Source organism: Paenalcaligenes hermetiae, assembly GCF_039543645.1.
Classification (GTDB): domain Bacteria; phylum Pseudomonadota; class Gammaproteobacteria; order Burkholderiales; family Burkholderiaceae_B; genus Paenalcaligenes; species Paenalcaligenes hermetiae.
This window is the reverse complement of sequence record NZ_BAABKD010000008.1, coordinates 1-57,671: the sequence shown is the minus strand read 5'-3', so window position 1 is coordinate 57,671 and position 57,671 is coordinate 1. Positions and strand designations below refer to the sequence as shown.

The following is a 57,671-nucleotide window of genomic DNA, read 5'->3' as shown; positions in this document are numbered from 1 at the left end:
CCGATTCCGGTGATTTAACCGGAGAGCCGGTTGCCACGGCGACTGACTTTACCATTACACCTGAACAGGTGTATGCCATCTTGCCGCAATTTACGGGTGCTATACAACAAATACCACCGATGTATTCGGCGTTAAAACGCGATGGTAAACCTCTGTATGAATATGCCCGTCAGGGGATAGAGCTGGAGCGCCCTCCACGAGATGTGACGATTCATCAGCTGGAGGTTTTAGCGCTTAGCCCTACCGAAATTCGTATATTTGTACGTTGCAGTAAAGGCACATATATACGTACTTTAGCCCAAGATATTGGCCGTGCTTTAGGTTGTTATGCCCATTTAACGGCATTACGTCGCACTCAAGTTGGGCCTTTTTCTATTGATCATGCAGTAGAACTCGAAACCTTACAAAATCATTCGCATGGCGACAGTTTATTGTTAGCTCTAGACAGTTTGCCAGCGGAATTACAGCTAGACAACCTCAGGAAGGAAGCACTATGACTCGCGCCTTGCGCAATGTGGCTATTATTGCTCACGTAGACCACGGTAAAACGACTTTAGTTGATCAGTTACTTAAACAATCCGGTACGTTCCGTTCCAATGAGCATGTGACGGATCGCGTGATGGATTCGGGTGATATTGAAAAAGAGCGTGGTATCACCATTCTAGCCAAGAACTGTGCGGCAGAATTTGAAGGAACGCATATTAATATTATCGATACGCCCGGACACGCCGACTTTGGGGGTGAGGTGGAGCGTGTGTTATCGATGGTAGATGGCGTTTTGTTGTTAGTGGAGGCGGTAGAGGGTCCAATGCCACAAACCCGCTTCGTCACGCGCAAAGCGCTAGAAATCGGCTTAAAGCCTATTGTGGTCGTGAATAAAATTGATCGCAGCGGAGCTCGCCCTGATTTTGCAATTAATGAAACCTTTGATTTATTCGACAAGCTGGGTGCTACGGAAGAGCAGTTGGATTTTCCGATTATTTATGCTTCGGGCTTAGCGGGTTTTGCTGGACATAGTCCTGATATCCGCGAAGGCGATATGCGTCCTTTATTCCAGGCGATTATTGATCATGTTCCCCAGCGTGATGATGATCCCGATGGCCCTTTGCAATTACAAATTTGCTCGCTCGACTATAACTCTTACGTTGGGAAAATTGGCGTAGGACGAGTCAATCGTGGCCGTGTGCGTGCAGGGCAAGAGGTCGTTGTGCAGTTTGGACCCGAAGGCGAGCCGATCAAAGCCCGTATCAATCAAGTACAGACATTTAAAGGCTTAGATCGACAACAAGTCAAAGAAGCTCAGGCAGGTGATATTGTTTTGATTAACGGTATCGAAGAGATCGGTATTGGATGTACGGTGATGGATCCGAACCATATTGAACCATTGCCTTTGTTGCGTATTGATGAGCCCACCTTGACCATGAATTTTATGGTGAACTCCTCGCCTTTAGCTGGGCGCGAAGGGAAATTTGTGACCAGCCGTCAGATTCGTGATCGCTTAGAGCTCGAGTTAAAATCCAATGTAGCTTTGCGTGTAAATGATACCGGCGATGATACGACGTTTGAAGTCTGTGGCCGTGGTGAGCTGCATCTTACGATCCTCATTGAGAATATGCGTCGCGAGGGATATGAGCTTGCTGTATCCCGACCACGGGTGTTGATTCGTGAAGAAAATGGGGTCAAAATGGAACCCTATGAGCTACTTACCGTGGATGTGGATGACGCCCATCAAGGCGGGATCATGGAAGAGCTCGGCCGCCGTCGTGGTGAACTACTGGATATGCAACCCGATGGAAATGGGCGCACGCGACTAGAATACCGTATTCCAGCCCGTGGCTTGATTGGTTTTCAGGGCGAGTTTATGACCTTAACGCGTGGTACTGGTCTGATGAGTCATATTTATGATGAGTACCGTCCTATGCGTGAAGGCACCGTAGGGGAGCGTCGCAATGGGGTGTTAATTAGCCAAGATGATGGTGAAGCCGTTGCTTATGCGTTGTGGAAACTGCAAGAGCGTGGGCGTATGTTTGTTAGCCCCAATGACCCTGTTTACGAGGGCATGATTATTGGTATTCATAGTCGCGATAATGACTTGGTTGTAAACCCGATTCGAGAGAAAAAGCTAACGAATATCCGTGCATCGGGTAAAGACGAACACATTGACTTGGTGCCTCCGATTCGTTTAACGCTTGAGTATGCGGTGGATTTTATTGATGATGATGAGCTCGTTGAGGTCACACCTAAGTCCATTCGTTTGCGTAAGCGTTATCTCAAAGAACATGAGCGTCGTAAACACGCACGAGATGACGTTTAATGAAAAAGCGGACTTTATGTCCGCTTTTTTTATTTGAGATTGCCAGCTAAAAACTGCTGTAGACGTGGGCTTTTTGGGTGGTCCAGGACCTCTTTAGGTGAGCCTTGTTCTTCGATCAGACCTTGATGTAAAAAAACCACCTCGCTGCTCAGATTACGCGCAAAGCCCATTTCATGTGTGACGACCAGCATGGTACGACCCTCTTCGGCTAGTTGCTGCATGACACGCAGTACATCGCCGACCAGCTCGGGGTCTAAGGCAGAGGTGGGCTCATCAAAGAGCATGACCTCAGGTTCCATAGCTAGCGCACGAGCGATGGCCACGCGCTGCTGTTGACCACCAGACAAGTGGGCCGGGTATTGTTTATAAGCCGCTACAGGTAGACCCACTTTTTCTAAATAGTATTCGGCACGCTCTTGTGCTTCTTTTTTGCTTATTTTTAATACTTGCGTGGGGGCCTCCATGACGTTAGCAAGCACATTCATATGCCCCCATAGATTAAAGTGCTGGAAAACCATGGCTAAACGTGTGCGCATGGCTCGCAGTGTTGTTAGATCAGAGATGGTAGGCTTCCCTTTTGAGCTGCGAATAGCTTCTACGCTTAGCTGATCTAGCTGGACTCGCCCTTGATCAGGCAATTCTAAAAAATTAATGCAGCGCAAAAAGGTACTTTTTCCAGAACCACTTGAGCCAATGATGGAAATCACATCGCCTGCCTGTGCGCTTAAGGATACGCCTTTGAGCACATGGTGATCGGCGTAGCTTTTATGAATATTATGAACAGTAAGTTTAGGACTGGTGGACATGACTTAATGGGTGTGAGGCTGAAGAGGAAGGAGTAAGCGCTTTTCTAATAAACGAAAAATGCCAACAAAAATAAAAGAAATCACTAAATAAATCAATGCCGCTAAGCCATAAGAGGCAAAGGTTTCATAGGTGGCAGAGTTCGCGTCACGAGCTATTTTTAAAATGTCGGGTACAGTAGCCGTGAAAGCCAACGAGGTAGCGTGAAGCATTAAAATGACCTCATTGCTATAAGCGGGTAGCGCTCGACGCAAAGCGGAAGGCAAAATAATACGACGATACATCGTACTTTTTTTCATGCCATAGGCACGAGCGGCTTCAATTTCTCCGGCGGGAGTTTGGCGAATCGCTCCGGCAAAAATTTCTGTGGTATAGGCTACGTTATTTAGTACCAAAGCCAATACCATGCAATTAAAACCACTTTGAAAAAAAGCATTTAGTGCGGGGGTTTGTTTGACGAGCTCTAGGCTGTACATCCCTGTATAAATAAAAAGGATCTGTACATATAAAGGTGTGCCCCGAAACACATAGGTAAAGAGCCAAATAGGCTTAGCGATATAAGGGCGAGCGGAGTTGCGGCCAATGGCCATAAATAGGGATAGCACAAAGCCAATGGCTAAGGAAATAGACAGCAGCCACAGTGTAATCGCAAGCCCCGATAGCTGCCCATTGCTAGAGTAAAGATAGGCCTGCCAAAATTCTTCGATAACGGTATTCATAACTCAGCCTGTTTTACCCCAACGGAATAGCGTTTTTCTAAAAGGTACAACACCCCATTAGAGACCGTAGTGAGTGCTAAGTAAATCAGGGCAGTAATGCTGATAAACAAAAACACTTTAAAGGTGACATTGCCCGCATTTTGTGCCACCTTGACAAGGTCGTTAAGTCCGATGAGCGAGACCAGCGCTGTGGCTTTTAGTAGTACCTGCCAGTTATTTCCTAGGCCGGGGATAGCATGGCGCATCATTTGTGGAAACTGAATGCGGTGGAAACGTTGCCAGCGGGTTAGGCCATAAGCGATCGCGGCCTCGTCTTGGCCGGGGGGGATGGCCATGAACGCACCGCGGAATGTTTCGGTAAAGTAAGCGCCATAGATAAATCCAAGGGTGAGTACCCCAGCGGTAAAAGGCTCAATATCGATATACGGTAAATGGAGTAAATCCGTAAGCTCATTGAGGTACATTTGCATACTGAAAAAAATCAGCAGCAGTAAAACCAAGTCAGGGATACCGCGAATTAGCGTGGTGTAGCAGGCAGCCAGAGTACGAGCGAGCCAGTTTTTTGATAGTTTGGCGCTTGCGGCGATTAAGCCTAATACTACGGCTACTATCAAAGAGAGTATTGCTAATTTAATGGTTTCCCATGTTCCCGCGACCAGTTGCGGGCCATAACCCATTAAGAACATGTGAAAAAGTAATAAAAGCTAAAGACAGTATAAAACCCGCATAAAACGGGTTTTATAGTAAAAGTGATTGATTATACGGGAGTTATTTACCAGAGGGGAACTCGATGGTATTTGGCTCGAAGTATTTTTGGCTAAGCTGTTGGATTGTGTCATCAGTCAGCATCGCTTGAATGGCTTCATCAACCGCTGCTTTAAGCTTTTTATTTCCTTTACGTAAGCCAATGGCGATGGGCTCATTTAAAATAGCACTATCTTTAATAGTGTCGCCCGTAAGTTGAAAATCAGCACCTTCGGGTTTATCTAAAAAGCCGTTTACCGCATTGGGGGCTTCTTGGAAGGAAGCATCAATACGGCCCGCCGCCAAGTCGGTAAACGCATTGGTGTAGCTTGGGTAAGCAATGATCTGAACCCCTTTAGGTGCCCACTCTTTGCGAGCATAGGTTTCCATGGTGGTCCCCTGTTGTACGCCAACACGTAGCCCCTTTAAGGACTCTGCCGTGGGTTCTAAAGGTTTATCTTTGTGTGCAACCAAGCGCGAGGCAACGATGTACAACGGGGATGAAAAATCAATGACTTTGCGTCTAGCGTCGGTCGCCGTCATCGTGGAGTTCGCCAGGTCAAACTTACGTGCTTGTAAGCCTGGGATTAGGCTATCAAAAGACTGGTCAATCCAAACACATTTGGCTTCTAGGCGTTTACAGATTTCATTGCCAATATCAATATTAAAGCCTTGGAGCTCGCCGTTGGGAGCGATATATTCAAAAGGCGGGTAGCCGGCCTCTGTGGCAATACGAATTTCTTTAAAGTCGCTAGCCTGTGCTAGGGAGGCGACAGAAAATAAAGTCGCAGCCAATAGGCGTGTTATATGTTTTCTCATCATTAATCCTTGGTGTAGGGCGTTTCTTGAGGAAGAGCTGGTGCTTTATCGCTTTCAGAAACGATTTGCGAACAGCAAGCATTCACAATATCCATCACTTCATCTAAGTCATCCGTAATTGTGACTAAGTTTACGTCATTTGGCGAGATAAACGCATGGGGAATTAACTGATCTTTTACCCACTGGACCAAGCCTGACCAAAACTCAGAGCCGACGAGTACAATAGGAGCAGGCGGATTTTTACGCGTTTGCACAAGGGTGATAGCTTCAAACAGCTCATCTAGGGTTCCAAAACCACCAGGCAGGGCAATATATGCCGCGCTATGCATAAAAAAGGTGGCCTTGCGCGAATAAAAGTATTCAAACTGTAAGCTATGAGTTTGATAAGGGTTATTAGAGGTTTCACGGGGTAGGCGTATATTTAGACCAACACTTTTGCCGCCTGCTTCATAGGCGCCTTTGTTGGCTGCCTCCATAATGCCAGGGCCGCCGCCGGCAATCACAGGATAGCCGGCGTTGGCTAAGCGCTGTCCTAGTTCTTCGGCTAATTGGTAGTATTTATGCTCTGGCTTAATGCGAGCGCTACCAAAAACACTTACACCCCAACCGATTTCCTGTAAAGTATCTGCAGCTGTGTGCAGTTCTTTGCTGATGGTGGGGATTTGCATCGATGCAGGTAAACGAACAATTTTATTATTAGACATGAAAAAAACCTTGTTGCTAGTTGATGGGTCCAGTTATTTATATCGTGCGTATTATGCAATGTTGCGTAGTAATTTAACGAACGCACGTGGTGAACCCACGGGTGCCATGTATGGTGTGATCAATATGCTACGCAAGCTTCTGCAAGACATTGATGCGGATTATATGGCTTGTGTGTTTGACGCTAAGGGTAAAACCTTCCGAGATGAATTGTATACGGAATATAAGGCTCAGCGCGAATCCATGCCCGAGGATTTAGCCCAACAAGTTGCCCCTTTGCATCAGATTATACAAGCAATGGGGTGGCCTTTACTGTGTATCCCAGGGGTAGAGGCGGACGATGTGATTGGGACCTTAGCTTGCAAAGCCAGCGCCAAGGGCGTGCATACCATCATTTCCACCGGTGATAAGGATTTAGCTCAATTAGTAAACGAAAACATTGAGCTAATAGATACGATGAAAGATGAACGGTTGGATGTGGAGGGAGTAATACAAAAGTATGGGGTAAAGCCTGAACAGATTATTGATTATTTAATGCTGATGGGAGATACCTCTGATAATATCCCCGGCGTGCCTAAGGTAGGGCCCAAAACAGCTGCTAAATGGATTAACCAATACCAGAGCTTGGATAATCTAATTGCCCACGCTGATGAAATCAAAGGGGTAGCGGGTAATAATTTACGTGATTTTATCCCTAATTTTGAGCTAACTCGCCAGCTGGTGACTATTAAGTGTGATTGCGAGCTGCCTGAGACAATTACCGATATTACGCACTTAGCACCGCGAGCCCAAGACACGGCCAAACTAGAGCATTATTTTAATGAATATGGTTTTAGAACCTGGTTGCGAGAGCTGACGGGCAATGAAGACCAATTACCCACCCAAGATCGCAGTAAAGCTTCTGCGGCTCCCTCTGCGCCACAAGCCGCTGCAGAAGCGGTACCGGTATTAACGATTACTTCGACGGATTACCGCACGCTGCTAGATAAAGCGGAGTTTTTGCAATGGGTGGATAAATTGCAGCAAGCTGAACTAGTGGCTTTGGATACGGAAACCACCTCATTAGATCCAATGCAAGCGCGCTTAGTGGGCTTGTCTTTTTCGGTGGAGCCGGGCCAAGCATGTTATATCCCGTTGGCGCACCGTGGTCCAGATCAAGTGCAACAGCTCGATAAAGCATGGGTGTTAGAACAACTTAAACCGTGGCTTACCTCCTCGAAGGCAGCAAAGCTTTTACACAATGCTAAATATGACGCACACGTTTTTGCGAACGAGGGGATTACGTTGGCTGGCATTGCCGAGGACACCATGCTGCAAGCTTATGTATTGCAAGCGCACCAACGTGTCAATATGGAAGACCTTATGCAGCGTTGGCTTGGTGTGACAGGGACATCGTATGAGTCCATTTGTGGTAAAGGCGCTAAGCAAATAGGCTTTGATGAGGTCGCTGTGGATGTAGCAGCCCATTATGCGTGTGAGGATGCGGATATGACATGGCGCTTGCACCGTGTCTTACGTCCACAGGTTAAAAATCACGAAGGGCTAGAGCGTATTTATCAGCTAGAGCTAAAAACGTCCGAGGTGTTAACAACAGTAGAGCGCAATGGTGTAGCAATTGATACCGCATTGCTACAGAAGCAAAGCCAAGACTTGGGTCAGCGTTTGGTTGACTTAGAGCAGCAGGCTTATGCTTTAGCAGAGCAGCCATTTAATATGAACTCGCCTAAACAAGTTGGGGAGATTCTTTTTGAGAAAATGGGCATACCGGTTGTACGTAAAACTGCAGGTGGGGCGCCCTCAACCAGCGAGGATGTTTTACAGGAGCTGGCATTGGATTATCCTTTGCCTAAGATCCTATTAGCATATCGTGGTATTGCTAAGCTGAAATCCACCTATACTGACAAGCTGCCTAAAATGGTGGATCCCAATACTGGTCGGGTACATACACGTTATGCTCAGGCGGCTGTGATTACTGGTCGTTTGGCTTCGTCAGATCCTAATTTACAAAATATCCCTGTACGCACGCCCGAGGGCAGACAGGTTCGAGATGCTTTTGTTGGAGCTCAAGGCAAGGTGGTTGCGGCGGACTATTCGCAAATTGAACTGCGCATTATGGCGCATGTGTCTGGAGACAAAAACTTACAAAAAGTATTCGCGCAAGGGGGGGATGTGCACCGAGCTACTGCAGCGGAGATTTTTCATATTGAGGAAGATCAGGTTACAGCAGAGCAGCGCCATGCGGCCAAAGCCATTAACTTTGGTTTGATTTATGGCATGGGGCAATATGGCTTAGCCAAAAGCCTGGGGATCACGAATGCGGCGGCCAAGTCTTATATTGATCGTTACTTTGCCCGTTACCCAGGGGTGGCCCAATATATGGAAAATATCAAAGCCTTGGCAAAGGAGCAGGGCTATGTAGAAACGGTATTCGGGCGACGTTTGTATTTTCCAGAAATTCACGCTAAAGGAGCACGTGCCGCAGGGGCGCAGCGAGCTGCTATTAATGCACCTATGCAAGGAACAGCGGCTGATTTGATTAAAATGGCGATGGTAGCCGTGCAGCAATGGTTGGATCAACAACAGCTGAAAACGAAAATGGTGATGCAGGTTCATGATGAGCTGGTGTTTGACGCCCCTGAAGAAGAGGTGCCTTTATTACAAAAACATTTACCTGAGTTAATGTGCTCCGTTGCCACATTGGCAGTGCCTTTGGTGGCTGATGTTGGGGTGGGGGATAATTGGGGACAAGCTCATTAAGAAAAAGCCGCTTTTAGAAGCGGCTTTTTTGTTGAGGGTTAGTGCTGTTGTAGGGCTCGAATCCGGTCTTCGATAGGAGGATGCGAGGCAAAGAGCGCACCTAAAGAACGGCCTCCGGCAATACCTGCTGCTTCAAAGGATTTGGGTAGATCCGAGGTCTCGATCCCCCCTAAGCGGGCAAGAGCATTGATCATGGGGCGGGGTGAGCCTAAGAGTTGCGCTGCACCAGCGTCGGCTCGGTATTCACGTAAGCGTGAGAACCACGCCACGATCATTGAAGCCAAGACACCAAAGAGAATCTCACAGACAATGACCGCTGCATAATAGCCTGGCCCCACGCCGTCCCGATCATTTTTAAGCAAGACGCGATCGACAAAGTAGCCCACAATACGAGCAAAAAACACCACAAAAGTGTTCACCACACCTTGAATAAGCGTGAGGGTGACCATATCGCCATTGGCGACGTGGGCAACCTCGTGGCCTAGTACAGCGGCGATCTCTTCTTGATTCATGGTGGCGAGCAAGCCAGTAGAAACCGCCACCAGCGCATCGTTTTTAAAGGCCCCGGTAGCAAAAGCATTAGGCTCGCCTTCGTAGATAGCGACTTCGGGGCGTCCAATACCAGCATTGTCTGCTAACTGATGTACCGTGCTGACAAGCCAGGCTTCTTGTTGGTTACGAGGATTGTTTGGATCGATGACATAGGCGCCGGTACTTTGCTTTGCCATCCATTTGCTCATGAGCAAGGAAATGAAGGAGCCAGTAAAGCCCACAACTAATGAAAAAATTAATAGCTGCGGCACGTTGATGCCTGAGCCAGCTAAAAAGCGATTGGCACCGAGCAAATTTAAAATAATGCTCATGACCACAATCACCGCTAAGTTAGTGGCTAAAAATAAAAAAATGCGCTTCATGCGTACTTCCTATAGCGTGATAAAACATATCGGGCGAAAACGCCACAGTGTCCGATGGTTGATTGATAAACTGAGGCTAATTGTATCTTTTACAAGGGCGCAGAGTATAGTATGAGATTTACGCCCACTCATAAGGTCATTATTGCATGCAGTCGTTATGGATGTTGGTGGCATGTGCGATGTTTGCGTTGATGGGAGCCTGTGTGAAATTGGCTTCCGACTACGATGCTAACATGCCGCAGATTATACTTTTCCGAGGCATTCCCTCTGTTATTTTATTGTTTTTATGGACGCAATACCATAAAAAAAGCTTGCGTCCCAAAAGCTGGAAAGCACATTTGCTGCGAAATGGCTTTGGCGTGACCTCGATGTGGCTAGGGTTTATGGCTTTATCCATGTTGCCACTCTCAACGGCCATCAGTCTAAATTATACCGCGCCCTTATTTATTGGTTTTTGGATGCTGCTTTTTGGTGGCACACAGCGTGATCCGATTCGCATCATTGCGGTGATGTTTGGTTTTTTAGGGGTGGTAGCCGTGTTACGTCCTAGTTTGCATGCAGAGCAGCTACCTTATGCGCTGCTGGGCTTGATGGCAGGGGCTTGTGCGGCGGTGGCAATGATGCAGATCCGTCAACTTGGTCGTTTGGGTGAGCCGGAGTGGCGCACCGTGTTTATTTTTTCTACTTTTGTTTGTATAAGTGGGGGAGTGACATTGATGGTGTTGGGTTGGCCAACCTTGGGCTGGCAGGCGTATTTAGCTTTGATAGGGGTAGGGGTAAGTGGTCTATTTGGGCAGTTAGCGATGACGCGCGCCTTTGGATTGGGCTCTGCCTTATTAACTGCAGTTCTGCAATACTCAACCATTATTTTTGCTGCGCTATTAGGTATTGTGGTGTGGGGAGATCTTCCTGATGTAATGGCTTGGGGGGGAATGGCCTTAATTATTGTGTCTGGATTGATCTCTGCTTGGCGTACTTATACAGAAGATCGTATTATGCGTGGTCAAGCATCTGCGGAAACCATCAGTCAAAAAGGATAGTCAATGTCTGAACTACTTATTCGCGCTCAAGAGCTCCAGGCCTTATTACACGAACCTGACATCATTATTTTTGATGTGCGCCATGATTTGCACCAACATCGATTAGGGCGCCAGCAATATCTTCAGGCGCATATACCCGGTGCTTATTTTTTAGATAATGAAGCCGAGCTGGTGGGGGAAAAAACGGGTACGAATGGGCGTCACCCCCTACCTGATTTGGCGGTTTTTTCTCAACTGATGCAGCAGTATGGGCTAAAACCAGATACCCCTATTGTGGTTTATGATGCGAGTCAAGCACATATGGCAGCACGTACATGGTGGCTATTGCGCTGGGCGGGCTTTGAGCGGGTACGTATTTTAGATGGGGGGTGGCAAGCATGGTTAGCCGCAGGGGGGGTGACTGATACACAGTTGGCATTACCGCCTGTGCCGCGTACTCGCAAACCGGGTATGCCTGAGCCTAAACAGCCTACCGTTACGGCATCGCAAATTTTAGCGCAGTTAGCCCAGCCGTGCTGGACGTTGGTCGATGCCCGTGCCGAGCCGCGTTATCGGGGGGAGATGGAGCCTATAGACCCTGTGGCGGGCCATATCCCTGGAGCGCTTAACCGTCCTACTGCATTTAACTTGCAAGAGGATGGCTGCTTTAAACAGCCGCAGCAGCTACGAGCCGAGTTTGAGCAGCTGCTGGGCAATATACCGGCCGAGCAGGTGGTGCATTATTGTGGGTCCGGTATTACGGCTTGTCATAATCTATTTGCGATGGAATTAGCGGGTTTAAGTGGCTCTGTGCTGTACCCAGGCTCTTGGAGCGAGTGGATTACAGATGCGTCACGTCCTCGAGCGACTGCCCAGAGATAAATCTCTCGCTTTGTCTTTATCCAATCCTAGGTACAATGGATACCGTTATAGCAATTTTGGACTCCGTTACTATGTCTGAATTCACTCCGGATGATTCGCTGCCACAAAATTTTGAACAGGCATTGGCAGCGTTAGAGCAGATCGTTACCCGCATGGAAAGTGGGGAGTTGGCGTTGGAGCAGTCGCTGGCTGCTTATCAGCAGGGTGTGCAGCTAGCACAAATCTGTCAAAAGCGCTTAGACGAAGTGGAACAACAGGTACAGGTCTTGCAGGGCCAGTTTATGCGCCCACTTACCGATATCGATACCGATCAGGATTAACCTATGCCCAACAAAGAACAAAACCAGCAATGGTTAGAGCAGCATATTGAGCGCGTAGCGCATTTCTTGGAACAAAACATGCCAATGGCAGAAACCACCCCTGCCGTTTTGCATGAGGCGATGCGTTATGCCGTACTAGGAGGTGGAAAACGGGTACGCGCTGCTTTGGTATATGCCGCAGGCGAGGCGGCTGTACAAAATGCCGAATTAAGCAGTGCTCAAATTAAAGCGTTGGATCATGCTGCAGCAGCAGTAGAGTTAATCCATGCCTACTCACTCGTGCATGATGACCTACCCTGTATGGATGATGATGAGTTGCGCCGCGGGCGTCCTACAGTGCATGTGGCGTATGATGAGGCCACTGCTATGCTGGTGGGCGATGCGTTGCAGCCTTTAGCTTTTGAGTTTTTGGCAACGATGCCTATCGCCCCAGCTTTAGTGATTCAGGCTGTTGCTGCTTTGGCTAAAGCCTCGGGTAGTTTAGGTATGGTGGGTGGTCAAGCCATTGACTGTGCTAGCGTAGATAAACACTTGTCGCTAGAGGAATTGCGTCAAATGCACCGCATGAAAACCGGGGCTATGCTCGAGGTTTCCGTACTGTTGGGCGGGATTGTTGCCGGGGCCAGTTCTCCCGTGCGTCAGCGCTTAACCGAATACGCGCAAGCGGTTGGCTTGGCTTTTCAGGTGGTCGACGACATTTTAGATGTGACGGCGGACACCGCCACCCTTGGGAAAACAGCAGGGAAAGACGCAGCGGATAACAAACCCACATATGTCTCAGTGATGGGGCTTGAAGCCTCGCGGCAGTTGTTAGCAGAGCTAAAAGACCAAGCACATAAAGCCATATTGCCACTGGGTAATGGTGCGCAAAGTCTACAGCTTTTAGCAAACTTTATTGTGGATAGAAATCATTAGCACTTGTCGCACTGAGCCCAAATGCGTCTACAATAGGCTTTATTCTAATTATTCTTAGGCGCTGTAGCGCCTATTTTTGCCCCACTCTCACAATCGTATGGCTAATGTATCTTTGCAGCATATCCAGTCTCCTCATGATCTGCGCGCCCTAAAACGCGCTGATCTCGATCAGATCGCGACCCAGCTGCGTGAATATATCTTGCAGTCGGTGGCTCGCACTGGGGGACACCTTTCTTCCAACCTGGGCACAGTAGAGCTTACTGTGGCGCTTCACTATGTATTTAATACCCCGCATGACCGCATTGTGTGGGACGTTGGGCATCAGTCTTATCCCCATAAGATATTGACAGGGCGCCGCGAGCAAATGGCTTCTTTGCGCCAGTATGGGGGGATATCAGGCTTTCCAAAGCGCTCTGAATCCGAATACGATGACTTTGGTACGGCGCATTCCTCAACCTCGATTTCAGCAGCTTTAGGAATGGCTGTGGCTTCGCGTAACCAGGGCGTGCAGCGTCAGCATATTGCCGTAATTGGAGACGGTGCCATGACCGCGGGCATGGCCTTTGAAGCCCTAAACAATGCAGGGGTCACCCCAGGCATTAATATGCTGGTGGTATTAAATGACAACGATATGTCGATTTCGCCGCCAGTGGGGGCGCTTAATCGGTACTTTGCTCGCTTGATGTCTGGGCAGTTTTATGCCAAAGCTAAAAATATGGGTAAGGCAGTGCTTCAGCATATGCCCCCCATGCTGGAGCTAGCGCGCCGTTTCGAAGGTCACGCCAAAGGTGTATTGACCCCGGCTACCTTGTTCGAGGAGCTCGGCTTTAATTATGTCGGACCTATTGATGGCCATGACTTAGACTCCTTAATCCCTACTTTAGAAAACTTGCGCGAGCTCGGCGGTTTGCAGTTTTTACATGTGGTCACTAAAAAAGGACATGGTTATCAGCGTGCCGAAGCCGATCCTGTTTTGTATCACGGACCGGGTCGCTTTGATCCAAAGCAGGGTATTGTTAAATCGTCCGTGCCAGCGCCTCAAACGTTTACACAGGTGTTTGGTCAGTGGTTGTGTGACCAAGCTGCAGCGGACGAGAGATTAATAGGTATAACTCCCGCCATGCGAGAGGGCAGTGGCATGGTGGCGTTTGAAAAACAGTTCCCGCAGCGATATTTTGATGTGGGCATCGCAGAGCAACATGCGGTCACGTTTGCGGCGGGGTTGGCTTGTGAGCAGCTCAAGCCAGTGGTAGCGATTTACTCCACATTTTTACAACGGGGTTATGACCAGCTCATTCATGATGTGGCGTTGCAAGACTTAGATGTCACGTTTGCCTTAGATCGTGCGGGCCTGGTAGGGGCGGATGGGGCTACCCATGCGGGAAATTATGATATTGCTTATTTGCGTTGTATCCCGAACATGGTGATTAGCACCCCTTCTGATGAAAATGAAACTCGTTTGCTGCTAAATACCTGTTATCAGCATACAGGGCCTAGCTCTGTGCGTTATCCGCGTGGTGCAGGCTGTGGGGCAGAGGTCACCGCTGACTTAACAACGGTGCCTGTAGGCAAAGGGGTGGTTCGCCGTCAGGGTCAGAAAATTGCGATCTTAGCGTTTGGTACGTTATTGCATAATGCCAAGGCTGTAGCGGAGCAATTGGATTTGACCTTGGTGGATATGCGTTTTGTGAAGCCTTTGGATACGGCGCTCATTGATTCGCTCTTACAAAGCCATCAAGCCATTGTGACGCTAGAGGATGGCTGTGTGATGGGCGGGGCCGGCAGCGCTGTGTTGGAATACCTGAGCCAAGCTCAAGCTAATGTCCCAACGTTGTTATTGGGTTACCCTGACCGGTTTATTGATCATGGCGAACAAAAGCAGCTACATGCTGAAATTGGCTTAGATAGCGAAAGCATTGCCGAGCGCATTCAATCTCGTTTTACCGATTTGTTAGCCAATCAGAACTAATTAAATGCCCTCAATGATTGGGGGTATCTTATGTTTTAGGCTTCAATTGTTTCATAATAGTTGTACTGATTATCATTTATAGAAGCGTCGCTGACGCAGACCGGAACCGATTATGTCGACTTTGACTACTCCTGTAGAAAGCATGCCAGATGTCCAAAGTAGCGTGGATACGCGTCGTATTCCTATTCAAAAAGTAGGGGTGCGGGATGTAAGCTATCCGCTTTTGGTGGATAATGGCACAGAAACCATGCCAACGGTGGCCGAGTGGGAGCTAACAGTAGCTTTGCCGGCCGAGGAAAAAGGCACGCATATGTCGCGCTTTTTAGAATTGCTCGAAAAGCATCGTGCTTCGCCGTTAACCATGCAGGGGTTTTGTCAAATGACAGGAGAAATGCTAGGGTTGCTCAATGCTACCGAAGGCGATGTCTCCGCGTCCTTCCCGTATTTTATGCACAAAAAAGCACCTGTTTCCGAGGTCGGAAGCCTGTTGGACTATCAGGTGAGTTGGAGTGCAAATGCTGTGGCTACCGTAGACGGTCAAGCTGATGTGCAGTTTGAGCTTACGGTGTTGGTGCCTGTAACAAGCTTGTGTCCTTGCTCTAAGGCAATTTCAAAATATGGGGCGCATAATCAGCGCTCTCACATTACTGTTTCTGTCGTGGCGCATCCAGAGCATTTGGATTTAAATGCATTGATTCAAACCATTGAGGCCCAAGCGTCATGTGAGCTATGGGGTTTGCTAAAGCGCACAGACGAAAAATACGTCACAGAGCGTGCTTATGAAAACCCAAAGTTTGTCGAAGACTTAGTACGAGATGTGGCGGTTGCTGTGGCTGCTATGCCTGGGATAGAAGGCTATCGTATCGAAGCCGAAAACTTTGAGTCCATTCATAATCATTCAGCATATGCTGTTGTTGAGGGCTAGCTACATTTTTTGCTGTTATTAAAAAAGCGCTCGTGCTTACTTGCACAGAGCGCTTTTTGGTTTTATAATTAAACGCTTTATTCTTTGCTCGAATCCATAAGTGGGTCGGGCTATCTAGGCTCAAATTTTAGAGCGATATCCACAAGGAGTTATACATGCGTCACTACGAAGTAGTGTTTATTGTACACCCCGATCAAAGCGAGCAAGTGCCCGCCATGATCGAGCGCTACGAAGCCATTATCACCAGCGAAGGCGGTAAAGTCCACCGTCTAGAAGACTGGGGTCGTCGTCAGTTGGCTTACCCAATCCAAAAATTGGTTAAAGCCCACTACGTCTGCATTAACATCGAAGTAGGTCAGTCCACTCTGGACGAGCTAGAGCACTCTTTCCGCTACAATGACGCTATTTTGCGTTACTTGATCGCCAAAATCAAAGATGCTCCCGAGGGTCCTTCGGTTATGATGAAATCCGTAGAGCGCGAAGAAAACCGCAAATCCAACACAGCGGATACACGTGCTGAGCACACTACCGAAGAAGACGAGGACGAGGACGAACAGTCCGAAGACTAATTACTAGGGATTAGGTGAACGATTTACACATCCAAGGGCAGGTACTACAAGCGCAGCCCTTACGTTATACCCCCGCAGGTATTGCTGTTTGCGAAATAACACTACAGCATCAATCTGTGGTCGAGCAAGCCGCTATTCAGCGCCAGCTCGATTTTAGCGTAGAGGCCATTGCGATGGGAGATGTGGCAAATTATTTGGCCGCTGTACCTATTGGATCGTTTTTACAGATTCAGGGCTTTATTGCCCCCTTGCGTAAATCATCGTCGCGCTTAGTTTTGCACATTCAAGAGTTTCAAAACCTAAACGCTCCACCTAGTGCGCTAGTGTAAAAAACATAACGGCTCCTGCCGTTTTACTGAATTCAAGAGAGGTTAATTATGGCTTTCGCTCGTAAAGGCAAAGATCGCCGCCGTCGTTTTGGTCAACAAAACCCCCTATTTAAACGTCGCAAATTCTGCCGCTTTACCGTGGCCGGTGTTAAAGAGATCGATTACAAAGATTTAGATACTTTGCGTGATTTCATCCAAGAAAACGGCAAGATCATTCCTGCTCGTTTAACTGGCACAAAAGCAAACTATCAGCGTCAACTTGATACCGCTATCAAGCGTGCACGTTTCTTGGCTTTGTTGCCTTACACTGACAACCACAAATAATCTGGGGGATTATCATGCAAGTAATTTTGCTCGAAAAAGTCGTCAACCTCGGTGATTTGGGTGATGTGGTACGTGTACGTAATGGTTATGCACGTAACTACTTGATTCCTCAAAAAATGGCTCGTCGTGCTACGCCTGAAGCCATCGCCGAATTCGAAGCTCGTCGTGCTGAGCTAGAACAAGCTCAAGCCGAGCGTTTGGCCGCTGCACAGGCGCTTGCCACTAAACTTAACGATTTGCGTGTTGAGATCACTCAAAAAGCAGGTGTAGATGGTCGTTTGTTTGGTTCTGTTACCAACATGGATATCGCCGCTGCATTGAATGCTCAAGGCTTTGATACGATTGTTAAGGCACAGGTTCGTTTACCCGAAGGTCCTTTTAAGGCAGTTGGCGAGTACCCTGTACAAATCGTTTTACACCCTGACGTAGCAGTAGAGGTTACTGTTGCTGTAGTGGGCGAAATGGCTTAATTCCAAAATGGTTTAAGCATGGTACAGTATTCCTGTACCGATCTAAAAAGCCGGTGCAAACCGGCTTTTTTTATTTGTTATTAGAGGTCTTATGATAGAAAACAGTCCTGTAGCTACTGATACTGGCTTAGATTATTTACGTGTACCGCCTCATTCTATTGAGGCAGAGCAATCTGTTTTAGGTGGGCTGTTGCTGGATAATGCTGCATGGGATCGCATTGCCGATATCATCTCTGATGACGATTTTTACCGTTTTGATCATCGTATCATCTGGCAGCATATTACCCGCCTTATTGGCTTAGCACGACCGGCTGATGTAATTACTGTTTATGAGTCCTTGTCCAATGCGGGCAAAGACGAAGAGGCAGGTGGGCTGAGCTACCTAAACGCTTTAGCACATAACACTCCTTCTGCTGCCAATATTCGCCGCTACGCAGAAATCGTACGGGAAAAATCCATGTTGCGTAAACTGGTTTCCGTGGCGGATGACATTGCGTCGGCGGCATTTAACCCTCAGGGCAAAGAGGCGCGTCAGATATTGGACGATGCTGAGGCGCGCGTATTTCAGATTGCTCAGGAGGGAGCCAAGGGTAATAAAGGTTTTCAGGATATTCAGCCTTTATTAGCGCAGGTGGTAGAGCGTATTGATGAGCTGTATCATCGAGAGGGAGACTCCGAGGTCACGGGGGTGCCTACAGGCTTTGTGGATTTGGACCGAATGACCTCTGGGTTGCAACCTGGAGACCTCATTATTGTAGCGGGGCGCCCCTCTATGGGTAAAACCTCATTATCTATGAACATTGGTGAGCATATCGCCATTGAGCAGGGTTTGCCCGTTGCCGTCTTTTCTATGGAGATGGGGGCGGTGCAGCTTGCGATGCGTATGGTTGGCTCGGTTGGTATGTTGGATCAACATCGCATGCGCACCGGTAAATTGACCGAAGACGATTGGCCGCGTTTAACCCACGCTGTTAAAAAGGTACAAGAGGCACAAATTTATATTGATGAAAGCCCAGGCTTAACCGCTATGGAGGTTAGGGCAAGAGCACGACGCTTAGCGCGTCAATGTGGTCAATTAGGCCTAATTATTATTGACTATTTGCAGTTGATGTCAGGTAGTTCTGGTTCGGAAAACCGAGCCACAGAGATTTCGGAAATTAGTCGTGCGCTGAAAGGATTAGCACGTGAATTGAATTGTCCCTTAATTGCTTTATCGCAGCTTAACCGTAGTTTAGAGCAGCGGCCAAATAAACGACCCGTCATGTCAGATTTGCGAGAGTCGGGGGCTATTGAGCAGGATGCGGATTTGATTTTGTTCATCTATAGAGACGAGGTATATAATCCGGACTCTCCAGATAAAGGGACTGCAGAGTTAATTATTGGTAAGCAACGTAATGGCCCCATTGGTACGGTACGCGTCGCCTTCCAAGGGGCAAGTACTCGGTTCTTAAACTACAGTCCCGTATAAGATTGGTTCTACATGACTAGGGCTGATGGGAAACACCCCGAGTCATTTGTAAAGCGGTGCTAAATGCCACTTGCAAAGAGGTAGGGTCTGCAATACCTTGTCCAGCAATATCATAAGCGGTGCCATGATCTACGCTGGTGCGTATAAAAGGAAGTCCGATAGTGGTGTTGACGCCTTGTTCCACTCCTAGGTATTTGACGGGAATAAGGCCTTGGTCATGGTATTGCGCAACCACAATATCAAACTCGCCACGGCGTGCGCGCATAAAAATCGTGTCCCCAGGCCATGGGCCGGTAGCATCAATGCCCTCATTGCGAGCGGCGAGAATGGCCGGCTCAATAAATAGAGCCTCCTCATTACCAAAGCGACCATTTTCACCGGCATGGGGGTTAAGGCCAGCTACCGCAACTCGAGGGCGTTTAATGCCTGCCTGTAAACAGGCTTGGTGAGCCAAGCGAATGGTACGCAGTTCTTTGTCAATAGAGAGCAATGGGCTGACAGCAGTAATGGGCACATGGATGGTAACTAATATGACGCGTAACTCTGGGTTGCTGAGCATCATTGCAAAATCCGTGGTGCCGGTACGTTGAGCCAGAATTTCAGTGTGCCCCGGGGCGTCAATTCCACCAGCAAGAAGCGCATCCTTGTGTAAAGGCGCCGTGACAATAGCACGGATTTTTTGTGCGATGGCATCATCAATGGCATGACAAAGGTATTCATAGGCCCCACGTCCGGCTTGGGCTTGAACTTGGCCATATGCGATAGTAGGTAAGGGCTGCCAGCGGTTGAGTACGCCAATGCCTTGATCGGGGATATCACGGGGGGAGGCAATGGAAATAATAGGTAGAGCAATGCCCAAATCTTTGGCTTGTTGCTTAAGAATGAGAGCATCACCATAGACTACAGCAGGATAGGGGAGCCCGGCAGCAAAGCTCTTTAGAATAATCTCTGGGCCTATCCCAGCGGCATCTCCCATGGTGATGCCGATGGGTAAAACAGTGTTGTGCGTCATAAGGCTTCGTTCGCATAATCGGCAAGGCGTGAACGCTCACCGCGTTGTAAAGTAATGTGCCCCGCATGAGGCCAGCCTTTAAAGCGATCCACCACATAGGTTAAGCCTGAGCTCCCTTCGGTTAGATATGGTGTATCAATTTGTGCGATATTCCCCATGCAGACGATTTTTGTGCCAGGGCCAGCACGCGTGACCAAGGTTTTCATTTGCTTCGGTGTCAGGTTTTGGGCCTCATCAATAATAAGGAATTTATTTTGAAATGTGCGCCCCCGCATAAAACTCATGGATTTGATTTTGATATGGGCACGAATCATATCCATGGTGGAGTTGCGGTTAGCGTCATTATTGAGTGCAGAGAGGCGATTGTTACCCAGATGTAGTACCTCGAGGTTGTCTTCTAGGGCACCCATCCATGGCGCCATTTTCTCCTCTTCGGTACCCGGTAAAAAGCCGATCTCATCACCAACAGGCACCGTAGCGCGGGTAATGATGATTTCGTTATAAAGCTGGGTTTCCAATGTTTGTGTGAGGGCGCTCGCTAAAGCAAGCAGGGTTTTTCCCGTGCCTGCCTGACCAAGCAGTGACACAAAATCACAGTCGGGGTTCATGAGCAGGTTTAGCGCAAAGTTTTGCTCGCGATTACGTGCTGTAATCCCCCAGACGTTATTTTTGCTATGACTGTAGTCCCGAATAGTTGCTAGCACCGCTTTGTGGTGGGTGACTTGCTTGACCTGGGCGACCAGTCCGGGCTCTTGTTCGCTATAGACAAATTCATTGACGCTTAGCTCGGCGCAAAGTGGGCCTTGCACTTTGTAGAAAGTGATCCCCCCTTGTTGCCACGACTCCATTTGGTTGCCGTGCGTTTGCCAAAAATCCTCTGGCAGCTCGCGCGCACCCTCGTAGAGAAGGTCAGAGTCATCGAGAACATGGTCATGCTTATAGTCTTCGGTGGGAATCCCCAGTGCCCGGGCTTTTAAGCGCATGTTAATGTCTTTAGACACCATGACTACATGCTTGTCGGGATGCTGCTGTTTTAGCGCATGGACCACATGCAAAATGGCATTGTCGGCCACACCCATTGGTAAATGGATAGGCAGCTTAGCATTCAGAGCGGTAGTTTGAAAAAAGAGTTGTCCGCGGGCCTCTATGTGACCAGCACTATTTAGAGCAATGCCTTGTGTAATGTCGTGCTCAGCAGTCAGGGCTTCAAGATGGCGACTGACTTGCCGTGCATTGCGAGCCACTTCAGATAAGCCTTTTTTTTGATGATCTAACTCTTCGAGTACGATCATGGGGATAAACACATCATGCTCTTCAAACTTGAATAAGCAGTTTGAATCATGCAGCAGGACGTTTGTATCCAGTACAAATAGTTTTTTATTAGCTACTGAGGCAACAGCAGTCGTATTTTCTACTGCTTTGGGTGCGGTCGGCTGTGGTGTTGTAGGCGGATTTGTAGCCTGGCTAGCAGGTGCAGGAGACACTACTTTTTTAGGAGCCGTTTGGGCGCTTTGGGTGCTCAAAGTAGGTGAAGCTGGCATGAGCACGCTTTTAGGAGGGGTGGCCTTAGGGGCCTGTTTGATTTCGTCTGCGCTTAAAGTAGCCCCCAGTTTTGAAGGCAACGTGGGTAAGGGCATAAAGATAGCTCCGTAAGAGCGCTGCCAGTAGGGCAGCGCGAGAAAATTAGAGTTGACGTGCGGCTTCTAGTACCTGATCCACATGACCTGGTACACGTAAACCTCGCCATTCTTGAACAAGCACACCATCCGCATTGACTAAAAAAGTGCTGCGCTCAATACCTCGTACTTGTTTACCGTACATGTTTTTCATTTTCATGACACCAAACAGCTCACAAAGCGCTTCATCTAGGTCGCTAATTAGGGCAAAAGGTAGCTCTTGCTTAGTAGCAAAGCGTTCGTGCGAACCCATGCTATCGCGAGAAACCCCAATGATTTTTACAGACAGTTTTTCAAACTCGGGCAGCTGATCGCGGAAATTTTGCGCTTGGGTTGTGCAGCCCGGTGTGTTGTCGCGTGGGTAAAAGTATAAAACGTACGCTTGACCTTTTAGTGCAGTGGAGTCGATAGTGCCTTGGGTGCTTTCAGCAGTAAAGGCGGGAATAGGTTGACCTACGGTAATGGTGGACATGATTTTCCTTTTTGCATGAAATGATTAAATAATCAGTGCGGCAACGACACGGCGGCCCTCTGACATAAGAATATTATACGTGCGCGCGGCGGCTTGGCTGTCCATGACTTCCACGCCCACTCGAGCGTTGAGTAGCTCATGTAACAGTTCAGGCGGTAAAAGTTGTTGCGTTTTTCCGGTACCGATCAATAACACCTCGATTTGCTCTGGGTTTTCAAAGCGGGGTGCAGCATGATCAAGAAAGTCCATTGGGCTTTTGGCCGCGGCGCATACACCGGTGATCTTTTGCAATAGCTCTGTAGTAAAATCAAAGGGGCTTTGTATACCTAGATCATAAATTTGCCCCTCTGGTGTGAAATAAATCGAGCGTTGATGGCGTGTTTTATTGATTTCAATATAATCATCACCATAGGCGGTTACTGTATTGAGCGCAGGGTTAGTGTCTTTTTGCAGATGCACAATAAATCTCCATGATACGTACCTTGATCATAACGCAAAGCCGACCCTTTTCGTTGAGTGGATTTTCCACTTTGTCTCGGTTCGATTACACTAATTGATTCGGACTTTTGTTCATTTTTGCACATCCAAGGAATCCCATGAGTAGCTTTCCTCGCATAGATCGTTTGCCACCTTATGTTTTTAATATTACCGGCGAACTCAAAATGGCGGCGCGTCGTCGCGGCGAAGACATTATTGATATGTCGATGGGTAATCCTGATGGTGCCACTCCACAGCACATTGTAGACAAATTGGTCGAGGCCTCAAGCCGTCCTGACACCCATGGTTACTCCGTGTCGCGCGGTATTCCTCGTTTACGTAAAGCGATTGTGGATTGGTATGATCGTCGTTATCAGGTCAAACTTGACCCCGAAACCGAGGCGATTGTTACCATTGGCTCCAAAGAGGGTCTTGCCCATTTGATGTTAGCCACATTGGATCGTGGCGATACGGTATTGGTTCCCAATCCTAGCTATCCTATTCATATTTATGGCGCGGTGATTGCAGGGGCTAATATCCGTTCCGTGCCGATGATCCCCGGGGTGGATTTTTTCGAGGAAATCGAGCGGGCCGTTAAAGAAGCCATTCCTAAGCCTAAAATGATGATTTTGGGCTTTCCCAGTAACCCCACAGCACAGTGTGTGGAACTGGACTTTTTTGAGCGTATTGTCGCGTTGGCCAAAGAGCATGATATTTTGGTGGTGCATGACTTGGCTTATGCGGATATCACTTTTGATGGTTATGTGGCGCCTTCTATTTTACAAGTAGAAGGGGCGCGTGATGTGGCGGTCGAGTTTTTCACCATGAGTAAAAGCTATAATATGGCAGGTTGGCGTATTGGCTTTATGGTTGGTAACGAAAAACTGGTCCATGCGTTGGCTCGCATTAAAAGCTATCATGACTACGGTACGTTTACCCCTATTCAGGTCGCGGCTATTACCGCGCTCGAAGGGCCTCAAGACTGTGTTAAAGAAATCACCGAAAGCTACAAGCGTCGTCGGGATGTGCTAGCCAAAGGTCTACAGGAAATTGGCTGGAATGTGGATGTGCCAAAAGCTTCTATGTATATTTGGGCCAAAATCCCAGATCATTATCTCGCAGAAGGTTCTCTAGAATTTTCTAAACGTCTATTGCAGGACGCCAAGGTAGCCGTTTCCCCCGGAATTGGTTTTGGGGAATACGGCGACCAGTATGTGCGTTTTGCACTCATTGAAAACGAACAACGTATCCGTCAAGCGATACGTGGTATTAAAGATATGTTCCGAAAGGACGGGTTGCTTAAATGAATCCAATCAAAGTAGGCCTACTTGGTTTAGGTGTTGTCGGGGGCGGTACATGGAAAGTCCTCAATCAAAATGCGGATGAGATCGCGCGTCGAGCGGGTCGTCGTATCGAAGTGGTAGCAGTAGCGGTGCGTGATGTCGCTAAAGCCAAAGCATTGGTTGGCGATCAGGTTCAAATTACTACCGATGGGATGGAGATTGTCCGCAACCCCGAAATTGATGTGGTTGTAGAGCTAGTGGGTGGTGAGAGCCTAGCAAAAGACTGGGTCATGGAGGCCATTGCTCAGGGCAAGCATGTGGTCACGGCGAACAAAGCGCTCTTGGCTACACACGGCAATGCTATTTTTGCCGCCGCACAGGAAAAAAATGTGATGGTGGCCTTCGAGGCAGCAGTCGCTGGTGGGATTCCCATTATTAAAGCGATGCGCGAGGGCTTAACCGCGAACCGTATACAGTGGGTGGCGGGTATTATTAACGGCACCACAAACTTTATTCTTTCTGAAATGCGTAGCCGGGGCTTATCCTTTGCGGATGCCTTAGCCGATGCGCAACGCTTGGGGTATGCCGAAGCAGATCCGACTTTTGATATCGAGGGAGTAGATGCTGCTCATAAATTGAGCCTCTTGTCTTCTTTGGCCTTTGGGGTGCCAGTCCAGTTCTCTAAAGCGCATATCGAGGGCATTACGACACTTTCAGCCGAAGACATTGCTCATGCAGAGCGTTTGGGCTATACCGTAAAACTGCTCGGTATTACACGTTCCCGTGAAAATGGTATTGAACTACGGGTTCACCCGACCTTGGTTCCTTCTTCCAGCATGCTGGCAAATGTTCAGGGGGCGATGAATGCTGTCATGGTACATGGCGATGCGGTGGGCTCAACCGTTTACTATGGGGCTGGGGCTGGTGAGCTACCTACGGCTTCAGCTGTGGTAGCCGATTTGGTGGATGTGGCGCGTTTGTTGACCGCAGACCATGACCACCGCGTCCCTTACTTGGCTTTCCAGCAAGATGCAATGGCAGATATCCCTGTGCTGCCTATGGCTGATGTTGTGTCGGCTTATTATTTGCGTTTACGCGTGGCGGACCGCCCTGGGGTGCTGGCCGATATTGCACGAATCTTGGCTGATGCTGGGATTTCGATTGGCTCTATGTTCCAAGAGCCGGCCGTCAATGACGAAACCGATATTATTTTCCTGACACATGAAGCACGCGAGGGCGATATTGACCACGCGATTCTAAAAGTACAAAAGCTGGACTTTGTACGTTCTCCTGTAACCCGTTTACGTGTAGAGAGCCTCTAATGCAATACGTTTCTACTCGTGGCGGTATGGCGCCACAGGCGTTTAGTGATATTTTACTCGAAGGTCTTGCTCCCGATGGGGGCTTGGCAATTCCCGAGCATTACCCTCAGGTAAGCGCTCAGACTTTAGCGCAATGGCGGGATCTATCCTACGCTGAGCTGGCTTTTGCTGTGCTGTCGTTATTTGTGGATGATATTCCTGCCGAGGACCTGCGTGCTTTAACGCAGGCAGCGTATGATCCTAGCTTATATGTGGGCGAGGCCATGGTGCCGGTAAAACCCTTGCAGGGGGATATGGCGCTTCTTGGGTTATCTCAGGGACCAACGCTTGCTTTTAAAGACATGGCCATGCAGTTTTTGGGGCAGGTGTTTGAGTACGTGCTCGAAAAGCGTGATAGTCATATCAATATTTTGGGCGCCACTTCAGGTGATACCGGCTCTGCGGCGGAGTACGCACTCCGAGGCAAAAAGCGCGTGAATGTGTTTATGTTGTCGCCCCATGGGCGTATGAGCGATTTTCAACGCGCCCAAATGTACTCTTTGCAAGATCCTAATATCCATAACTTATCTGTTAAAGGGGTGTTTGATGATTGTCAGGATATTGTCAAACAGCTGGCAGGGGATTTGGATTTTAAACAATCCATGCAACTGGGTGCTGTGAACTCCATTAACTGGGCTCGCATTGCAGCACAGGTGGTGTATTATTTTTGGGGTTGGCTGCGTGCAACCGATAGCGCGGATCAGCAGGTTTCCTTTGCTGTGCCATCCGGTAATTTCGGCAATATTCTGGCTGGGCATATTGCACGGCAGATGGGTTTACCCATTGCGCGCTTGGTATTAGCGACTAATGAAAATAACGTGCTCGAGGAATTTTTCCGCACGGGTATTTATCGCCCTCGCGATTCAGCCCATACCTATGCTACCTCTAGCCCCTCTATGGATATTTCACGGGCTTCTAACTTTGAGCGCTTTGTGTACGACTTAGTAGGGCGTGATCCTGATGCCTTGCGTGCGCTTTGGGACCAATTAGCGACTCAGGGTTACTTTGATCTGAGTCATCTTAAAGACCGCTTCGAATCTGAGTATGGTTTTGTAGCTGGCCAAAGCTCACATGCGGATCGTATTGCTACGATTGCTCAGGTTTACCGCGAAACGCAGGTTCTTATTGATCCGCATACGGCAGATGGGGTCAAAGTGGCACGCGACCATATGCAACCTGGGGTGCCCATGTTGGTATTAGAAACCGCGTTACCAGCTAAGTTTTCTGAAACCATTGAGGAAGCCATTGGGCAACCGGCCCCTGTACCCGAGCATTTGCAACACTTAAATGACTTACCCCAACGCGTGGTGGTCATGGATGCGGATGTGGAGCAGGTACGAGCCTACATGCTGCAGAACGCGTAGATCACTCCGCGCTTTTTGTTTCGCAAAACCCCGATCTTGTCAAAGGTTGGGGTTTTTTTATGGGTTAGTGTGGCTGTAAGGCCTTGGCAGCCATTATGCCACTGCGTACTGCACCCTCTAAAACCGCAGGGTAATCATTGTGAACCCAATCACCAGCGAGCAAGACATTTGGCCAAGGTGTTTGCGGATGGGGGCGGCTTAAATGGGGTTTAGCAATGAAAGTGGCTCGTTTTTCAGTAATGAGTTCAAACGCTGTGATGGTAGGTAATGGCCAGGGGCTTTGATGGTTGATCTGCGCAATGATAGCGCGAGCAATTTCTGTTTTATCGTGACCCTGAAGACGATTCGCGTAGCTGATCGTAACGGCGATGAGTGGATAAAGCTCGCTGTTATTGAGTGCGCCATGATTAAACACCCATTGCCCAGCCGCTAAGCCGTGTAGGTCTTCATCGAGCATACGCATAACATGAGGATTCTCCCACGGTTTTTCGGGCTTTAAATAAAGTGTAGCGATGGGGTTATAGTCAAGGGATGTAATTTGATTAGCAAAATCCAGTTTTTGTTTTTCAGTATCCAGGGATTGCAGGAGGCGATAAGCAGAGGGTGCATTGGTTGCAATAATTACCCCATCAAATGGTTGCCCATCCAGTAGGTACTGTTGCCCCTGTCTCTGTACAGCACGGATAGGGTGGCGAGTATGTATACGGGCATGTTGCAAAGCCCGCTGCGGCCATAGGTCACTCATATTACGTAAAGGGATAAGCATTTGGGTGGCAGATCGGTCTGCCCCTAAGCTATCACGTAAAACATGGGCAAATAACTGGGCGCAAGCTTGCTCAATGGGCGTGTTAAGCGCTGCTACGCACAAAGGGTGCCAGAGCTTTTGGGTTAAACGAGTGGATTGCCCCGTCTGCTGCAAAAGCTCTGCAACGGTCGTACCAGGCTGGACCTGCCACCGCTGTTTTTTTAAATAGCGTTGTAGCTGTTGTAGTTGTAAAAACTCACTGAACTTGACGCCTCGGCTCCGAAAAGGAGCGCCGAGCAAATGCCACGGGGCAGGCAAGGCAGCAGTACGAAAACAAAAGTCTGCTTTCATGCTGCTGATATCTAAATCAAAGCGGTGAAAATGCTGCTTGGGTTCCAGATCAAGCTCACGCATCAATGCAAGCGTGCTTTGATACGCGCCTAATAAAATATGCTGGCCATTGTCAGCAATTTGACCCAGAGCTTGTGAGGAATGCTTGCGCGCACGCCCCCCAATAATCGGTGCTGCCTCAAAGACGGTGGCGCGATAGCCCAACTTATGAGCTTGCCAAGCCGCCGCGCAGCCTGCCCATCCGGCGCCAATAATAGCAATATTCATCGACTTAATTTTTTGATCAGAGGTTTACCGCCACTTACCCATGTTTTCCACGCTAACCAAAATTTACGGATAGGTGTCAAAGAGATTCGCTTGTCTAAGACTTCCCAGCGATCACGGGCTATTTCTTCAAGTAACGCATAGTAAATAGCCGTCATCAGCAAACCCGGGCGTTGAGCACGTCGATCCTGTTCAGGTAAAGCGAGCATTGCTTCTTTGTAGAGTCCATATGCTCGTTCTGTTTGGTAACGCATTAAAGCCTCAAAGCGATCACTATGTTGTGCATCGAGAATCTCTACGGGGCGTACCTGAAAACGATCTAGGTCATCCATAGGTAAATAAATGCGGCCACGGCGTGCATCATCCCCTACATCGCGAATAATATTGGTTAACTGAAAAGCAAGCCCGAGCTTAACGGCATAGTCACTGGTTTGTGTGGTGGTTTGCCCAAAGATTTTTGCAGATAACAGTCCTACGACGCTGGCGACATGCCAACAATAGTTTTTTAGCTCATCCCAGTTTTGATAGCGGACCTCATCCAAATCCATTTCCATACCATCGATGACCGCGAGCAGCTCTGTCATTTTCAGGTCATAAGTATGAATATGTGGTGCGAGGGCCTGCATCACAGGGTGCGTTGCCTCTTTTGGGTTGTTGTAGAGTGCATTAACTTGCTCTCGCCACCAAATAAGCTTCATGCGGGCGACGGAAGGCTCAAGGGTTTCATCAACCACATCATCGACCTCACGACAAAAAGCATACAAGGCCGTAATTGCTTTACGGCGCTCTGGAGGCAGAAATAAAAACGCATAATAAAAACTGGAGCCGCTTTGGGCCGCCTTGTTTTGGCAGTATTCGTCTGGACTCATAATGAGAAAAAATTAAAAGCGTGTGAATAAAAGACGGCCACCTAAGCGTAACCAATCTGCCTTGCCAAGCTTAGGGCGGGCAGTGAATACATCATATTGCACTTGGTCTAAACGCTCTAGGATCCGTAGCCCCCCTAAGATGATCATTTTTAATTCTAAGCCTATCCGTCCAGGCAGGCGCTGAACCAAGGGCTTACCTTGCTCAAGCAGGCTACGCGCGTAGCGCACCTGCTCTTGCATGAGCTGTTGCCATTGTAGGTCTTGTTGGGAGGTTGTGGGCTGTTGCTGGCAACGTCGTTGAATATAGCTTTCATCGAGCTGATGTGCGTTGAGCGCATCGAGCGGCAAATAAACGCGATCTTTTTCCCAATCGATGGCAACATCTTGCCAGAAGTTGGTTAATTGTAAGCCAGTACAGATGGCGTCCGACATACGTAAACTATCAGGGCGTAGCTCTTGATACAGGTGCAGTAGAATACGCCCCACTGGATCGGCGGAATGCCGACAGTATTGGTGGATTTGTTCATAGCTTTGGTAGCGTTTGACTGTAATGTCTTGCTCGAAAGCTGTGAGTAAGTCAGCAAACAGATAAACAGGTAGTTGGTATTGCTCGATAACCGTCGCTAGAGGTGTAAAAATTTTATAGCGTGGATCAGAGGGGGGTAAATGTAAGCTGCCCTGCTCGATCTGGCTAAGCGCTTCACGGTATGCCGCTAGTTGTTGTAAACGCCAGCTATCACTGTGATCGCCTTCGTCGGCAATATCATCAGCGCTCCGAGAGAACCAATAAATATGGGTAATAGGTTGCCGAAGGTGCTTGGGCAGCAGCCACGAGGCAACGGGGAAATTTTCATAATGATCGACAGACATAAGTGGGAGTATAAATCACCATTGCGTTAAGATCTTATTATGCGGTTAAATGAACCGCATTCGAGTTCAGTATTTTGAAATTTTTAGGTAGTCTCATGCCTCGTCCTATTGCTGTCCAAATCTCTATTGCCGCAATGCGCCATAATTTAGCGCATATTCGTTCTACTTTGCACCATCAAGTAGCACCGCTAGGGCGACCGGCCCCGTTTATATGGGCGGTAATTAAGGCTAATGCATATGGTCATGGCATTGATCAGGCAGTTAAAGGTTTTGCACAAGCCGATGGGTTGGCATTGTTAGACATCAACGAAGCCATACGCTGCCGCGAGCTAGGTTGGACCAAGCCGATTATGCTGCTAGAGGGTTTTTTTTCGATAGAAGACCTTGCCGTACTCGATGAGTATACGCTGACAACAGTAATTCACCACTGGGAACAGATCACATGGTTAAAGCAAGCTCCTCGTTTGCGGCGTCCTGTAGCGGTAATGGCAAAGCTCAACACAGGCATGAATCGTTTGGGTTTTGCACCTGAGCAGTTCGAGCGGGCGTATCAGGCTTTGCTTGAGCTACAACAAGAAGGGGTTATTTCCTCGTTAGGGAAAATGACCCATTTTGCTCGCGCTGATGATGATCCGAGTATTACTTATCAACAATTACTGTGTTTTAATACAGTAACAGGCGCATTACCAGGTGCTATAAGTGTGTGTAACTCGGCCGGAACATTAACCGCTTCGTTGCAGCAGCACTTACCGGATCATACCGAACAATGGGTACGACCAGGGGTTTGTTTATATGGCGCGTCACCGTTTGCAGCGGTTTCAGCCCACGAACTTGGCTTGCAACCTGCGCAAACCCTGATGGCTGAAATTATCAGTGTGCGCGATATTGCTGCCCATCAAGGGGTAGGGTATGGACATCATTTCATTAGTCCTAAGCCGATGCGTCTAGGAGTGGTCGCGTGTGGTTATGCCGATGGCTATCCTCGTCATGCGCCCAGTGGCACCCCTATTATGGTAGATGGGCAGTTAACGCGCTTAGTGGGGCGCGTTTCTATGGATATGCTAATGGTGGATTTAACTGATATCACATCGGCACAGGTAGGCTCTCAGGTAGTGTTATGGGGGCAAAATGGTCCATCCGTGGACGAGGTCGCCCAAGCGGCCGGCACGATTGGCTATGAGCTACTGTGTGCTGTAGCAGCGCGAGTTCCGCGCCAAATCATAGAGTAATAGGACAAAAGATGAAAAATAAATGTGTACTAGTGACCGGTGCCACCAAAGGAATCGGTTGGGCGATTAGTCAGCATTTGGCTGATTTGGGAGCGCATGTTGTGGGGCTGGCTCGCCACACGCAGGATATTGATTTTCCGGGTTATTTATACGCTTGTGATTTGTCTAACGCTGGCGAAAGCGAAGAGGTCTTGCGGATGCTTCGGGAAAAATACCCTGTGGATGCGGTAGTCAACAATGTAGGCTCGGTGATGCCTCAACCCATTGGCGAGGTAGACTTAGAAACCCTTTATCAGGTCTTTGACTTAAATGTACGTGCGGCAGTGCAAGTTGCTCAAACCTTTATTCCCTCTATGAAAGCCCGTCAAGAGGGTCGTATCATTAATATTGCGAGCCGCGCCGCGCATGGGGCGTATGACCGTACCAGCTATGCGGCAGCTAAAAGCGCTTTACTAGGCTGTACGAATACGTGGGCCCTAGAGCTTGCTCCCTATGGGATTACGGTCAATGCGATTTCGCCTGGGCCTACAGAAACCGCTTTGTTTAGACAAAACTGTCCCGAGGGCAGCGAAAGAGAGCAGCGTTTGCTAAACAGCATTCCTATGCGCCGTTTGGCACAGGCTGATGAGATTGCGGCCGCGGTGGCTTTTTTTCTTAGTGATGCGGCGGCTTATATTACCGGTCAGGAGCTGTTGATTGATGGTGGCAGCAGTCTTATTGGGCGTTAGTGGGTATGGCAACTCGTAAAACTGCAAGCAAAAAAGCGAAAACGGCTTTTGTCTGTACCGAGTGCGGGGCAGAGAGCCCCCGTTGGGAGGGGCGCTGCTCACAATGTCAGCAATGGAATACTTTGCAAGAAATTGTTTTAGAGCCAGCTAAAGCGACAGGAGCGGTGAACCGGTATGAGTCGCTTGCTGGAGCTTCTCCAGTACAGAGCCTATCAGATGTGCAAGCTCGCGAGCTACCTCGTCAGCCTACTGGGCTTAGTGAGCTTGACCGGGCCCTCGGAGGCGGGTTGGTTGATGGGGGGGTAATTTTAATCGGCGGGGACCCCGGGGTGGGTAAATCGACCCTGCTGTTACAAGCTATGTCGGCATTAGCTACGGTGGTTCCTGTGCTTTATGTTACGGGCGAGGAGTCCGCCGAACAGGTGGCATTGCGAGCACGACGCTTAGAACTCCCTACACAGGGGGTAGAGTTATTAGCGGAAATCCAGCTTGAGCATATTACCCAAACCCTTTTAGAGCGCCAACCTAAAGTAGCGGTGATTGACTCCATCCAAACCCTATATTCCTCACAGCTAAGTGCGGCGCCTGGCTCCGTATCACAGGTGCGTGAGTGTGCGGCGCAGCTGACGCGGTTGGCTAAGCAACATGGCATTGCGATGGTGTTGATTGGTCACGTCACTAAAGACGGTTCCTTAGCGGGGCCGCGGGTGTTGGAGCATATTGTGGATACGGTGTTGTACTTCGAGGGGGATTCGCAGTCTTCTTACCGTTTAATCCGAGCATTTAAAAACCGTTTTGGTGCGGTAAATGAGCTGGGTGTGTTTGCTATGACTGATCGCGGTTTACGTGGGGTTTCCAACCCGTCCGCGTTATTCTTGTCTCGTCATCAGCAGCAGGTCCCGGGTTCATGTGTGATGGCCACCCAAGAGGGGACGCGTCCGTTGCTGGTGGAAATCCAAGCTCTAGTCGATACAGCGCATGTACCGAACCCAAGACGGTTGTCGGTGGGCTTAGATGGTGCACGCCTATCTATGCTCTTAGCGGTGATGAACCGACATGCTGGCATCGTAACCTACGACCAAGATGTGTTTGTGAATGCAGTGGGTGGGGTGCGTATTACCGAGCCTGCCTCGGACTTGGCCGTGCTTTTAGCTATTATGTCATCCCTTAATAATCGGCCTTTGCCTAAAGGGTTAGTGGTTTTTGGGGAGGTCGGTCTAGCTGGTGAAATTCGGCCTGCACCACGAGGGCAGGAGCGTTTACGAGAGGCTGCCAAGCTCGGGTTCTCCATTGCCTTGATTCCTAAAGCGAATGCCCCTAAACAGCCTATCGAGGGGTTGGAAATTTGGGCGGTAGATCGCATTGAGGATGCAGTGGCTTATTTACGGGCTTAACAATTTTTCGTTAACGGGGTAGGCTATCTAGATGATTCAAACACCGATACGAACCGTTGATGCAGATGGGATTCGTTATAATCCTGATCTTATTACCCCGCGGCTGGCATTATTTGATCCGGCTACTCCAGAGCTAAACGCCCAGCCTGTTACCCAAGGGGGGCGCAATGCGGCGTGGTTTATTCAGTGTGATGGGCAGTCGGCGGTGTTACGCCATTATCGGCGCGGCGGTTTAATTGCTAAACTCGTTAAGAAAACGTATTGGTGGTTGGGGGCAGAGCGCACGCGCTCATGGGCCGAGTATGCAGTAATGTTGCATTTACACAACAGTCGTGTGCCGGTCCCCCTGCCTTTGGCGGCTTGTTGGCAACGACGGGTTTTGGGCTATCAAGCAGCAATTATCACGCAGCGCATCGAAAAGGCTCAGCCCATAGCACAATACATAGAAAAAATACCGCCTGAATCCGTTGCAATCGTAGTCAAACAAATGCATGATGCCGGTGTGTGGCATGCGGATTTAAACGTATTTAATCTTTTAATCGATGCTCAGCAACAGATCTATGTGATCGATTTTGATCGGGCTCGTCGTTTTGATGTTGTGGATAGCAAACACCGCCAAAATAACTTGTTGCGTCTACGCCGTTCCTTGATTAAAGTGCGGGGCGAAATAGGGCAACAATGGTATGAGCAATTTCGTCGCGCTTATCTGCAACTTGCCAAAGCCTAGTCCCATTTTTTGCGCGATTTTATAGCGCACTCGCCTTTTGGTTTTCCATGTTTTATTTAAAGGGGTTCAAGACAATGAACTTCGGCTTAGCCAAACAATTTTTTGTGGGGGCAGCTTTGGTCGCTGCTTTTTCTGCAACACAGGCGCAGGACAACGTTGTTAACGTTTATAACTGGGCGGAATACACAGCGCCTGACACGCTGTCAGGCTTTGAAAAGGCGACTGGTATCAAAGTGCGTTACGACACCTTTGATAGCAATGACACCTTGCAAGCAAAGCTATTGACCGGTAAATCTGGTTATGACGTGGTGGTACCATCGACGCATTATGCGGCGCGCCAAATCGAAGGTGGCTTATTCCAAAAGCTAGATAAGTCTAAAATCCCAAACTGGGAGCATTTAGACCCGGATATTATGGCGGTTTTGGCTGATGTGGACCCAGGCAATGAGTATTTGATTCCATGGGGTTATGGAACAAATGGGTTGGGTTATAACGTCACCCAAGTGAAAAAAATCATGGGCGAGGACGTTAAACTCGGCGACTGGGATATGCTTTTTAAGCCTGAAAACGCCGAAAAGCTAAAAGCGTGTGGTATTTCCATGCTGGATGAAGCCGCTCAGGTGTTTCCTGCGGTTTTGCACTACTTAGGCAAGGATCCAAACAGCTCCGACCCCGAGGACTATAAAGAAGCCTTAGCCTTGCTCAAAACTATCCGCCCTTATATTCGTCAGTTTAGCTCTTCTGGTTATATCGATGAGTTAGCGGCAGGGGATTTGTGTATGGTCTATGGATTTTCGGGGGATGTCATGATCTCCGCGTACCGTGCGCGTCAAGCCAATAAAGACTACAAGGTGGATTACTATATTCCCGAAGGGGGTGCACCGGTTTGGTTTGATACCATGGCGATTCCTAAAGGGGCAGCACATGTTGATGCGGCACATGCTTTTATCAATTACATTGAAACCCCAGAGGTGCATGCGGCGATCACCAATACCATGTTCTTTCCTAATGCCAACAAAACAGCGAGAGAGCACGTCATCCCCGAGGTTGCGAACAACCCAATGATTTATCCGCCTGCCGATGTGGCAAAAACATTATTTGTGATTAAGCCTCAGCCATTGAATATTCAGCGTTTACAGACGCGTATGTGGTCTGAACTCAAATCCGGTCGTTAACGTTTCTTTATTTAAAGTAAAGGACACTTTGATGTTAGATAATCGCTCTGCGACCCCTTCGTGGGCTGGCGTGGAAGATGAGTTCGTCCGCGTAGAAAATTTAGTAAAAATTTTTGGGGATACCGTAGCGGTTAAATCCGTTAATTTGTCGGTACGTCGCCACGAGTTTTTTGCGCTGCTTGGCAGCTCTGGTTGTGGTAAATCCACGTTATTACGTATGTTAGCTGGATTTGAAGAGGCAACGTCAGGGCGTATTTACCTCGATAATGAAGACATCACGGATTTGCCGCCTTATAAGCGGCCAGTCAATATGATGTTTCAGTCCTATGCTTTGTTTCCTCATATGACGGTCGAAGCTAATGTGGCGTTTGGCCTAAAACAAGAGGGTGTTCCCGCTCATGAAATTCATGAGCGGGTGTTTGAGGCGTTGGATTTGGTACAAATGGCGGGCTTTGCCCGTCGTAAGCCGCACCAATTGTCTGGTGGGCAGCAGCAACGCGTAGCACTGGCGCGTAGTCTGGTTAAGCGCCCTAAGCTGCTATTGCTTGATGAGCCAATGTCTGCGCTCGATAAGCAAATTCGCCAAAAAACACAAGTGGAGCTTGTGAAAATTTTAGAGCAGGTTGGGGTGACTTGCATTATGGTTACGCATGATCAAGAAGAAGCGATGACCATGGCTGATCGCATTGCGGTTATGACAGCTGGACAGATTGAGCAATGTGGTACGCCTTACGATGTGTATGCCTTTCCTAACTCACGTTTTGTTGCCAGCTTTATTGGCTCAGCCAATCTGTTTACAGGGGAAATCGTGGTGGATGAATCGGATCATGTGGAAATCCACAGTGAAGATTTACCCAGCCATTTGCGGGTTGACCATGGTGTTAGCGAGCCCTTAGGGATGGAGGTGCATGTGTCTATTCGTCCTGAGCATGTTCAGGTGTCACACGATAAGCCCGCTCAGGAAACAAACTGGGGGCGGGGGGAAGTCACGCACGTGGCATGGATGGGCAGCTATGTACGCTACCAGATCCGCTTAGATAGTGACGCACTGATTGAGGCCCATATGCCTAGCTCGGTGTTAACTCAGGCTGATGCTCCAGAGGTAGAGGACGAGGTCTATGTCTGGTGGTCAGAAGATAGCGCAGTGGTGTTGGCCTCATGAAAAAACTGACTTTTTCTTCATTGAAACCGTCGGGGCGCAGTTTAATCATTGCTGCCCCGTTTGCTTGGTTGCTGCTGTTTTTGCTTGTGCCGTTTTTGTTGGTTTTTAAAATCAGCTTTGCGGATTTGCAGTTTGGTGTCCCTCCTTATACCCCCTTAGTCGAGTTCAAAGAAGAGACCTTAAACCTTATTCTGCATTTACGTGGTTATATTTTATTATTTAGTGATAATTTATATCTAGCCACGTATTTAAGCTCGGTCAAAATGGCGGGGATTACCACTTTGTTATGTGTGTTGATCGGTTACCCCATGGCTTATTACATTGCGCGCTCACATCCCAGTACGCGTAATTATTTGCTATTGGCCGTGATTTTGCCTTTTTGGACGTCATTGCTTTTACGTGTGTATGCGTGGGTGGGCATTTTGCGTAACGATGGGATTCTAAACTCACTTTTGATGTGGTTAGGGGTAGTTGATGCTCCATTAGAAATTTATCGTACGGATTGGGCGGTATATATTGGTCTTGTTTATGCTTACTTGCCTTTTTTTATCTTGCCGCTTTATGCCAGCTTAGTGAAATTGGACACCCGCTTACTTGAGGCAGCGTATGATTTAGGTGCGCGTCCTTTCACGGCTTTTCGTCAAATCACTTTGCCTTTATCCATGCCCGGCGTGATATCTGGGGCGATGCTTGTGTTTATTCCCGCCGTGGGTGAATATGTGGTGCCCGAGATGTTAGGCGGAGCCAATACGCTCATGATGGGGCGCGTGATGTGGAATGAGTTTTTTAATAATGCGGACTGGCCAATGGCTGCCGCTGTCACTTGTGTGATGGTACTGATCTTGATTATTCCACTGGTGTTTTTCCAATATAGCCAAGTCAAACACTTGCAAGAGCAAAAGGGATAACAGCATGTTAAAAACAAATCCATATTGGCGTGCATTAAGCTTGTTTATTGGCTTTGGCTTTTTGTATTTACCTATCGTGTTTTTGGTGGTGTTTTCTTTTAACGAGTCCGCCATCATGACCTCATGGTCTGGTTTTTCTTTGCGTTGGTATCAGTCCCTTTTTGCTGATAAAGCACTGCTAAACGCGGCCAAGCTCTCTTTTTTGATTGCGGCATTAACGGCTACTGCCGCGGTGGTGATTGGCACATGGGCGGCCTATGTGTTATCGCGCATGGGAAAATTCAAAGGGTTTACGCTTTATGTCGGTATGCTCAGTGCACCCCTAGTGATTCCCGAGGTCGTTTTAGGCATTTCATTACTTTTGATGTTTGTAGAGATGTCTAAGCTTTTTGGATGGCCGGATGGCAATGGGATTTTTACCATCTGGGTAGGGCATGTTGTGTTATGCGTAGCCTATGTGGCGGTCGTGATTCAGGCCCGTATACGCGATTTTGATCGCTCGCTCGAAGAGGCGGCCTTAGATCTAGGGGCAACGCCATTAAAAGTGTTTTTTAGCATTACGCTGCCTTTGATTATGCCTGCGCTGATGGCTGCCTGGCTGTTAGCTTTCACCTTATCCTTGGATGATGTGGTGATTGCTTCTTTTTTATCGGGGCCTGGTTATACCACATTACCTGTAGAGGTATTCTCGCGGGTACGCTTGGGCTTAAAGCCAGAAATTAACGCCTTAGCCACGCTCTTTATTTTTGGGGTGGGGCTGTGTGTGATTGTGGCTAGTCGTCTTCAAAAAAATCACTCATGACTCAGCCGCCGCAAGGCGGCTGCTTTTTATTATGATTACTCTTTACGGTTTAAAAAATTGCAGTACGTGTAAAAAAGCGATGAAGTGGCTTGATGAGCAGTCGCTGTCATATACGTTTGTGGATTATCGGGACCATCCTATCGAGGGCATACAGTTAAAAAGCTGGGCGCAACAGCTCGGGGGCTGGCCTAAGCTGGTTAATCGGGCTTCGCCGACTTGGCGTCAATTACCCGAAGATAAAAAAACACCAGCGACGGATGAAGATTGGCTACAATTAATTGCTGAATTTCCCACGTTAGTGCGTCGTCCAGTTACGGTAGACTCGCAAATGGTAACCGTTGGCTTTAAGCCAGATTTGTATGCTCAGCGTTTTGCCTAAGAAAAAATTATGTATACCCAAGATCAACTAAAACAACAGGTGGCAGCGGCAGCCATTGATTTTATTTTGCCGAAACTCCAAGCCGATACCATTTTAGGTATTGGTACAGGCTCCACTGTCGATCTGCTTATCGATGCCTTGGCAGAGCATAAGGATAAGTTTAAGGCCGCCGCATCAAGCTCAGAACGCTCGACCCAGCGGCTACAGCAACACGGTATTACGGTGCTGGATCTAAATCAGGTTGCTTCCATGGATTGGTACATTGATGGTGCCGATGAGATTGATGCGCAGTTAAATATGACTAAAGGGGGCGGTGGTGCGCTTACACGTGAAAAAATCGTGGCTTCTGTAGCTCAGCATTTCCTGTGCATTGTGGATGAGAGCAAAGTCGTAGCGCAACTTGGAGCCTTTCCTTTGCCCATCGAGGTCATCCCTATGGCGCGTCAGGTGGTAACGCGTCGCCTAGAGCAACTAGGTGGCCAAGTGAAATGGCGCAGCGGTTTTGTGACCGACAATGGCAATGACATTATTGATGTCCATGGCCTCACCATTACCGATCCAGCGCAGCTTGAAGCGCAAATTAACGACATCCCCGGTGTGGTATGTTGTGGCTTATTTGCTTTGTCTGGTGCTAGTGTGGCGTTGGTAGCTGGACAACAAGGCGTAACAACTATGTCATAATGTCGTAGTACAGTTATCACTGGTCCCTTTCAACTCGTCGCTTTTGCGTCTATGTAGGTTTTTATGATCGAACATACCAATAAACAGTTTCATTCCGACCTTGAAACCACACGCTCGTTGTTTTTACAAATGGGTGGGGTGGTGGAATCCATGGTAGACCAAGCCATGGAAGCTTTATTTAGTGGTGATTTAGCCTTAGTGGATCTCGTGCGTGAGCGCGAAAAAGAAGTCAATAGCCTCGAAGTTGAAATCGACGAGCGTATTACAAACATTATTGCTCGTAATCAGCCTACAGCAATTGATTTACGCATGTTGTTATCCATTTCTAAAATGCTGACGGATTTGGAGCGTTGCGGTGACGAGGCTGAACGCATTGCAAAAATGGCGCGTCGTCTTTACGAGGCCGATAGCGGCTATGAGCCAGTGGTTGAACTACGTCATATGAGCACATCAGTGGTGAGCATGATTCACCAGTCTTTGGATGCTTTTGCTCGCCAAGACATGGTGCTGGCAGCAGATGTCGTTCGTAAAGACAAAGACGTGGATAAAGAGTGGAAAGGGTCGTTGCGTCATATCATTACGTATATGATCGAGGACCCGCGTACGATTTCTCGCTCTATTGATTTGATTTTTATCGCACGTGCCTTAGAACGCATGGGTGACCATGCAAAAAATATGGCAGAGCGTGTGATCTATATGGTGCGTGGTGATGATGTTCGTCATACCGGTATGAAAAATACCGTGCGTACCGCGCTGGGTAAAGACATTGATTTTGATGACTAGGCCACAGCCTTTATTTTAAAAGCCCGCCATGCGGGCTTTTTTTATGCGCTAGGCGGGACGTAGCCTTGTGCTTCAATATCCTGATCATCAAATAAATAGCGCTGCATTTGCTCCGTAAGATATTTACGGGCGCGAGAATCTGCCAAATTTAAGCGATTCTCATTCACAATACGGGTTTGAATTTGAATCCAGTTCGCCCACGCTTCCTTAGAGATGGATTGCCAAATTTTGACACCCAGCTCCCCAGGGTAAGGGGGGAACTCTAGGCCTTCGGCTTCTTTTTTTAGTTTCACACATTGAACCATTCGAGTCATATCACACCTTTAAAATCATGGATTAGGCGCCATTGTAATCGCGGCAGGGCAGATACGATAGCATGCCGCGTAATTTATAGGCTTATGGCTTATTTGAGTTTTTTAATAAAGACTAAACTATTGCGTGAGCGGTTATATTGTGCTTGCTTTTCTTTAGGTAAGTGATCCACCGTACCTTGTACAAATCCCCGTTTAATAAACCAATGAGAGGTACGTGTGGTCAAGACAAAAAGGTAAGACGCGCCTAAGGTTCTGGCACGGCTTTCAGCATGGCGTAGTAGCAGTTCGCCTTCGCCCTCGCCTTGCCAGTCAGAGTGAACGATCAAGCAGGCCATTTCCACCATGCCTTCGCTTAAATAAGGCGTAATCGAAACACAACCGTAAATAATGCCATCGTGCTCAAGCACGGTAAAGCGCTCCACATCACGTTCTACAACGGCACGCCCTCGGGGGACTAGTGTGCCGTCTGCTTCGAGGGGCTCGATGAGCTGCAAGATGGCTCCCACATCATCTAAGGTCGCGGGGCGTAAATCATCGAGCTTATCCTCGACCACCATCGTGCCGACCCCATCATGGGTAAAAATCTCCATGAGAATGCTTCCGTCTAGGGTGTATGGCACAAGATGAGCCCGTGGCACACCGCGTTTTACGGCCAGCGAAGCGGACTCTAAAAAAACGGCACTATCTTCGTCCAAGCGTCCGGCCGCTAGTAGCTTGTCGGCCTCAATACGGGCTAATTCGCCGGCGATTTCTTCGCCTTCATCTTGGGTGGCTACTGCTTTTGGAGTGAGATAAATCAGTTTTTCGGCACGCAAGGCAACAGCGGCACTTAAAGCGAGCTCTTCCATGGCTAAATTAAAGGCCTCGCCGGTAGGGGAGAAACCTAAAGGAGAAAGCAGTACAATGGACTCTTGCTCTAAAGAACGTAAGATTGAATTGGTATCGATTTTACGCACAGCGCCAGCGTGCTTATAGTCAATGCCGTTGATCACGCCCATTGGGCGGGCAGTGACAAAATTGCCCGAAATAACACGGATTTGAGCGTGTGACATTGGGGTGTTGGGCAAACCTTGGCTAAATGCAGCCTCGATGTCCAAACGGATTTCCCCTGCGGCTTCTTTGGCACACTCTAATGCTTCGGCTCCTGTGGGTTCATTTTGACGCCCAAACTTAATATTATGACCTTTAACACGCAACTGCTCATTGACCTGTGGGCGTGACCCATGTACGAGTACGAGCTTAATGCCTAGTGCCGACATCAAGGATAAGTCAGGAATAAGGGTGTTTAAAAACCCATCACGAATCAGTTCGCCCCCAAAGCCGATCACAAAGGTTTTGCCTCTAAAACGATGCACATAAGGGGCAACCTCGCGAAACCAGCGCACAAACTGAGCGGGGGCAAATTCAGTGGCATCAAAGGCTGATAAGGTATCTAGGTTGGATTGGCTCATAGTCATGACATGAAGAGGGTGAACAAAGAGTAAAGCAAAATTATAATGTTGGACCGATTACGACAAAACGAGTTTCATGCAAAAATCTACAGATCAGCACCTATCAAAAAGACCTTTTCCGCAAATTCATTATCCTGAGGATCTCCCCGTTAGTGCTCGCCGCGAAGAAATTGCGGCGGCAATACAAGCCCACCAAGTGGTGATTGTAAGCGGAGAAACGGGTTCAGGAAAAACCACTCAGTTACCAAAAATTTGTTTGGAGTTGGGGCGTGGCCGTAAACGCATGATTGGTCATACGCAACCGCGTCGTATTGCGGCAACATCTGTCGCCAATCGTATTGCAGAGGAGCTAAACACAGAGATCGGTGATTGGGTCGGCTATCAGATTCGTTTCAGTGATAAAACCAGCCCGCACTCGGCAATTAAGCTCATGACCGATGGGATCCTGTTGGCAGAAACCCAGCGCGATCCGCTGTTGCGACGTTACGATACCATTATTATCGATGAAGCCCATGAGCGCAGTCTGAATATCGATTTTTTATTAGGTTTTTTGCGTCAACTATTGACGAAGCGTCGTGATTTAAAAATCATTATTACCTCGGCAACCATTGATGCAAAGCAGTTCGCACAGCATTTTGCTATTGATGGCAAACCTGCACCCATTATAGAGGTTTCAGGGCGCTTATACCCAGTGGAAATTCGTTATCGACCCATTTTAACCGATAAGGTTGATGAGACGGGGGAAAATAAAAACACAGAGGAGCGTGATCTTAACGATGGCATCATTGATGCGGTACAAGAGTGCCAACGCCTGGGAAGCGGTGATATTTTGGTGTTTTTGCCGGGTGAGCGTGAGATTCGCGAAGCGGCAGAAGCTTTGCGTAAGCAAGCGTGGATAGGTACGGAGATCTTGCCGCTGTATGCGCGGTTAAGTCATGCTGATCAAGCTCGCATTTTTAAACCTCAAGGAAACGCTCGGCGCGTGGTACTTGCTACGAATGTGGCGGAAACATCGTTGACTGTACCTGGTATTCGTTATGTGATTGATAGTGGCTTAGCGCGGGTAAAACGTTATTCGTGGCGTAACAAAGTAGAGCAATTACGTATTGAGCCCATCAGTCAGGCTTCCGCTAATCAGCGCGCTGGTCGTTGTGGGCGGGTAGGACCAGGTGTGTGCATACGCTTGTATGATGAGGCGGATTTTAAGCAGCGTGCTCCTTTTACCGACCCGGAAATTTTACGCTCATCGCTTGCTGCTGTGATTTTACGCATGAAGGCGTTACGCTTGCATGATGTGGAGTCCTTTCCTTTTGTGGATCCGCCATCAGGGCGAGCCATTGCCGATGGCTATCAGCTTTTACAAGAGATTGGTGCGTTGGATGAGCAACGACGCTTAACCAAAGTAGGCCGAGAATTAGCGCGTTTACCGCTGGATCCACGCATTGCGCGTATGATTTTAGCGGCACGGGATCAGCAGTGTCTGAGCGAGATGTTAATCATTGCTTCGGCCTTATCTGTGCAGGATCCACGTGAGCGCCCCTTAGAAAACCGCGACGCCGCGGAGCGCGCCCACCAAATGTTTGTGGAAACGCAGTCAGAGTTTTTGTCTTACATCAAAATGTGGCAATGGTATGCGGAGCAAGTAAAAAGTCGGCTCTCGCATCGTAAACTAGCTGCTTTACTGAAAGAGCGCTTTTTGTCGCCCATGCGTTTTAGAGAGTGGCGCGAGGTACATAAACAATTACACCAGCTGATTCGGGAACAAAATTGGCGCTTTAATGAAACGGCAGCGACGTATGAGCAGATTCATCTTTGTTTATTAACGGGGCTCATCGGTAATATTGGCCACAAGTCTGAAGAAACGAATGTTTATCAGGGCACGCGCGATATTCGTTTTTATATTCATCCTGGCTCGACGCTTGGAAAAAAAGCAGGGCGATGGGTATTAGCGGCAGAGCTTGTTGATACCACACGCTTGTATGCACGCTGTTTGGCTCGAATTGATCCAGTTTGGGTAGAGCGTGTCGGACATCATCTATTAAAAAAAACGTGGTCCGATGCGCGTTGGGAAAAACGCAGTGGTCGTGTAGTAGCTAATGAAAGAGCCACCTTATATGGGCTCACGATTTATAGTGGTCGGCGTGTTCACTATGGGCGTATTAATCCACAAGAAGCCCGTGAGATTTTTATTCGAGACGGCTTAGTGGCAGGGGAAATACAATCCACCTTACCTTTTTTAAAGCACAACCAGCAACAAATTGAAGCCATAGAAAAGTTAGAACATCAATCCCGCCGACCCGATATTCTTGTGGATGATGCGCTGATTTACGCTTTTTATGACCAACACATTCCTGCCGATGTTTATCAAACCGCTACCTTAGAGCGTTGGTATAAAAAACTACCCAAAGATAAAGCGCAAGCCTTACTGTTGAGTCGCGATCAGCTCATGCAGCACGAGGCCGCAGGGGTGACGACGGATGTGTTTCCACGCAATATTGAGTGGAAAGGGGTAAAACTGAAAGCCGATTATCATTTTGAGCCAGGCTCGGTGCGTGATGGCTTAACCGTTACGGTGCCACTATTTCATTTAAATCAACTGGATCAAGCGCGTGCAGATTGGTTAGTGCCAGGGATGCTTAAAGAAAAAGTGCAACAGCTGTTGCGCTCTTTACCGCAACGTTTACGGCGCGCGATGGTGCCTTTGCCTGATTATGCTGAAGGCTTCCATCAGCGTTGGTTTGACTATGCGCAAAAGCCAGTTAAGCCGCTTATTGACGTGTTAATCGATGACGTGTGGGCTCAGAAACGCGTGCGCTTGCAGCCATCCGACTTTAAGCTTGAAACTTTACCTAACCACTTGTTCATGAATTTTAAAGTGATAGATGAACATGGGCGTATGCTATCAGGGGGACGAAACTTAGATAAGCTTAAAGCCGAACATGGTCAGGCGGCGCAGGCCTCATTCCAAGAGGTCGCGGTACAGGATAAGTCCGTAGCCACAGCCTTAGACCATGATCAAATCACCTCATGGAGCTTTGGAACCCTGCCTGAAATACTTGAAATTCGGCGTCGGGGGCAAGCGGTGATCGGTTACCCCGCTTTGGTTGATAAGGGGGATTATTGCGAGCTGGATGTGTTTGATGATCCTGCGGCAGCAAAAAGGCAGCATCAGGTTGGTTTGCGTCGCCTTTTTCAAATCGCATTGCGCGAGGCAGTGAAATTCCAAGAGAAAAATCTTAAATCCCTAACGCCCATGGCATTGTTATACATGAGCTTAGGGACGCAAGAGGATTTACAGCGTCAGATCATCGATGCGGCGATAGATCAGTCTTGTTTAATGGCGCCTTGGCCCACGGATGAGGCTTCATTTTTACAGCGTTTAGAGCAGGCGCGTCCACGCTTTGGCTTAATCACTCAAGAAATCGCTAAGCAAACTGGGGTCATTTTACAGGCTTGGACGGATGTGTTGCGTAAACTGCCTACGGTTAAAACGCACACAGCAGCTTATGAGGATTTACAGCAACAGCAGCAGCGTTTGATGCATAAGTGGTTTGTGCGGGATACGGATCCTCAACAGCTACAACATTATCCGCGTTATTTAAAGGCGATGTGGGTGCGTATGGATAAGCTTCGAGCGGATCCAGCGCGCGATCAGCGGCTATTGGGTGATATTTTGCCATGGCAAACGAAGTACTTACGCGCTAAAGTGGCACTTAAGGGTGCGGAGGATCCTCAGTTAGAGCGTTTTATGTGGATGCTCGAAGAGCTTCGTGTCTCCCTCTTTGCCCAAGAGCTTCGTACCCCGATGCCCATTTCTGTTAAACGTGTAGAGCGTGCTTGGCACGCTATGCAATACTAAAACATGCTTATGACTTCCTCTTCCATACCCTTTGTGCATTTACGTAGCCACTCTGAGTTTTCAGTGGTGGATGGTATTACACGTATCCCAGCCATGATTCATAAAGCGGTGCAATATCAGCAACCTGCTCTGGCGTTAACAGATTTGGGTAACCTGTTCGGTTTAATTAAGTTTTATAAAGCCGCGCGTAAAAGTGGGATAAAACCTATCGTAGGCAGTGATTTATATCTAGAAAACGAAATTGATAGGGATAAGCCGTATCGTGTTGCTGTATTGGCCATGAATCACGACGGGTATTTAGCACTGTGCGATATTTTGACCAGAGCATGGTTAGATAACCAATATAAAGGTCGTGGAGAGGTGAAACGCGAGTGGCTCTGGCATCAGCCCGATTTGATTTTACTATCAGGGGCCCACCAGGGGGATGTAGGGCAGGCCTTACTTTCTGGAAATATTGAGCAAGCCTGGGCGTGGGCACAAGAGTGGAAAACCCATTATCCTGATCGCTATTTCTTAGAGTTGCAGCGTGCTGGTTTTGATGAGGAAGAGCGCTATATTCAAGCGGCAGTGTCGTTAGCTGGGGATATGAGCTTGCCGGTGGTCGCCACGCACCCGATTCAGTTTGCGGAGCCAGATGATTTTCGGGCGCACGAAGTACGTGTTTGTATTGCCGAAGGCGAACAGCTCGCTAACCCGAGGCGGGTGCGTCGCTTTACGCCAGAGCAATATTTTCGTAGTACAGAGGAAATGCAACAGCGCTTTGCGGATATTCCTTCTGCGTTGATCAATACGGTAGAGATTGCCAAGCGTTGTAACGTAGAGCTTAAGCTCGGTAAGCCGCATTTGCCGGATTTCCCCACCCCCGAGGGCATGAGCTTAGCCGATTTTTTAGTGCACCAAGCCGAAGAAGGCTTACAAGTGCGTCTTGCTCAGTTATATCCTGATCCGACCGAGCGCGCCCAACATCAGGCTGAATATCAAGAGCGTTTGCGTTGGGAATGCAAAACCATTATTGATATGGGCTTCCCTGGTTACTTTTTGATTGTGGCGGATTTTATTAACTGGGGGAAAAACAATGGGGTGCCGGTTGGCCCCGGTCGTGGTTCGGGTGCAGGCTCTTTGGTGGCTTATTGTTTAGGCATTACTGACTTGGATCCGCTACGATATGACTTGCTTTTTGAGCGCTTTTTAAACCCAGAGCGAGTCTCCATGCCTGACTTTGATATTGATTTTTGTCAGGATAATCGTGAGCGTGTGATTGACTATGTGAAACACAAATACGGTCGGCAGGCCGTCAGTCAGATTGCGACCTTTGGTACGCTAGGAGCCAAGGCTGTTATTCGTGATGTGGGTCGAGTCTTGGAACTACCATATGGTTTGTGTGATGGTTTATCTAAACTGATTCCATTTAGCCCCGCAGATCCGTGGAGTTTGAGCCGAGCGCTAGCAGAAGAGCCTGCTTTTAAAGAGCGCTACGAGACAGATGAAGAGGTTAAAGCATTAATTGATTTAGCAAAACCGCTCGAAGGCTTAACGCGTAGTGTCGGCATGCACGCGGGCGGTGTATTGATTGCGCCAGGCAAACTCATCGATTTTTGTCCTTTGTATCGTCAACCTGGCGAGGATGCAAATGCGGTTTCGCAATATGATAAAGACGATGTGGAAGATGCCGGCTTAGTGAAGTTCGACTTCCTTGGCTTGCGCAACTTGACCATTTTGGATTGGGCCGTGAAATATGTACGGCAATTTAACGAAGACAAAAAAGATTTTGATTTAATTCAGTTGTCTTTGGATGATCCGGGTGCTTATAAGGTATTGTGCGACGGTAATACAACGGCTGTATTCCAGTTAGAGTCGCGAGGCATGAAAGAGCTACTGCGAAGCCTGCGCCCAAGTCATTTCGAGGACATTATTGCAATGTTGGCCCTGTACCGACCTGGCCCCTTAGAGTCAGGGATGGTGGTGGATTTTGTTAACCGCAAACACGGGCGAGCAGAGGTCGATTATTTTCATCCTGATCTTGAGCCGGTACTCAAAAGCACCTATGGGGTGATCGTGTATCAGGAACAAGTGATGCTGATCTCTCAAATTATCGGTGGATATTCGTTAGGGGGGGCGGACTTATTACGGCGAGCCATGGGTAAGAAAAAGCCCGAAGAAATGGCGATGCACCGAGAGATCTTTGAAAAAGGAGCGGTGGAAAAAGGTTACGATGCCAAATTGGCTGTTAAGCTTTTTGATCTCATGGAAAAATTCGCAGGGTATGGCTTTAACAAAAGTCACTCTGCAGCTTACGCTTTGATCGCTTATCAAACGGCCTGGCTAAAAGCCCATCATCCGGCCGAGTTTATCGCTGCCACCATGCTATCGGATATGGATGACACGGATAAGATGCAGATCTTTTGGAAGGATGCTCTGGCAAACGGTGTCACTGTTTTACCACCTGATGTTAATGCATCAGAGTACCGATTCATTCCTGTCAAAGATGAGTACAGCGTGCAAGGGAAACCTCCGCGTACCATTCGCTATGGTCTAGGCGCTGTAAAAGGAGCAGGAGAAGCGGCCATCCATGCTATTGTGGCTGCCCGCCAACAGGGTGGTCCATTTAAAAGCTTATTTGATTTTTGTAAACGCGTGGATCGCTCAGCTCTTAATCGCCGCACCATCGAGGCCCTTATCAAAGCAGGGGCTTTTGATACGATTGATGAAAACAGGGCTGCGCTGTTAGCCACCGTGCCCCGAGCCATGGAAGCGGCAGAGCAAGCCGCACGAAATGCGCATCAGGTATCACTCTTTGATGATGATGCCGGGGATTTGATTGATCTCGAACTTGAGAAAGTCCCAGCATGGGATTTGCAAACGCGGCTGCGAGAAGAAAAAAGCGCAATGGGCTTTTATTTCAGTGGGCATTTATTTGATGCATGGCGAGATGAGGTGCGACGCTTTGCCCCTAGACCGTTGGCGAGTCTTGAGCCTTCTCGTGAGCCGCAGTGGTTTGCGGGGGTACTGTCTGGGGTGCGAGTACGTATGACACGCCGGGGGCGTATGATGATCGCGGCCTTAGACGATGGTTCGACCCAGCTTGAAGTCACCATTTTTAACGAGGTCTTTGAGCAGCACCGCCAGCGTCTTAAAGAAGATCAGCTCATTATAGTAAAAGGTCGTGTTAGTCACGATGATTACTCAGGTGGGCTACGCGTGTCTGCGGATGAGATCTATGATTTGCAATTAGCGCGTGAGGCTCGCGCTCGAGCGCTTAGCTTACATTTGTCTGCTGAGCATTGTCAGCTGGATAAGCTGCAGCAGCTGTTAAATCCTTTTCGAGCAGAACCAGAAAATAATATCCCTGGGGTCTTGGTGGAATTACAACTTGATCAAGGGCATTATGTTTGTACTGTGCGGCTGGGTACGGAGTGGCGTGTGCGTTTGGCAGACACGCTGCTTGAGCAATGTCAACAGTGGCTAGGAGAGCATGCTGTGGAGATCAGTTATTAAATGAAACCCTTGAAAATTCTTTATACCGAAGCGGCAACCGGTTACGGTGGGCAAGAGCGTTACATTCACCGTTTGATGCGGCAAATGCGAGCTGCTGGTCATGAAGTGCATGCTTTGTGCCAGTCGGACGCACGATTACGTCAATATCTGGAAGCAGAAGGTTTTACTGTACACCTGTTCTCCATGGATAGTGGTAGTGATTTTTGGCGCAACCTTTTAGCGTTACGACGGCTCATGCAAGAGCAGCATTATGATGTGGTCAATACAAATAGCCGCCGTGATACGATTCATGCAGGGGTAGCGGCTCGTTTAGCGGGGGTGCCTTTGGTCGTACGAACACGGCACTTAGCGCGGCCGGTAGGGTCGTTGCTTTCTTACCGGTGGGTGCCGCATCGTGTGATCGCTGTCAGCGAGTTCGTGCGTCAGCAAATCATACAGCGGGGGATGCCTGCGGAGGCGATCGATGTCGTGTACCCTGCCGTTGCTCTTCCAGACCCCTTGCCTAAGCAGCGGTTACGCCAAATGCTTAACTTAAGCACAGACGATATTCTTGTGGGAAGTATTGCCGTTTTGCGCAAAGAAAAAGGGATGCAAGAGCTGATTCAAGCGATGGCTCCGATTATTCGTGCGCGTACCGATGTGCATTTAGTTATTATTGGGGGTGGTGCTTTACAAACGCAACTGGAGCAGTTTGCTCAGCAACTAGATGCCGATGCCCAAGTTCATTTTCTAGGGGAGCAACAAGATATCTCTGAGCTAATAGGTGATTTGGATATTTTTGCGTTGGCTACCTATTTAGAGGCTTCTGGCACCGTGTTTGCCGAGGCCGCTGCCGCAAAGCTTCCTACTATCGGTACGCAAGTAGGTGGGGTGCCCGAAATGCTACTGCCAGGGCAAAGCGGTATGTTGGTACCTTTGCATGATATCGTGGCTTTACGACAGGCTCTCCAGCGTTTGATTGATCAACCTGAGCTACGCAAACAAATGGGGCTGGCGGGTTATGACTACGCGGTGACAGAACAGCGTTTTAGCTTAATCACCATGCAAAAAAAGACAGAGGCATGCTACCGCCGCTGGTTGGAGCAGAGACAATGATTAAACCGTCTGTTCCTGTGTTGATGTATCATCATGTGCGACCGGAAGGTGGCATGATAGCTTGTACACCCGAACATTTCGAGGACCAATTACGCTGGTTACAAAAAAACCATTATAAAAGTCTGACCTTAGATGAATTTGCACAGCACCTACAGGGTAAGCCAGTTGGCAAGGCCGTCTTGATTACTTTTGATGATGGTTATTTAGATAATTGGGTATACGCTTTTCCTTTATTAAAAAAATATGGTTTTCATGCAACGATATTTTTGGTGACCTCATGGCTACAGCACGGCGCTGTGCGACCCAATACAGAAAGCCAAGCCCCCTTACCTGATTGCCCTGAACACCGGGTGTGCGAGACGCTTATTGCACAGCAGCGTAGTGATGAGGTTATTTTGCGTTGGTCAGAAGTACAAACCATGCGCGAATCAGGGTTGGTCGAGTTTCATAGTCATACGCATACGCATACTCGATGGGATTTAGATAGCGGTGTAGATAAAAATGAAAAAATGCGTTGGGAATTACAGGCATCGCGGCAGACACTAAGGCAGGAATTAGGCGGTGTGTCATCTCACTTGTGTTGGCCCCAAGGCTATTTTGATGCGGATTATGTGCGCATTGCGCAAGACCTAGGTTTTGTTTATCTATATACGACTCAGCCTTTTGGGAGAAATACCTCTGCTACTTCTCCTGCATATATTCATCGTTTTGCTGTACGCAATCGGCCGGGGAAAACGTTAGGCAAGCGTATTCGCGCTAGTCATCATCCTCTGATTGCTCCTTTTTTTAACTCTTTTAAACAGTGGCGTCGTGCACGCCGTCTAGCCTGATGTTATCAGTCATTATTATCACCAAAAATGAGCAGGCGCATATTGCGGAGTGCATCGCCTCTGTTTCTTTTGCTACTGAAATTATTGTTTTGGACTCTGGCAGTACGGATGCTACCTGTCAAATCGCTCGAGAGTTAGGGGCAAAAGTCTACCACACCACTCATTGGCCTGGATTTGGACCACAAAAAAACAAAGCGTTGGATTTAGCCACCCAACCGTGGGTGTTATCTTTGGATGCTGATGAACGCGTACCTGCCTCATTGGCACAGGAGATTCAAGCCACCTTGACCAACCCGCAGGCTGATGCCTATACAGTAGCGCGAAAATCAAGCTTTGGTGATCGTTGGATTCAGCATAGTGGATGGTGGCCGGATCGCTTGGTACGTTTGTTTAAACGAGATCAAGGGCGCTTTAAAGACGTGGCGGTGCATGAAAGTGTTGTTGTGCAAGGGGTAACAGCCGACTTACAAGGGTATTTATTGCATTACCCTTATGATAGCTTAGAGACCTTGATCACTAAAACAAACCAGTACTCATCAGCGGCGGCCCAGCAATTGCATGAGCGGGGTAAGCGTATAGGTCTGTTAGGCATTGTTGCCAAAGCCTTTTGGACTTTTGTGCGTATTTATGTCATACGCCGCGGTTTTTTAGATGGTAAAGAGGGTTTTATTTTGGCTGGAGTGGCAGCGGCAGGCAGTTTTTTTCGTTATAGCAAACTCTGGTTTTTAAATAAAAACGTGCATTGGAAGCCTACGCCGCCCACGGATGAATAATCAATAATAATTAAATCCAGCCTCGTATCCAGTAGACGAGAAGACCAACATACTCTTTGATAATAGAGCGACTAGCATTGAGTGCTTGATAGCTAGGTAGCCAAATGGAAAGCCATGAAGCATTGGGGCGAGTAATTTGTGGTGCTACAGGAGCGGCAATGACTTGAACATTTTCTTTACGAAAAGCCGCTGCAGAGCGTGGCATATGCAGGGCAGAGGTAACGAGTAGCACGGTATGAAGCTGGTGCTCCTGTAGTAATTTAGCGCTGTAGAGGGCGTTTTCGCGCGTAGTGAAGCTTTGTTCTTCGATGAGAATGGCTGTGCTGGGGATGCCTTGATTTTTAAGGTAGCGTGCCATAGTCTGGGCCTCGCTAGTGCCACCATCTAAGGCAGCTCCTGAAACCATTATTACTGGTGCGCGTTGTGCCTGATACAGGGATGCTCCACGCTGAATGCGAGTGGTGGTTTTTTCTGGGTCATAAGCCTCAAACCAGTTATGACGGCTGTTAGCAGTGTGTCCACCTAAGACCACGATAGCATCAGCGATTGGGTTATGTTCGGCGGCCTGGTAAGTGTACTGGTTTTCTAAATGACCGCCTAACCATATTGAGGCGGCGGGCATAGACCAGAACCATGTCCATGCTACCGCAATCAAGGTAACGGAAAAGGCCCGTTTGCGTTTTTTGAATAATAGTAGCACTGTGGCCAGTAGCAGCAGTGCCATAGCAAAGTTAATGGGAATAACCAGTTGAGTTAAAAGATTGGCAATATTCATGGGGTCGTACTAATTAGGTGTGTGTGTTGTAAGACATTTTCTAGGCTTGGCCATTTTCCCATTTGCCCAAGGCAAATCGCTCGATCAGACCAAGGACCTGTGCGGGCAGCGTCGGTGACACCAATTAGTGTAATTTGTGGGGCATTGACGGCGGCGGCTAAGTGAGATACGCCAGAGTCATTGCAGATTACGACATTTACGCTTTTACAAAGTTGGGCAAAGGCGAGGAGTGGTAATGGGTCTAAGCGCGTTGCGGACGGGGCATTTTGCAAAGCTTGCTCCACTTCATTTGGTGGCGGGCACATGTAGACTTGGTAGTTTTGGGCTTGGAGCGCCTGGGTAAGCGCTTCGTAGTGAGGCCAGATTTTTACTTGACCCTTATGCAGACCCACAGCCGTCGGGGCGATGAGAATATTTTTTTGTTTTGGGTCTAAACCAAATAACGTAGGGTCGGCTTTAGGCACACCGGCTAAGTGCAAACTGCGCATGGGGGTGGGGGCGATAGGCTGTTGCCAGATTGTTGTTGCTTGTTTCGCTAAGTAATACCACGATTCTACGGCGTGGAGCGATGTTGTGGGTTTTTTAATAGACCAGCGTAATAAAAAGCGACGACCATCATCCCGGTAGCCAGCTGTAGGAATACCTGCCCAACGGAAAATCAAAGCACTGGATAAGGAGTCCGGTAGGCTAAGCCCAAAACAGGTTTTATGCTGATGGTTTTTTCTATATTGACGTAGCGTGCGTGCATCTTGGTGCCATTTCCCTTGCATTGGTACAAAGCCTGTGAGTGCGTAACCGGATAATAATGTTTTAGCCCATGGCCTGGCGCAGACGATGACACGATAGTTCCGAGCGAGTAATGCCTCGAGCGTGGGGAGGCTCATACACACATCGCCTAACCAGTTTGGAAGGCGTAAATACACTAAGGGAGATTCCATCATAAATGTTAAAAATACAAAAAATAAGGTCCTAGCTAGAGCCTAAAGGACTTAGGCGTTAAAATACGCCCATTCTCTAGTATATAAGTGAGACTGTAGTTGAAAAACCTAAAATCGCCTCCTATGTCGACTAATTTTAATGCGGAAGCAGAAATTTGGCGTCGAATTTACAGCCGTTTACGACCTTATTGGAAAATGGTCATTGTGGCGGTGTTGTTAGTTAGTATTGTATCGGCCACCAAGCCTGTTTTGGCTGTGATCATGAAACCTCTCTTAGATGATGGGTTTACAGGGGCCAAGCCTTATTATATTTGGCTATTACCGTTATCCGTGGTGGTGATTATGTTGGTACGAGGGCTTGCCTCGTATGCCAGTAACTATTTGCTTGCCTTGGTGGCAAACAATATGTTGCGTAATTTGCGCCAGGAAATGTTTGCGCGCTTACTGGTGTTACCGGATAGCAAGTTTAAAGAGGGTGATACAGGGCGCTTGCTCAACCGCTTTACCATTGATGCGGGCACGTTGACTAACGTTGCAACCGAGGTCATTACTGTATTGGTACGCGAAAGCTTAACGGTGGTGGCATTGATCGCGGTACTGCTTTATATGTCTTGGCAGCTGACCTTGATTGTTTTTGTGATGTTGCCCGTGGCTTATATAACCGCACGCATTATTTCTAAACGCTTACGTCGCATTAACCGTGGCGCCTTGGATATGAATGCGGAGCTAACCCGTGTAGTAGGGGAAACCATCGAAGGGCAGCGAGTCATTAAGCTGTTCGATGGCTACGAGCGCGAAGCTGAGCGCTTTCAGTATGTGAATGGTCGTATACGTCGCTTTGCCATGCGAGCGGCTAGTGCCAGTGCTGCTTTATCGCCGATTACACAGTTCTTTATTTCTATTGCGGTAGCGGCCGTCATAGCGGTTGCACTGTATCAAGCCACGGCTAAAGGGCTAACGGTGGGGGGGTTTGCTGCTTTTATGGCGGCGCTAGTCCAGCTGTTTGATCCGATTCGTCGTTTAGCGAATATCACGGGTACCGTGCAAAAAATGTTGACTGCTGCAGAGAGTGTGTTTGCTTTAGTGGATTACGACCCTGAGGCGGACACGGGGACTCAGCAGTTAGCTACCCCTATCCATGGTAAAGTCGAGTTCCGCCATATCTCACACCGTTATCCAAACCAAGACAAACTCACTATTCGTGATGTGTCATTTACCATTCATCCTGGGCAGACAGTGGCGTTAGTGGGGCGCTCAGGCAGTGGTAAAACTACGCTTGCTAATATGTTGCCGCGTTTTGTGGAGCCTACAGAAGGGGAGATCTTTATCGATGATATGCCTGCCTCTGCGCTGCAGCTTCACTCTTTGCGCTTACATCAATCCTTTGTAAGCCAGGATGTGGTGCTTTTCGAGGGTAGTATCAAGGATAATGTAGCGTATGGTGCTTATGCCGATGTTCCCGAGGAAAAGGTTTGGGAAGCCCTAGAGGCCGCTAACTTAGCACAGTTTGTGCGTTCCTTACCCGAAGGTATTCATACACAAGTGGGGGAAAAGGCCGGGAACCTTTCAGGGGGACAGCGCCAACGCTTAGCTATTGCACGTGCTTTGATAAAAAACGCTCCAATTTTAATTTTAGATGAGGCCACTTCAGCTTTGGATAACGAGTCAGAGCGTCAGGTACAACTCTCTTTAGAGCGACTCATGAGCAATCGTAGTACATTAGTGATCGCTCACCGCTTATCCACAGTCAAAAATGCAGACCGGATCATTGTCTTGGACGAAGGTCAGATTGTAGAGTCTGGCACGCATGATGAGCTTTTGGCACAGCAGGGCGTGTATGCCAATCTTTACGAAATGCAGTTTGCTACCACTTAAGGGAAAAAGATGAAAAAAATGCGATTGGCTCTGATAGCCTTGGCGGTTGGTATGAGCGGTTGTATGGCTACGGCAGATACCGGTTTGCGAGAGTTTGATTTACGTAAACCCATTTATGAACACCATGACACACCTATCTATATGGACTTGCCGACCGTACAGCGACGCCTTTACTTGCATGCACAAGCATGTGATATAGAGTACTCATTTACAAAAGATCCTTTGCAAGTACACTTTGCCACGGTGCGATATGGGCCAGCGGGGGCTACCGATTTAAAAGATCAAGTCATGCTAGATTTAACGGCTTACGCAACAGGTAAGCTAGGTGTGGTGGGATATAGCTATTATGCGAAAAATGCCCCCTTGATTTCGGGGGTGCTTCAAGCTTTGGCTAAACCGGATCGTTGCCCTCAAGGCATTCCCTCTAAAACAAAATAATATCGTATTGTTCTTGGGAATACATGGCATCTACCTCAAGCGAAATAGGCTTCCCTATAAAATCGCCTGTTTGAGCAAGATGCTGGCTTTCTTCCTCTAAAAACAAATCCACCACGTCTTGAGAGGCAAGGATACGAAACTCTTTTGGGTTAAACTGCCTTGCCTCTCGCAGAATTTCTCTTAGGATTTCATAGCACACGCTTCTTGCGGTTAACACCGAGCCGCGAGATTGGCAGGTGGGGCAAGGCTCACAAAGTAAATTCGATAGCGACTCGCGTGTGCGCTTTCGGGTCATTTCAACCAAACCTAGCTGACTAAAACCGCTAATCGTAATGCGGGTGCGGTCTTTTGCTACCGCATTACGTAACTCGTCCAGGACTGATTCTCTGTGCTCTGGGTTTTCCATGTCGATGAAATCCAGAATAATAATGCCACCTAGGTTGCGTAAGCGTAACTGACGGGCGATGGCAACAGTAGCTTCTAGGTTTGTCTTAAAGATGGTATCACCAAAATTCCTGCCGCCTACATAGCCTCCTGTATTGACGTCCACCGTCGTGAGCGCTTCTGTTTGATCAATAATTAAATATCCACCAGATTTTAAATCTACACGTCTAGATAAGGCTCGTTGGATTTCCTCTTCGGCACGTACTGTATCGAATAGGGGGCGGCTACCGCTATGATGATGGATTTTGTCGACCAAGGCTGGGGTGTAGACTTCGGCCCACTCTTTCATCTGCTGAAACACCATCCGCGAGTCCACAATAATTTTATCCGTAGAAGGGGAGGCAACATCGCGCAAAATACGTTGGTGTAAATGCAGCTCGGTGTAAAGCGTAGAGGGGCTCCCTTGCGTTTTTAGGCGTTGTAAAATAATCCCCCATAGCTTTTTTAGATACAGACAGTCTGTTTGTAGTTCCTCATCAGTAGCGATTTCTGCCTGAGTACGTACTATAAATCCACCTTCCTCTGTGCCGGCTAGCTGCTGCACCCGCTCTTTGAGACGCTGTCGGCATGCCTCATCATCGATTTTTTGCGAAACGCCAATATGGGGATCATAAGGCAGATAGACCAACATGCGTCCAGCAATACTAATTTGCGTGGAAAGTCGCGCACCTTTGGTCCCGATGGGATCTTTGGTGACTTGGACAATGAGAGACTGCCCTTCAAATAGGAGCTTTTCAATCGGCGTTGGGGGGGTTCCCTCAATGCGCTCCTTGCGATTTTGTCGCAGGTCCGCCACATGGATAAAAGCCGCTCGTTCTAGACCAATTTCAATAAAAGCACTTTGCATCCCAGGCAGAACCCGCACAACTTTGCCTAAGTAAATATTGCCCACATAGCCGCGCTGTATGCTTCGTTCTACATGCAGCTCTTGTACTTGGCCTTGTTCTACAAGTGCAACGCGGGTTTCAAATGGCGTAACATTAATAAGAATATCTTCGGACATGGGTGTGTAGGAACTATATAAATAGAGTAATAGTGTTAGCTTAGCGGTTTTAAGCATGAATAGGTATGGGGGCGTGCCCACCTCATCAGATTGAGGTATGCCATTTGTTTTTTTCTTTTCAAATAAGCTTGCTTTTATTTTTTAGGCTTGCTATAGTTACTTTTCTTTCGCAGCACCCCTTGGGGTTTACCCGCATCAGGGAACCCGGGTCAGAAAGAATCAGCATTAAGCGGCTTGACACAGGATTAAAATTGCTTCATAATTTAAATCTTTCGCAGTTAACGCAGCGCAGCAAAATTAAGCTTTACTTTTTATTTTGTTCTGTGCTATAGTTTAATGCTTTCGCAGGGAATTAAACCTAAACGTTTACCGGTTTACGGCAGCAAGCCAGCCACAAATTTTTATGTTTGATTTGAAAATAAAGCGGGTCACCTAAATACAGGTTGACAAAAATTTAAAAACGCTTCATAATTTCATTTCTCTGCAGCTAACAGCGCAGTGCAGTAGTCGCGATGTTAGTAGTAGTATCGATACCGCTTATGACAAGCGTGTGTCAATTGATCTTTAACAATGTAACAGCCGATAAGTGTGGGCGCTTGGAATGCGTGGGCCGATATCCTTTCACGAGGATAACGCCACAAAACTTAATCAAGTGCTCACTGTAAGAAATACAGGTTTTTGCCTTGTGCAACAACTGTTATTTCTT

The 57,671-nt window shown here is 48.2% G+C and carries 53 protein-coding genes (1 of these 53 running past the window's edge); 35 read left to right on the top strand and 18 right to left on the bottom strand.

Annotated elements, in window-relative coordinates:
* Window positions 1-497, top strand: partial view of a tRNA pseudouridine(55) synthase TruB gene (gene truB / locus ABD980_RS04720; protein WP_260649024.1) — the 3' portion only. 253 nt of this gene lie to the left of the window's left edge; only the last 497 of its 750 coding nucleotides appear in the window; its start codon lies off the left edge, out of view; its stop codon occupies window positions 495-497.
* Window positions 494-2,314 carry a translational GTPase TypA gene (typA, locus tag ABD980_RS04715; RefSeq protein WP_345369984.1) on the top strand — a complete coding sequence of 607 codons (1,821 nt, stop codon included), beginning with the start codon at window positions 494-496 and terminating at the stop codon, window positions 2,312-2,314. Before truB ends, typA begins: the two co-directional genes overlap by 4 nt.
* Window positions 2,315-2,343: 29 nt before the next feature.
* Here the strand turns inward: typA and ABD980_RS04710 are convergent, their stop codons facing one another.
* From ABD980_RS04710 to ABD980_RS04690, 5 genes are all read right to left on the bottom strand, one after another.
* Window positions 2,344-3,120: an ABC transporter ATP-binding protein gene (locus tag ABD980_RS04710; RefSeq protein ID WP_300648684.1), complete on the bottom strand. Its 777-nt coding sequence runs from the start codon at window positions 3,118-3,120 to the stop codon at window positions 2,344-2,346.
* 3 nt (window positions 3,121-3,123) lie between these two features.
* Window positions 3,124-3,837: a histidine ABC transporter permease HisM gene (gene hisM / locus ABD980_RS04705; protein WP_260649021.1), complete on the bottom strand. Its 714-nt coding sequence runs from the start codon at window positions 3,835-3,837 to the stop codon at window positions 3,124-3,126.
* Complete coding sequence (locus ABD980_RS04700) at window positions 3,834-4,523, bottom strand: ABC transporter permease (protein WP_345369981.1); 690 nt, start codon at window positions 4,521-4,523, stop codon at window positions 3,834-3,836. Before ABD980_RS04700 ends, hisM begins: the two co-directional genes overlap by 4 nt.
* 82 nt (window positions 4,524-4,605) lie before the next feature.
* Window positions 4,606-5,403, bottom strand: coding sequence for a transporter substrate-binding domain-containing protein (locus ABD980_RS04695; protein WP_345369979.1), 798 nt, complete (start codon window positions 5,401-5,403; stop codon window positions 4,606-4,608).
* Complete coding sequence (locus ABD980_RS04690) at window positions 5,403-6,104, bottom strand: LOG family protein (RefSeq protein ID WP_300648690.1); 702 nt, start codon at window positions 6,102-6,104, stop codon at window positions 5,403-5,405. The genes ABD980_RS04695 and ABD980_RS04690 overlap by 1 nt, the downstream gene beginning before the upstream one ends.
* Between ABD980_RS04690 and polA the strand changes: the two genes are divergently transcribed.
* Entirely contained in the window at window positions 6,103-8,859 is a 2,757-nt protein-coding gene (gene polA / locus ABD980_RS04685) for a DNA polymerase I (protein WP_345369976.1), read from the top strand. The two genes, ABD980_RS04690 and polA, sit on opposite strands and share 2 nt — an antisense overlap.
* Before the next feature lie 38 nt (window positions 8,860-8,897).
* On the opposite strand, the gene htpX is transcribed toward polA, so the two are convergent.
* A complete protein-coding gene (gene htpX / locus ABD980_RS04680) occupies window positions 8,898-9,773 on the bottom strand; it encodes a protease HtpX (protein WP_345369974.1) in 876 nt (291 codons plus the stop codon).
* Window positions 9,774-9,919: 146 nt separating this feature from the next.
* Between htpX and ABD980_RS04675 the strand changes: the two genes are divergently transcribed.
* From ABD980_RS04675 to ABD980_RS04625, 11 genes are all read left to right on the top strand, one after another.
* Complete coding sequence (locus ABD980_RS04675; RefSeq protein ID WP_345369972.1) at window positions 9,920-10,813, top strand: DMT family transporter; 894 nt, start codon at window positions 9,920-9,922, stop codon at window positions 10,811-10,813.
* Window positions 10,814-10,816: 3 nt separating this feature from the next.
* Window positions 10,817-11,674: a sulfurtransferase gene (locus tag ABD980_RS04670; RefSeq protein ID WP_345369970.1), complete on the top strand. Its 858-nt coding sequence runs from the start codon at window positions 10,817-10,819 to the stop codon at window positions 11,672-11,674.
* 71 nt (window positions 11,675-11,745) lie between these two features.
* Window positions 11,746-11,994 (top strand): exodeoxyribonuclease VII small subunit, encoded by a 249-nt coding sequence (locus ABD980_RS04665; protein WP_300648856.1) that lies wholly within the window; start codon window positions 11,746-11,748, stop codon window positions 11,992-11,994.
* Between the two features lie 3 nt (window positions 11,995-11,997).
* Window positions 11,998-12,909 (top strand): polyprenyl synthetase family protein, encoded by a 912-nt coding sequence (locus ABD980_RS04660; RefSeq protein ID WP_300648858.1) that lies wholly within the window; start codon window positions 11,998-12,000, stop codon window positions 12,907-12,909.
* Window positions 12,910-13,006: 97 nt separating this feature from the next.
* A complete protein-coding gene (gene dxs, locus ABD980_RS04655; protein ID WP_345369966.1) occupies window positions 13,007-14,878 on the top strand; it encodes a 1-deoxy-D-xylulose-5-phosphate synthase in 1,872 nt (623 codons plus the stop codon).
* 112 nt (window positions 14,879-14,990) lie between these two features.
* Window positions 14,991-15,803 (top strand): GTP cyclohydrolase FolE2, encoded by an 813-nt coding sequence (gene folE2 / locus ABD980_RS04650; protein WP_300648862.1) that lies wholly within the window; start codon window positions 14,991-14,993, stop codon window positions 15,801-15,803.
* Between the two features lie 155 nt (window positions 15,804-15,958).
* Window positions 15,959-16,372, top strand: coding sequence for a 30S ribosomal protein S6 (rpsF, locus tag ABD980_RS04645; protein WP_345369964.1), 414 nt, complete (start codon window positions 15,959-15,961; stop codon window positions 16,370-16,372).
* Window positions 16,373-16,386: 14 nt separating this feature from the next.
* Entirely contained in the window at window positions 16,387-16,701 is a 315-nt protein-coding gene (priB, locus tag ABD980_RS04640) for a primosomal replication protein N (RefSeq protein ID WP_345369962.1), read from the top strand.
* A gap of 48 nt (window positions 16,702-16,749) precedes the next feature.
* The gene (gene rpsR, locus ABD980_RS04635) at window positions 16,750-17,025 is read left to right on the top strand and encodes a 30S ribosomal protein S18 (RefSeq protein WP_260649007.1); all 276 of its coding nucleotides are present in this window, start codon (window positions 16,750-16,752) and stop codon (window positions 17,023-17,025) included.
* Between the two features lie 14 nt (window positions 17,026-17,039).
* On the top strand, window positions 17,040-17,495 hold the full coding sequence (rplI, locus tag ABD980_RS04630; protein WP_300648867.1) for a 50S ribosomal protein L9: 456 nt from the start codon (window positions 17,040-17,042) through the stop codon (window positions 17,493-17,495).
* Window positions 17,496-17,586: 91 nt separating this feature from the next.
* Window positions 17,587-18,963: a replicative DNA helicase gene (locus ABD980_RS04625; protein ID WP_300648869.1), complete on the top strand. Its 1,377-nt coding sequence runs from the start codon at window positions 17,587-17,589 to the stop codon at window positions 18,961-18,963.
* Between the two features lie 16 nt (window positions 18,964-18,979).
* Here ABD980_RS04625 and pdxA read toward each other — a convergent pair whose 3' ends face one another.
* Genes pdxA through ABD980_RS04605 form a run of 4 tightly spaced genes read right to left on the bottom strand, consistent with a single transcriptional unit; the run spans window position 18,980 to window position 22,582 of the window.
* Window positions 18,980-19,975, bottom strand: a complete 996-nt coding sequence (gene pdxA, locus ABD980_RS04620) for a 4-hydroxythreonine-4-phosphate dehydrogenase PdxA (RefSeq protein WP_345369958.1) — start codon at window positions 19,973-19,975, stop codon at window positions 18,980-18,982.
* Window positions 19,972-21,612, bottom strand: coding sequence for a PhoH family protein (locus ABD980_RS04615; protein ID WP_345369956.1), 1,641 nt, complete (start codon window positions 21,610-21,612; stop codon window positions 19,972-19,974). Before ABD980_RS04615 ends, pdxA begins: the two co-directional genes overlap by 4 nt.
* A gap of 46 nt (window positions 21,613-21,658) precedes the next feature.
* Entirely contained in the window at window positions 21,659-22,123 is a 465-nt protein-coding gene (locus ABD980_RS04610; protein ID WP_345369954.1) for a peroxiredoxin, read from the bottom strand.
* A gap of 24 nt (window positions 22,124-22,147) precedes the next feature.
* Window positions 22,148-22,582 (bottom strand): Mth938-like domain-containing protein, encoded by a 435-nt coding sequence (locus tag ABD980_RS04605; protein ID WP_345369952.1) that lies wholly within the window; start codon window positions 22,580-22,582, stop codon window positions 22,148-22,150.
* A 137-nt stretch (window positions 22,583-22,719) separates the two neighbouring features.
* Between ABD980_RS04605 and alaC the strand changes: the two genes are divergently transcribed.
* Genes alaC through thrC form a run of 3 tightly spaced genes read left to right on the top strand, consistent with a single transcriptional unit; the run spans window position 22,720 to window position 26,608 of the window.
* A complete protein-coding gene (alaC, locus tag ABD980_RS04600; protein ID WP_300648879.1) occupies window positions 22,720-23,907 on the top strand; it encodes an alanine transaminase in 1,188 nt (395 codons plus the stop codon).
* Window positions 23,904-25,205, top strand: coding sequence for a homoserine dehydrogenase (locus ABD980_RS04595; protein WP_300648881.1), 1,302 nt, complete (start codon window positions 23,904-23,906; stop codon window positions 25,203-25,205). Before alaC ends, ABD980_RS04595 begins: the two co-directional genes overlap by 4 nt.
* Window positions 25,205-26,608: a threonine synthase gene (thrC, locus tag ABD980_RS04590; RefSeq protein ID WP_345369949.1), complete on the top strand. Its 1,404-nt coding sequence runs from the start codon at window positions 25,205-25,207 to the stop codon at window positions 26,606-26,608. The genes ABD980_RS04595 and thrC overlap by 1 nt, the downstream gene beginning before the upstream one ends.
* 64 nt (window positions 26,609-26,672) lie before the next feature.
* Here the strand turns inward: thrC and hpnE are convergent, their stop codons facing one another.
* From hpnE to hpnC, 3 genes are read right to left on the bottom strand one after another with little or no spacing between them, the layout of a single operon-like run.
* A complete protein-coding gene (gene hpnE / locus ABD980_RS04585) occupies window positions 26,673-27,971 on the bottom strand; it encodes a hydroxysqualene dehydroxylase HpnE (RefSeq protein WP_345369947.1) in 1,299 nt (432 codons plus the stop codon).
* Window positions 27,968-28,837 carry a presqualene diphosphate synthase HpnD gene (gene hpnD / locus ABD980_RS04580; protein ID WP_345369945.1) on the bottom strand — a complete coding sequence of 290 codons (870 nt, stop codon included), beginning with the start codon at window positions 28,835-28,837 and terminating at the stop codon, window positions 27,968-27,970. The genes hpnE and hpnD overlap by 4 nt, the downstream gene beginning before the upstream one ends.
* A gap of 12 nt (window positions 28,838-28,849) precedes the next feature.
* Window positions 28,850-29,707, bottom strand: a complete 858-nt coding sequence (hpnC, locus tag ABD980_RS04575; protein WP_300647874.1) for a squalene synthase HpnC — start codon at window positions 29,705-29,707, stop codon at window positions 28,850-28,852.
* Window positions 29,708-29,802: 95 nt separating this feature from the next.
* On the opposite strand from hpnC, the gene alr reads away from it, so the two are divergent.
* The 11 genes from alr to phoU all read left to right on the top strand — a co-directional run bounded on the left by alr (window position 29,803) and on the right by phoU (window position 39,675).
* The gene (gene alr / locus ABD980_RS04570; protein WP_300647871.1) at window positions 29,803-30,936 is read left to right on the top strand and encodes an alanine racemase; all 1,134 of its coding nucleotides are present in this window, start codon (window positions 29,803-29,805) and stop codon (window positions 30,934-30,936) included.
* Window positions 30,937-30,947: 11 nt separating this feature from the next.
* The gene (locus tag ABD980_RS04565) at window positions 30,948-31,664 is read left to right on the top strand and encodes an SDR family oxidoreductase (RefSeq protein WP_260648993.1); all 717 of its coding nucleotides are present in this window, start codon (window positions 30,948-30,950) and stop codon (window positions 31,662-31,664) included.
* Between the two features lie 5 nt (window positions 31,665-31,669).
* Entirely contained in the window at window positions 31,670-33,058 is a 1,389-nt protein-coding gene (radA, locus tag ABD980_RS04560; RefSeq protein WP_345369942.1) for a DNA repair protein RadA, read from the top strand.
* A 31-nt stretch (window positions 33,059-33,089) separates the two neighbouring features.
* A complete protein-coding gene (locus tag ABD980_RS04555) occupies window positions 33,090-33,785 on the top strand; it encodes a 3-deoxy-D-manno-octulosonic acid kinase (RefSeq protein WP_345369940.1) in 696 nt (231 codons plus the stop codon).
* Window positions 33,786-33,859: 74 nt separating this feature from the next.
* Window positions 33,860-34,960: a polyamine ABC transporter substrate-binding protein gene (locus ABD980_RS04550; RefSeq protein WP_260648990.1), complete on the top strand. Its 1,101-nt coding sequence runs from the start codon at window positions 33,860-33,862 to the stop codon at window positions 34,958-34,960.
* Window positions 34,961-34,991: 31 nt separating this feature from the next.
* Window positions 34,992-36,122: an ABC transporter ATP-binding protein gene (locus ABD980_RS04545; protein ID WP_345369937.1), complete on the top strand. Its 1,131-nt coding sequence runs from the start codon at window positions 34,992-34,994 to the stop codon at window positions 36,120-36,122.
* Entirely contained in the window at window positions 36,119-37,030 is a 912-nt protein-coding gene (locus ABD980_RS04540; RefSeq protein WP_345369935.1) for an ABC transporter permease subunit, read from the top strand. Before ABD980_RS04545 ends, ABD980_RS04540 begins: the two co-directional genes overlap by 4 nt.
* 4 nt (window positions 37,031-37,034) lie before the next feature.
* The gene (locus tag ABD980_RS04535; RefSeq protein WP_260648987.1) at window positions 37,035-37,832 is read left to right on the top strand and encodes an ABC transporter permease subunit; all 798 of its coding nucleotides are present in this window, start codon (window positions 37,035-37,037) and stop codon (window positions 37,830-37,832) included.
* 31 nt (window positions 37,833-37,863) lie between these two features.
* Window positions 37,864-38,211, top strand: a complete 348-nt coding sequence (locus ABD980_RS04530) for an arsenate reductase family protein (RefSeq protein ID WP_345369932.1) — start codon at window positions 37,864-37,866, stop codon at window positions 38,209-38,211.
* Window positions 38,212-38,220: 9 nt separating this feature from the next.
* Entirely contained in the window at window positions 38,221-38,892 is a 672-nt protein-coding gene (rpiA, locus tag ABD980_RS04525; RefSeq protein ID WP_345369930.1) for a ribose-5-phosphate isomerase RpiA, read from the top strand.
* Window positions 38,893-38,955: 63 nt separating this feature from the next.
* Window positions 38,956-39,675 carry a phosphate signaling complex protein PhoU gene (gene phoU, locus ABD980_RS04520; protein WP_260648984.1) on the top strand — a complete coding sequence of 240 codons (720 nt, stop codon included), beginning with the start codon at window positions 38,956-38,958 and terminating at the stop codon, window positions 39,673-39,675.
* 41 nt (window positions 39,676-39,716) lie between these two features.
* On the opposite strand, the gene ABD980_RS04515 is transcribed toward phoU, so the two are convergent.
* Both ABD980_RS04515 and argA read right to left on the bottom strand, forming a co-directional pair.
* On the bottom strand, window positions 39,717-39,989 hold the full coding sequence (locus ABD980_RS04515; RefSeq protein ID WP_300647855.1) for an oxidative damage protection protein: 273 nt from the start codon (window positions 39,987-39,989) through the stop codon (window positions 39,717-39,719).
* Between the two features lie 89 nt (window positions 39,990-40,078).
* Window positions 40,079-41,440 (bottom strand): amino-acid N-acetyltransferase, encoded by a 1,362-nt coding sequence (argA, locus tag ABD980_RS04510; protein WP_300647853.1) that lies wholly within the window; start codon window positions 41,438-41,440, stop codon window positions 40,079-40,081.
* A 76-nt stretch (window positions 41,441-41,516) separates the two neighbouring features.
* Here argA and hrpA point away from each other — a divergent pair, with 76 nt between their 5' ends.
* From hrpA to ABD980_RS04485, 5 genes are read left to right on the top strand one after another with little or no spacing between them, the layout of a single operon-like run.
* Window positions 41,517-45,299 (top strand): ATP-dependent RNA helicase HrpA, encoded by a 3,783-nt coding sequence (hrpA, locus tag ABD980_RS04505; RefSeq protein ID WP_345369926.1) that lies wholly within the window; start codon window positions 41,517-41,519, stop codon window positions 45,297-45,299.
* A gap of 3 nt (window positions 45,300-45,302) precedes the next feature.
* Window positions 45,303-48,794 carry a DNA polymerase III subunit alpha gene (dnaE, locus tag ABD980_RS04500; RefSeq protein ID WP_377536205.1) on the top strand — a complete coding sequence of 1,164 codons (3,492 nt, stop codon included), beginning with the start codon at window positions 45,303-45,305 and terminating at the stop codon, window positions 48,792-48,794.
* Entirely contained in the window at window positions 48,795-49,889 is a 1,095-nt protein-coding gene (locus tag ABD980_RS04495; RefSeq protein ID WP_345369922.1) for a glycosyltransferase, read from the top strand.
* The gene (locus tag ABD980_RS04490) at window positions 49,886-50,719 is read left to right on the top strand and encodes a polysaccharide deacetylase family protein (RefSeq protein ID WP_345369920.1); all 834 of its coding nucleotides are present in this window, start codon (window positions 49,886-49,888) and stop codon (window positions 50,717-50,719) included. The genes ABD980_RS04495 and ABD980_RS04490 overlap by 4 nt, the downstream gene beginning before the upstream one ends.
* Window positions 50,716-51,492, top strand: coding sequence for a glycosyltransferase family 2 protein (locus ABD980_RS04485; protein ID WP_300647054.1), 777 nt, complete (start codon window positions 50,716-50,718; stop codon window positions 51,490-51,492). The genes ABD980_RS04490 and ABD980_RS04485 overlap by 4 nt, the downstream gene beginning before the upstream one ends.
* A 10-nt stretch (window positions 51,493-51,502) precedes the next feature.
* On the opposite strand, the gene ABD980_RS04480 is transcribed toward ABD980_RS04485, so the two are convergent.
* Together ABD980_RS04480 and ABD980_RS04475 are read right to left on the bottom strand one after the other, a co-directional pair.
* Window positions 51,503-52,267 carry a YdcF family protein gene (locus tag ABD980_RS04480; RefSeq protein WP_345369918.1) on the bottom strand — a complete coding sequence of 255 codons (765 nt, stop codon included), beginning with the start codon at window positions 52,265-52,267 and terminating at the stop codon, window positions 51,503-51,505.
* Window positions 52,264-53,151, bottom strand: coding sequence for a glycosyltransferase family 9 protein (locus tag ABD980_RS04475; RefSeq protein WP_345369916.1), 888 nt, complete (start codon window positions 53,149-53,151; stop codon window positions 52,264-52,266). The genes ABD980_RS04480 and ABD980_RS04475 overlap by 4 nt, the downstream gene beginning before the upstream one ends.
* 177 nt (window positions 53,152-53,328) lie before the next feature.
* Between ABD980_RS04475 and msbA the strand changes: the two genes are divergently transcribed.
* Together msbA and ABD980_RS04465 are read left to right on the top strand one after the other, a co-directional pair.
* Window positions 53,329-55,080, top strand: coding sequence for a lipid A export permease/ATP-binding protein MsbA (gene msbA / locus ABD980_RS04470; protein WP_345369914.1), 1,752 nt, complete (start codon window positions 53,329-53,331; stop codon window positions 55,078-55,080).
* Window positions 55,081-55,089: 9 nt separating this feature from the next.
* Complete coding sequence (locus ABD980_RS04465) at window positions 55,090-55,518, top strand: hypothetical protein (protein ID WP_345369912.1); 429 nt, start codon at window positions 55,090-55,092, stop codon at window positions 55,516-55,518.
* Here the strand turns inward: ABD980_RS04465 and rng are convergent.
* Entirely contained in the window at window positions 55,505-56,965 is a 1,461-nt protein-coding gene (gene rng, locus ABD980_RS04460; RefSeq protein ID WP_300648120.1) for a ribonuclease G, read from the bottom strand. The two genes, ABD980_RS04465 and rng, sit on opposite strands and share 14 nt — an antisense overlap.
* Window positions 56,966-57,671: the final 706 nt, after the last annotated feature.

Excerpts from the sequence above, each read along its gene's own strand:
- typA (WP_345369984.1), top strand. The coding sequence starts at position 494 with ATGACTCGCGCCTTGCGCAATGTGGCTATTATTGCTCACGTAGACCAC.
- ABD980_RS04710 (WP_300648684.1), bottom strand. The coding sequence starts at position 3,120 with ATGTCCACCAGTCCTAAACTTACTGTTCATAATATTCATAAAAGCTAC.
- hisM (WP_260649021.1), bottom strand. The coding sequence starts at position 3,837 with ATGAATACCGTTATCGAAGAATTTTGGCAGGCCTATCTTTACTCTAGC.
- ABD980_RS04700 (WP_345369981.1), bottom strand. The coding sequence starts at position 4,523 with ATGTTCTTAATGGGTTATGGCCCGCAACTGGTCGCGGGAACATGGGAA.
- ABD980_RS04695 (WP_345369979.1), bottom strand. The coding sequence starts at position 5,403 with ATGATGAGAAAACATATAACACGCCTATTGGCTGCGACTTTATTTTCT.
- polA (WP_345369976.1), top strand. The coding sequence starts at position 6,103 with ATGAAAAAAACCTTGTTGCTAGTTGATGGGTCCAGTTATTTATATCGT.
- ABD980_RS04690 (WP_300648690.1), bottom strand. The coding sequence starts at position 6,104 with ATGTCTAATAATAAAATTGTTCGTTTACCTGCATCGATGCAAATCCCC.
- htpX (WP_345369974.1), bottom strand. The coding sequence starts at position 9,773 with ATGAAGCGCATTTTTTTATTTTTAGCCACTAACTTAGCGGTGATTGTG.
- ABD980_RS04675 (WP_345369972.1), top strand. The coding sequence starts at position 9,920 with ATGCAGTCGTTATGGATGTTGGTGGCATGTGCGATGTTTGCGTTGATG.
- ABD980_RS04670 (WP_345369970.1), top strand. The coding sequence starts at position 10,817 with ATGTCTGAACTACTTATTCGCGCTCAAGAGCTCCAGGCCTTATTACAC.
- ABD980_RS04665 (WP_300648856.1), top strand. The coding sequence starts at position 11,746 with ATGTCTGAATTCACTCCGGATGATTCGCTGCCACAAAATTTTGAACAG.
- ABD980_RS04660 (WP_300648858.1), top strand. The coding sequence starts at position 11,998 with ATGCCCAACAAAGAACAAAACCAGCAATGGTTAGAGCAGCATATTGAG.
- dxs (WP_345369966.1), top strand. The coding sequence starts at position 13,007 with ATGGCTAATGTATCTTTGCAGCATATCCAGTCTCCTCATGATCTGCGC.
- folE2 (WP_300648862.1), top strand. The coding sequence starts at position 14,991 with ATGTCGACTTTGACTACTCCTGTAGAAAGCATGCCAGATGTCCAAAGT.
- rpsF (WP_345369964.1), top strand. The coding sequence starts at position 15,959 with ATGCGTCACTACGAAGTAGTGTTTATTGTACACCCCGATCAAAGCGAG.
- rpsR (WP_260649007.1), top strand. The coding sequence starts at position 16,750 with ATGGCTTTCGCTCGTAAAGGCAAAGATCGCCGCCGTCGTTTTGGTCAA.
- rplI (WP_300648867.1), top strand. The coding sequence starts at position 17,040 with ATGCAAGTAATTTTGCTCGAAAAAGTCGTCAACCTCGGTGATTTGGGT.
- ABD980_RS04625 (WP_300648869.1), top strand. The coding sequence starts at position 17,587 with ATGATAGAAAACAGTCCTGTAGCTACTGATACTGGCTTAGATTATTTA.
- pdxA (WP_345369958.1), bottom strand. The coding sequence starts at position 19,975 with ATGACGCACAACACTGTTTTACCCATCGGCATCACCATGGGAGATGCC.
- ABD980_RS04615 (WP_345369956.1), bottom strand. The coding sequence starts at position 21,612 with ATGCCCTTACCCACGTTGCCTTCAAAACTGGGGGCTACTTTAAGCGCA.
- ABD980_RS04610 (WP_345369954.1), bottom strand. The coding sequence starts at position 22,123 with ATGTCCACCATTACCGTAGGTCAACCTATTCCCGCCTTTACTGCTGAA.
- alaC (WP_300648879.1), top strand. The coding sequence starts at position 22,720 with ATGAGTAGCTTTCCTCGCATAGATCGTTTGCCACCTTATGTTTTTAAT.
- ABD980_RS04595 (WP_300648881.1), top strand. The coding sequence starts at position 23,904 with ATGAATCCAATCAAAGTAGGCCTACTTGGTTTAGGTGTTGTCGGGGGC.
- thrC (WP_345369949.1), top strand. The coding sequence starts at position 25,205 with ATGCAATACGTTTCTACTCGTGGCGGTATGGCGCCACAGGCGTTTAGT.
- hpnE (WP_345369947.1), bottom strand. The coding sequence starts at position 27,971 with ATGAATATTGCTATTATTGGCGCCGGATGGGCAGGCTGCGCGGCGGCT.
- hpnD (WP_345369945.1), bottom strand. The coding sequence starts at position 28,837 with ATGAGTCCAGACGAATACTGCCAAAACAAGGCGGCCCAAAGCGGCTCC.
- hpnC (WP_300647874.1), bottom strand. The coding sequence starts at position 29,707 with ATGTCTGTCGATCATTATGAAAATTTCCCCGTTGCCTCGTGGCTGCTG.
- alr (WP_300647871.1), top strand. The coding sequence starts at position 29,803 with ATGCCTCGTCCTATTGCTGTCCAAATCTCTATTGCCGCAATGCGCCAT.
- ABD980_RS04565 (WP_260648993.1), top strand. The coding sequence starts at position 30,948 with ATGAAAAATAAATGTGTACTAGTGACCGGTGCCACCAAAGGAATCGGT.
- radA (WP_345369942.1), top strand. The coding sequence starts at position 31,670 with ATGGCAACTCGTAAAACTGCAAGCAAAAAAGCGAAAACGGCTTTTGTC.
- ABD980_RS04555 (WP_345369940.1), top strand. The coding sequence starts at position 33,090 with ATGATTCAAACACCGATACGAACCGTTGATGCAGATGGGATTCGTTAT.
- ABD980_RS04550 (WP_260648990.1), top strand. The coding sequence starts at position 33,860 with ATGAACTTCGGCTTAGCCAAACAATTTTTTGTGGGGGCAGCTTTGGTC.
- ABD980_RS04545 (WP_345369937.1), top strand. The coding sequence starts at position 34,992 with ATGTTAGATAATCGCTCTGCGACCCCTTCGTGGGCTGGCGTGGAAGAT.
- ABD980_RS04540 (WP_345369935.1), top strand. The coding sequence starts at position 36,119 with ATGAAAAAACTGACTTTTTCTTCATTGAAACCGTCGGGGCGCAGTTTA.
- ABD980_RS04535 (WP_260648987.1), top strand. The coding sequence starts at position 37,035 with ATGTTAAAAACAAATCCATATTGGCGTGCATTAAGCTTGTTTATTGGC.
- ABD980_RS04530 (WP_345369932.1), top strand. The coding sequence starts at position 37,864 with ATGATTACTCTTTACGGTTTAAAAAATTGCAGTACGTGTAAAAAAGCG.
- rpiA (WP_345369930.1), top strand. The coding sequence starts at position 38,221 with ATGTATACCCAAGATCAACTAAAACAACAGGTGGCAGCGGCAGCCATT.
- phoU (WP_260648984.1), top strand. The coding sequence starts at position 38,956 with ATGATCGAACATACCAATAAACAGTTTCATTCCGACCTTGAAACCACA.
- ABD980_RS04515 (WP_300647855.1), bottom strand. The coding sequence starts at position 39,989 with ATGACTCGAATGGTTCAATGTGTGAAACTAAAAAAAGAAGCCGAAGGC.
- argA (WP_300647853.1), bottom strand. The coding sequence starts at position 41,440 with ATGAGCCAATCCAACCTAGATACCTTATCAGCCTTTGATGCCACTGAA.
- hrpA (WP_345369926.1), top strand. The coding sequence starts at position 41,517 with ATGCAAAAATCTACAGATCAGCACCTATCAAAAAGACCTTTTCCGCAA.
- dnaE (WP_377536205.1), top strand. The coding sequence starts at position 45,303 with ATGCTTATGACTTCCTCTTCCATACCCTTTGTGCATTTACGTAGCCAC.
- ABD980_RS04495 (WP_345369922.1), top strand. The coding sequence starts at position 48,795 with ATGAAACCCTTGAAAATTCTTTATACCGAAGCGGCAACCGGTTACGGT.
- ABD980_RS04490 (WP_345369920.1), top strand. The coding sequence starts at position 49,886 with ATGATTAAACCGTCTGTTCCTGTGTTGATGTATCATCATGTGCGACCG.
- ABD980_RS04480 (WP_345369918.1), bottom strand. The coding sequence starts at position 52,267 with ATGAATATTGCCAATCTTTTAACTCAACTGGTTATTCCCATTAACTTT.
- ABD980_RS04475 (WP_345369916.1), bottom strand. The coding sequence starts at position 53,151 with ATGAGCCTCCCCACGCTCGAGGCATTACTCGCTCGGAACTATCGTGTC.
- msbA (WP_345369914.1), top strand. The coding sequence starts at position 53,329 with ATGTCGACTAATTTTAATGCGGAAGCAGAAATTTGGCGTCGAATTTAC.
- ABD980_RS04465 (WP_345369912.1), top strand. The coding sequence starts at position 55,090 with ATGAAAAAAATGCGATTGGCTCTGATAGCCTTGGCGGTTGGTATGAGC.
- rng (WP_300648120.1), bottom strand. The coding sequence starts at position 56,965 with ATGTCCGAAGATATTCTTATTAATGTTACGCCATTTGAAACCCGCGTT.